This is a genomic window from Janthinobacterium sp. HH104, from assembly GCF_001758715.1.
GTDB classification, from domain to species: domain Bacteria; phylum Pseudomonadota; class Gammaproteobacteria; order Burkholderiales; family Burkholderiaceae_D; genus Janthinobacterium; species Janthinobacterium aestuarii.
This window is the reverse complement of sequence record NZ_LRIB01000019.1, coordinates 1-57,671: the sequence shown is the minus strand read 5'-3', so window position 1 is coordinate 57,671 and position 57,671 is coordinate 1. Positions and strand designations below refer to the sequence as shown.

Sequence of the window (57,671 nt, the reverse complement as noted above, 5' to 3'; positions counted from 1 at the left end):
CCTGGTTGGTAAAGTGACGCCGAAGGGCGAAACCCAGCTGACCCCGGAAGAGAAGCTGCTGCGCGCGATTTTCGGCGAAAAAGCCTCGGACGTGAAAGATACGTCGCTGCGCGTGCCTTCGGGCATGATCGGTACCGTGATCGACGTGCAAGTCTTCACCCGTGAAGGCATTGTGCGCGACAAACGTGCCCAGCAAATTATCGATGACGAACTGAAACGCTTCCGTCTGGATCTGAACGACCAGATGCGTATCGTTGAAGGCGATGCCTTCCAGCGTCTGGAAAAAATGCTGATCGGCAAAGTTGTCAACGGCGGCCCTAAAAAGCTGGCCAAAGGCGCCAAGATCACCAAGGACTACCTGGCCGATCTGGACAAATACCACTGGTTCGACATCCGCCCTGCGGACGACGATGCAGCGGTAGCGCTGGAAGCGATCAAGGAATCGATCAACGAGAAGCGTCACCAGTTCGATCTGGCCTTCGAAGAGAAGCGCAAGAAACTGACGCAAGGCGATGAGCTGCAACCAGGCGTGCAAAAAATGGTCAAGGTGTACCTGGCCGTGAAACGCCGCCTGCAGTCGGGCGACAAGATGGCAGGTCGCCACGGTAACAAGGGTGTGGTTTCCCGTATTGTTCCTGTGGAAGACATGCCATACATGGCCGACGGCACGCCAGCCGACGTTGTGCTGAACCCGCTGGGCGTTCCTTCGCGGATGAACGTTGGTCAGATTCTTGAGACGCACTTGGGCTGGGCTGCCAAGGGTCTGGGTATCCGCATCGGCGAAATGCTGAAGGCGCAAACCAAGGTCGAACAAGTGCGCAAGTACCTGACGACGATCTACAACGACAACGGCCGCGCGGAAGATCTGAACGACTTCGACGACGAAGAGATCATGAAGCTGGCGGAAAACCTGAAAAAAGGTGTTCCATTCGCCACGCCAGTGTTCGACGGCGCCAATGAAGAAGAGATCCGCCGCATGCTGGACCTGGCGTATCCGGACGACATCGCCAAGAACCTGGGCATGACCGCTTCGAAAAACCAGGTGACCATGTATGACGGTCGCACCGGTGAAGCGTTCGAGCGCAAGGTCACTGTCGGCGTCATGCACATGCTGAAACTGCATCACTTGGTTGATGACAAGATGCATGCACGTTCGACCGGTCCTTACTCGCTGGTGACGCAACAGCCACTGGGCGGTAAAGCCCAGTTCGGTGGTCAGCGTTTCGGTGAGATGGAAGTCTGGGCACTGGAAGCGTATGGCGCGTCGTATGTCTTGCAAGAGATGTTGACCGTCAAGTCCGATGACGTGAATGGCCGTACCAAAGTGTACGAGAACCTCGTCAAGGGCGACCACGTGATCGACGCCGGCATGCCGGAATCGTTCAACGTGCTGGTCAAGGAAATCCGTTCGCTCGGTATCGATATCGACCTCGAACGCAACTAAACGACAGCACCCTGTCATTTGGTTTGGGAAACACAAAGCCCGGCTGGGAAACCACGCCGGGCAATGTAGTCTCAGGAATATAGAAATTTAATCACCTCTGGAGTGATACATGAAAGCACTGCTCGATCTATTCAAGCAAGTACAGACCAACGAGACCTTCGATGCAATCAAGATCGGTCTCGCTTCGCCTGAGAAAATCCGTTCGTGGTCCTACGGCGAAGTCAAGAAGCCGGAAACCATCAACTACCGTACCTTCAAGCCTGAGCGCGACGGCCTGTTCTGCGCCAAGATCTTTGGCCCGATCAAGGATTACGAATGCCTGTGCGGCAAGTACAAGCGCCTGAAACACCGCGGCGTGATCTGCGAAAAGTGCGGCGTCGAAGTCACCCTGGCCAAAGTGCGCCGCGAGCGCATGGGCCACATCGAGCTGGCCTCGCCGACCGCGCACATCTGGTTCCTGAAATCGCTGCCGTCGCGTCTGGGCATGGTCCTGGACATGACCCTGCGGGACATCGAACGCGTGCTGTACTTTGAAGCATACGTCGTGACCGATCCAGGCATGACTCCGCTGAAAAAGTGCCAGATCATGTCGGAAGACGATTACGCCGCCAAGTACGAAGAGTACGGCGACGACTTCACCGCGTTCATGGGCGCCGAAGGTATCCGTGAACTGCTGCGCTCGATCGACATCCACCGCGATGCCGAAACCCTGCGCGTGGAACTGAAGGAATCGAAATCCGAAGCCAAGATCAAGAAATACGCGAAGCGCCTGAAAGTGCTGGAAGCGTTCCAACGTTCGGGCATCAAGCCTGACTGGATGATCATGGAAGTGCTGCCAGTGCTGCCGCCGGAACTGCGTCCGCTGGTACCGCTGGACGGTGGCCGTTTCGCGACCTCGGATCTGAACGATCTGTATCGCCGCGTCATCAACCGTAACAACCGTCTGAAACGCCTGATGGAGCTGCGCGCTCCAGAGATCATCACGCGCAACGAAAAGCGCATGCTGCAAGAAGCAGTCGATTCGCTGCTGGACAACGGCCGTCGCGGCAAAGCGATGACCGGCGCCAACAAGCGTCCGCTGAAATCGCTGGCAGAGATGATCAAGGGCAAGGGCGGCCGTTTCCGTCAAAACTTGCTGGGCAAACGCGTCGATTACTCCGGTCGTTCGGTCATCGTCGTGGGCCCGCAATTGAAACTGCATCAGTGCGGCTTGCCGAAACTGATGGCGCTGGAACTGTTCAAGCCATTCATTTTCAATAAACTGGAACTGATGGGTCTGGCTACCACGATCAAGGCCGCCAAAAAGCTGGTCGAGATTCAAGAGCCGGTCGTATGGGACATCCTGGAAGACGTGATCCGTGAACATCCGATCATGTTGAACCGCGCACCTACGCTACACCGTCTGGGTATCCAGGCGTTCGAGCCAGTCCTGATTGAAGGCAAGGCCATCCAGCTGCACCCGCTCGTCTGCGCCGCATTCAACGCCGACTTTGACGGTGACCAAATGGCGGTCCACGTTCCTCTGTCGATCGAAGCGCAGATGGAAGCACGCACCCTGATGCTGGCATCGAACAACATCCTGTTCCCGTCGAACGGCGAACCATCGATCGTTCCTTCCCAGGATATCGTGTTGGGTCTGTACTACGCGACCCGCGAAGCGATCAATGCGAAGAACGAAGGGATGATGTTCCCTGACGTGTCGGAAGTGATCCGCGCCTACGACAACAAGGAAGTCGAACTGACGACCCGCGTCACCGTGCGTATTACCGAATACCCGAAAAACGCCGAAACGGGCGAATTCGAGAAAACGGTAACGCGTTACGAAACGACGATCGGCCGTGCGATCCTGTCGGAAATTCTGCCGAAAGGCCTGCCGTTCTCCGTTCTGAACCGCGCGCTGAAAAAGAAAGAAATTTCCAAGCTGATCAACACGTCGTTCCGCAAGTGCGGCCTGCGCGCCACCGTGGTGTTCGCAGACAAACTGATGCAATCGGGTTTCCGCCTGGCGACACGCGCCGGTATCTCGATCTGCGTCGACGACATGCTGGTACCGCCGCAAAAAGTCACCCTGATCGCGACGGCCGAATCGGAAGTCAAGCAGATCGAACAGCAATACGCCTCGGGTCTCGTGACCGCCGGCGAGCGTTACAACAAGGTAGTCGATATCTGGGGTAAAACCTCGGATGAAGTCGGCAAGGCCATGATGGACCAGCTCAAAGTCGAAGACGTGATCCGCCGCGACGGCACCAAGTCGACGCAAGAATCGTTCAACGCCATTTACATGATGGCCGACTCCGGTGCGCGCGGTTCCGCAGCCCAGATTCGCCAGTTGGCCGGTATGCGTGGTCTGATGGCCAAACCGGATGGCTCGATTATCGAAACGCCGATTACCGCGAACTTCCGCGAAGGTCTGAACGTTTTGCAGTACTTCATTTCGACCCACGGCGCTCGTAAAGGTCTGGCCGATACGGCGCTGAAAACGGCTAACTCCGGTTACCTGACGCGTCGTCTGGTTGACGTGACGCAAGACTTGGTGGTGATCGAAGATGATTGCGGCACCATGAACGGCGCCGTCATGAAGGCACTGGTCGAAGGTGGTGAAGTCATCGAACCGTTGCGTGACCGTATCCTCGGCCGCGTCGTGGTGCATGACGTCGTCAATCCTGAAACCCAGGAAACGCTGTACGAAGCCGGTACCTTGATGGACGAAGACATGGTCGAAGAGATCGAGCGTCTGTCCATCGATGAAGTCAAGGTCCGCACGCCACTGACTTGCGACACGCGCTTCGGCCTGTGCGCCAAGTGCTATGGCCGCGACCTGGGCCGCGGCATGCTGGTCAACGCCGGCGAAGCCGTCGGTGTGGTGGCAGCGCAGTCGATTGGTGAGCCGGGTACCCAGCTGACCATGCGTACGTTCCACATTGGTGGTGCGGCATCGCGTGCGGCAGTGGCATCGTCGGTGGAAGCCAAGTCGAACGGTACCATCCGTTTCACGGCAACCATGCGTTACGTGACGAACGGCAAGGGCGCGCAAATCGTCATTTCCCGTTCCGGCGAAGTGCTGATTACCGACGACCATGGCCGTGAGCGTGAGCGTCATAAAGTACCGTACGGTGCGACCCTGATCGTCAAGGACGGCATGGTCATCAAGGCCGGTACGGCCCTGGCAACGTGGGATCCGCTGACCCGTCCGATCATTACCGAATACGCCGGTCAAGTGCGTTTCGAGAACGTCGAAGAAGGCGTCACCGTTGCCCGTCAGGTCGACGAAGTGACCGGTCTGTCCACCCTGGTGGCGATCGATGCGAAACGTCGCGGTTCGTTGACGAAAACGTTGCGTCCGCAAGTCAAGCTGATCAACGACGCGAACGAAGAAGTCAAGATCGCCGGCACCGAACACTCGGTGGCGATCGGCTTCCAGGTCGGCGCGCTGATCATGGTCAAGGACGGTCAACAGGTATCGGTTGGTGAAGTGCTGGCACGTATTCCTACCGAATCGCAAAAAACGCGCGATATTACCGGTGGTCTGCCACGCGTTGCGGAACTGTTCGAAGCGCGCTCGCCGAAAGATGCCGGTATGCTGGCGGAAGTCACGGGTACGGTTGCGTTCGGTAAAGAAACCAAGGGCAAGCAGCGTCTGGAAATCACGGACATGGACGGCAACAAGCATGAGTTCTTGATCACCAAGGACAAACAAGTGCTGGTGCATGACGGCCAAGTCGTGAACAAGGGCGAGATGATCGTGGACGGCCCGGCCGATCCGCAAGACATCCTGCGCCTGCTGGGTATCGAAGCGCTGGCACGTTACATCGTTGACGAAGTGCAAGACGTGTACCGTCTGCAAGGCGTGAAGATCAATGACAAGCACATCGAAGTGATCGTGCGTCAGATGCTGCGCCGTGTTCAGATCGTCAATGCCGGCGACACCAACTACATCGTTGGCGAGCAGGTAGAGCGTTCGGAACTGCTGGACGAGAACGATCGCATGGCCGTTGAGAACAAGATTCCAGCGACCTACGAAAACGTCTTGTTGGGTATTACCAAGGCATCGCTGTCGACCGATTCGTTCATCTCGGCCGCATCGTTCCAGGAAACCACCCGCGTGCTGACCGAAGCGGCGATCATGGGCAAGCGCGATGGTCTGCGCGGCCTGAAAGAGAACGTCATCGTCGGCCGTCTGATTCCTGGCGGTACGGGCTTGGCCTTCCACCGCGCACGCAAAGAGAAAGAAGCGTGGGAAGTGGAAGAGCGTCAAGCGCTGCTGCTGGCCGAGAAAGCCTCGATGGCTGGCGAAGCTGCAGAAGCATTGCAGGATATCGAGACCCAGCAACACCACGGCGACGAAGCGTAATCTGCGCTGCTAGCTGACAAAACGGCACCTTCGGGTGCCGTTTTTTTTATGTCCGTTACTGCGGCCTTCCACCGTGCATGCAAAGAGAAAGAGACGTGGGAAGTGGTTGAAAGTCAAGCCCCGTTGCTGGCCAATAAAGCCACCCTGGCCGGTGAAACCACCGACGATCTTTTGGCTATCGAAACCCGGCAACACACGACGAAGCGTCCTCTTTATCGAGCAGCGTACAATTTATAGTTAATTGCAATCGCATGGATGTCGTCCGCTTTATTTTCTTGGAAATTTTTAATCATTTAATTGATAGAAATTCCAGGTAATAGAAAGATTTATTGCGTATGTCATTCAACGGTCATTCGCTAATTATTTAACTTATTAAAATATGAATCTGCGCTGTTCGCTGATAAGCACGGCACTAGGGAGAAATTCCTGGTGCCGTTTTTTTATGTCCATGACTGCGGCCTTCCAGCACACACGCAAACAGGAAGCCGCGCCCAGGAACGCCATGGCGTCAGCAAGTCTGCAGTATTGATCGGCACTCGTTTTTGCTGGCATCGTAAAACACATAGACGGCGGCCTCGTCATGAAAATAGTCGTCCACCGGGAGTTGTCCCAAAAATACTAGCGGACCGTGCGCCTCGATGGGCCAGTTGGGCGCTTGCAGCCAACGGGGCGGCTTCTTCGCATAGCGAAATAACGCGAGCAATTGCGCCCGCAGCCACTGCGTCCGTTCACTTTTTTTCGCATGTGGCGGTGCCTTGTCCAGCAGTGCCGCCACATAGGCCAGATCCACATCCAGCCACTTCGGCTGCGCCGCCAGTAAAAGCGCGTGCAGCTGGCCAGGCTTTTCCGAGACGAATAGCGGAATGCCGGCGGCGTGCAAAAACTCGGCCAGAGCGCCCTGCGCGTTCAGCACGTCCGCCGGATTGTGCAGGTCGAGCGATATCAGATAGTGATACAGCGTGTGCCCCGCATGCGCATACCTGGGCGCCGGCTGCGCCGACAACAGGCGCTCTGTTTCTGCGTCTTGATATAAAAGGTGTTCAAAGGCCGCCGTATCAAGCTGTCCTCCGACAAACCCGACCACGCTGCTGGTGGCTGATGACATACAAGTGTTCCCCTGAAAGTATCGTTTGTCGGCAACTGCGAGTGTGAGAGGGCACGCCGTTTTCCAATCGTTCGGGAGTGCGCAACCATGGCGATTATGCACGATGCCGTCATGTCGGCACACTCTGTTGTAGCGTAGCAAAAGCGCACTTGCCACGCCAATTTCCAGTGCGCTCATGCTAATATCTGGCGCATGATTGCCCAAGCCCTGTTTACTCCCGCCCAGCAGAAACTGCTGGGACTGCTCTTTGTCCGCGTGAATGAAGGCTTTCACTTGAACGAGATCATGCGCTTGACGGGGCTGGGCAGCGCGTCGGCGCAGCGGGAACTACGCCGGCTGCATGAGTCCGGCCTGATTACTTCTGAACGGATCGGCAATGTGCGGCGCTTCTGGCCCAACAAGGAAAGCCTCGTGTATCCGGAGTTGAGCGGGCTGGTGCAGAAAACCTTCGGCATCGTCGGCGTGCTCAGCATGGCCCTGGCGCCCTTGCGTACCCAGCTGCACCTGGCCTTCGTGTCGGGCGCCACGGCGAAGGGACAGGACATGCCCGGCAGCGCCATCGACTTGCTGCTGGTGGGTGAAGAAGCCAATTATGGCGATCTGTTGACGGGATTGGCCCCGGCCGAGCGAACCTTACGGCGCAAAATCAATCCCAACCTATATACGCTGGCCGATTATCGCCGGCGGCTACGTGAAGGCCAGCCATTTCTGCTGCAGGTATTACAGCAGCCGAAGTTGTTTGTCATCGGCGATGAATCACTATTGCATGCGCTGGCATTACCGGGTTCTTCATTACAAACGAATGACATGCCATCTGTATTCTAAAGGCCGGGCCTGGCATTCAATTTCTGACGCATGAAATTGTTGGCCAGAATAATATCTGAGGCGGATTGATCGTATGATGAATAAACTACAGGCTTTCGGTTTAATTGTTTCCCAAGCGGTACGCGGCGAATTAACGTTTCCCACGAGCGTTAATTCCGCACTGCAATTGCAATTGGCTTTGGCTGAACCGGACTGCCATATCGACCATGCGATCAAGCTGGTATTGGCCGAACCCTTGCTGGCGGCGCGCACGGTCGCGCTGGCCAACTCGGCCGTCTACAGCCGCGGCGATGCGGCGCCCGTGACCAGCGTGCGCGCCGCCGTCATGCGCATGGGCTACCGCAATCTGTACGCGCTGGTGGCGGCCATGGTCGTGCGCCAGTTCGGCAGCAAGATCATCGACCCCGTCCTGCGCCAGAAGGCGGCCCAGCTGTGGGAGCACACGGCCCACGTGGCGGCGCTGGCGCACGTGCTTGCCCGCCGCGTGACGCACGTCGATGCCGACACGGCGCTGTTTGCCGGCATCGTGCATGAGGTGGGCGGTTTTTACCTGTTGTCGCGTGCCGACGAATTTCCCGGCCTGCTCGACGACGATGCGGATCACTGGATGGAGTCCGCAGAAGAAATCATTTCCCGCGAAGTCATGAAGAAGCTTTTGATCCCGCTGGCCGTGAGCGAAGCCATCGAAGGCTTGCGCGATGGCTTGCTGTCGATTCCGCCCGACTCCCTGCTCGACACCTTGTTATTGGCCAAGCAACTGTCGCCCGTGCAGTCGCCGTTGCAGGTGACGTATGTGGAAATGCTCACGCCCTCCGATTCCGTCATCGATTTCATTATCGATAACGAGACCTTGCAAAGCATCCTCGCCGAATCGGCCGAGGAAGTGCGTTCGATGAGTGCCGCGCTGCTCGTCTGAGCTCGTCCGAGATCAGCGCATTGTTCGCCTGGCCCTGCCGCGCTGTCTGCCAGCGCAGTCAGGGGCCCGGATGCAGCACGACCTTGATGCATTGCTCCTGTTTCTTCTGGAAGATTTCGTAGCCGTGCGGCGCTTCGTCCAGGGTCAAGTGGTGGGAAATGATGGCGCCGGGATCGAGCTCGCCCCGTTGTATCCGTTCCAGCAGTGGCTGCATGTAGCGCTGCACGTGTGTTTGGCCCGTCTTGATGGTCAATGAACGGTTCATGATGGAGCCAAACGGAATCTTGTCGCTGAAGCCGCCATATACCCCTGGCACCGAGACGACGCCGCCGTTGCGGCACGCCATCAAGGCTTCGCGCAGGGCCGTGGGACGATCCGATTCCAATTTCATCGTCTGCTTGAGGCGGTCGTAGATATAGCTGACGCCGGAGCCGTGCGCTTCCATGCCGACGGCGTCGATGCAGGCATCGGGGCCTCGTCCTCCCGTCATTTCCCGCAGGGCATCGGGCACGTCCACGGCATCGAAATGCAGGGTTTCCGCACCGGACAGTTCGCGCGCCATGCGCAGGCGTTCCGGGTAATGGTCGATGGCGATGACGCGCTCGGCGCCGAGCAGGAAAGCGCTCTGGATGGCGAACTGCCCCACGGGGCCGCAACCCCAGACGGCCACCACCTGGCCTGGCGTGATGGCGCAGGCTTCGGCAGCCATGTAGCCGGTCGGCAGTATGTCCGAGAGAAATAGTACCTGTTCATCCTTGAGCTCGTCCGGTACCTTGATGGGGCCGACGTCGGCAAACGGCACGCGCACATATTCGGCCTGGCCGCCCGCATAGCCGCCCGTCAGGTGGGAATAGCCAAAGATGCCTGCGCCCGAGTGGCCCCACATCTTTTCCGCCATATAGGCGTTCGGATTGGAATTCTCGCACACCGAGTACAGCTGTTGCTCGCAAAAGAAGCAGCGTCCGCAGGCAATGGGAAACGGCACCACCACCCTGTCTCCCACCTTGAGCTTGCGCACAGCGGAGCCCACCTCCACCACCTCGCCCATGAACTCATGGCCGAGGATATCGCCTTGCTCCATAGTAGGCACGACGCCATTGTAGAGGTGCAGGTCGGAACCGCAGATGGCCGTGGAACTGACTTTGATGATGGCGTCGCCGGGATTGAGGATGGCGGGATCGGGCACCTGTTCGATCCGTACGTCGCGCTTGCCGTGCCAGCAGTTGGCTTTCATGACACACCTCCGTTTGCTTGCGGTCGGGGGGAAGATACCGTGCCACCAGCCTTGTGCAGCAAGCGCGTCTTGAAGCTGCGCTTGCCTGACGGCTGGCCCTCGATGGTGCTGACTTCGCCCGTTTCCATCCACTGCTTGAAGCGGCGCAAGGTGGTCTCGATCTTGTAGGCAGGCGCCTGGCTGAACAGCCCGACCACGGCCGCGCCCACCTTGCCGACCGGCGCCTGCATGTGCAGTTGCATGGTGACCACGGTGCCGCGCCCGCCCGGTGCGGGCGACAGTTCCAGCGCGCCCGTTTCCGCATGATTTTCCGCCGCGCGCCAGCGCATGCCCTGGCCCGGACGCTCGTCTGTCAGTTCGCCTATCCACTCGCCTTCGACGCTGTGCCAGCGCGAGCGGCGCGCATCGATTATCTGCACCGATTGCAAGCCTGGCATGAAGCGGGGCAGGTTTTCCAGGTCGCGCCAGGCGCGGTAGCATTCGTCGGCGGAACGGTTGACGATCACGCTCCTTTGCAGCGCCAGCCCCTCTTCGCCGGGCGCGGGCAGTTCGCTCAGCTTGCGCGGCGCCAGTTGTGCGCTGGCGATATAGTCGATGGCCGTCACGCCTGCCACCACGGCTGCCGTCGCCGCCAGGCGCGTGCGCGCATTGCGCCGGCTGGCCATGGCCACGCCCAGCAGCGACAGATCCATGGCGTCGCCGGCGATGCGCGACCAGCGCCATGCCGGCCTGCTTTCTCCGCGCAGCAAGGCGATGCCGCAAGCCATTTCGCGCAGGCCGATGGCGCGTATCCAGACAGGCGAGACGCCGCGCAAGCCGCTGGCCCGCGCCAGCCCGCGCGGTGCCACCAGCTGGACCAGGCCCAGTCCGATGCTGAGCCAGCCAAGTGCCGTGATCAGGCCATGGTTGCCATGCGTGGTATCGTCAGGAATGTGCCGCTGCAGCCGTCCATCGGCCTGGCCGCGCGCGCTCGTGTAGTGAAGAATGGCGTCGTGCCCATTCCCGGACGAGCCGGATGTTTCCGGTGGCATTTCTGACTGCTGCCGCCATGTTGGCGGACGCGCCGTGGCGCCATCGCTGATGTCTTCGTTTTGCATGCTGCCTCCCTTCTGTGTATGGGAATTAGGCAGCATTGTTTGGCACGCGTTCCGGCAGGCGTGCGTGAGATGCGCCGGATCTGCGCCAGATCAAATATCGGTGCGAAAAAAAACGGCAGCCCCGGTTGGCGCTGCCGTTGTTGCGAGACGCAGTTAGCTTACTTCTGCTGCGCGATCCACCGGTCGACCTTGGCTTCCAGCAGTTTCAGGGGCAGGGTGCCGTCGCCAAGCACCACTTCGTGGAACTTCGGCAGGCTGAATTTGTCGCCCAGCGCCTGCTGCGCGCGCTGGCGCAGTTCGACGATTTTCAGCGAACCGATCTTGTAGCCCAGGGCCTGGCCCGGCCACGCCATGTAGCGTTCCGTCTCGCTTTTCGCCACGGCGTCATAGCCGAGGGTATCGCGCATGTACTTGATGGTCTGCTCGCGCGTCCAGCCCTTGGTGTGCAAGCCCGTGTCGACCACCAGGCGCACGGCGCGCAGCATCTCGTCGTTCAAATGGCCGAAATACTGGGCCGGATCATCGAACAGCCCCATTTCCTTGCCCAGGGTTTCCGCATACAGGGCCCAGCCTTCCGTGAAGGCATTGTTGCCGCCGAAGCGGCGGAAGTTCGGCAAGTCCATCTCTTGCACCAGCGCCAGGTGGAAATGGTGGCCAGGTTTACCTTCGTGCAGGAACAGGGTGGTCATGCCCGTGTCGCCATACAGTTTCGGATCCGTGACGACGGACCAGAACACGCCGGGGCGCGAACCGTCGGCGGCCGGCGCCGTGTAGTGATCTGCGGCCGTGTCGCGGCTCAGTTCAGGTTCCAGACGCAAGTCCAGCGGCGCTTTCGGCACCAGGGTGAACAGGGCGGGCAATTTGCTGTCGAGCAGCACGTTTAGCTTGCGGTAGACGTCGAGCACTTCCTGCTCCGTCTTGAACGGGCGGTATTTCGCCTGTTCCGATACCCATACGGGCAAGCCGGCGGCCGGGCCGTTGTAGCCCATCTTCGGGCCCACGATCGCGTATTGTTCCTGGATGCGCGCCACTTCCTTCAAGCCGATGGCGTGGATCTGCTCCGGTTTCAGATCCGTGGTGGTGCTGCTGGCTACGCGCGCCTGGTACCAGGCGGCGCCATCGGGCAGGGTGCTCCAGCCGCTGCTCGTGCGGCCGGCCGGCAGGTAATCGCGCTCCATGAAGGTGGACAGGCGCTGCAGCGCGGGCATCAGCTTGGCTTCGATGATGACGGTATAGGTTTGCGTCAGGCGCGCCTTGTCCGCGTCGGAAAAGCTGGCCGGCAAGTTCTTGATCGGCGTGTAATAGACGCTGTCCTGCGGCGTGGCGCTGACGAGCTTTTTGAATTGCGGCAGGGCCGATTCCGTCAGCGCCTTCGGCAGCACGATGCCCTTTTGCATGCCGACTTTCATGTTGGCGATGGCCTGGTCTATCCAGCCCGGCAACTGGCCGATACGGCTCAGGTAAGCGTCATACTCCTTGATCGTTGTCAAAGGCTGCGATGCCTCGCCGCCCGCATAATTGGCGAGGGTGACGGGCATGCTGTCCATCTGGTTCAGCGGCAGCAGGTATTCCGGGAAGCGCTCGAAGCTCAGCGCCGTCGCCAGTTCATAGTCGAGGATGTCGTAGTTGATCTGGTCCTGGTGCGACAGCTGCGCGCGGGCAATGCTGCGCAGCGTCTTCTGGTACTGGCGGTACAGCGCGAACTGTTTTGCGCGCGCGGCGGGCACGATGGCTGAACCGAGCTGGTCGTCAAACCGGTTGTCGCCGCTCTCGGTGGCATTGATCGGCTCGAAACGGGCCAGCGCATCGTAGTATGTGTCGGCCAGTACTTGCAGCTGCTGCTTTGCTTTTGGCGCGCTGACGGCGGGCGCGACGGCTGTTTTGGCTGCGGGCTGGGCCGCTTGCGCCATGGGTGCGTAGGCGAGCAACAGGGAGATGGCCAGGGTGCCGAGGGTGCCGGCGGCAAAACGATGCTTCATGCGCGATGTCCTTTGTAAGGAGGGAATGAATGGAGGCGTTGTGGGTCGGGGTGGCCGGTCGCGATGGAGCAGCCGGGGCGTAAGCATACGCCATTGCCCAGTACGTTTGGATAAATTGTACGAGAGGAATGTTGCTATTTTGCCGTAGGCGGCAGGGCCGCTTTCATCGCTTGCCAGTGGCTGCTGCTCAAGGGAAGGCAAGCAGGGCAGGGCGTGGCGGCGATCAGGCTGCGGATCTGCTGCGCGCGCGCCGCCGTTTGCGGGTGCGAGGAAATCCAGTCGGGCACCTTGGCCTTGTCCTTGTCATCGAGTTTCTGGAAAAAACTGAGCATGCCGTCGGGGCGGATGCGCGCGCGCTGCAAGGCGAGCAGACCGAGACGGTCCGCCTCTTCTTCCATGTCGCGGCTGAAATACAAGGTGCCGGCCTGGTGCGCCAGCATGGCGGCCACGGCGCTGATGTCGCCGATGGTCACGCCCACGAGGGCACCCCAGCCCAGGCTGCTGATCATTTGCCGCAGCGAATGGCGCTGTTCCACGTGCTGCACTTCATGCGCGAGCACGCCGGCCAGTTCGCCCGGGTCGGCGGCCTGACGCAGCAAGCCTGTATGCACGACGATGATGCCGCCGGGCATGGCAAACGCGTTGACCGTGTCGTCGTTCTTGATCAGCCAGCGGTACTGGTAGCGCGAACCGGCCGTCAGCTTGCGGCCGATGTCCTGCACCGTCTGCTGCGCCACGCCGCTTTCGCTGATGCCGCCTTGCGCGCGCACTTGCGCCAGGGCCAGTTCGCCCAGCTGCTTTTCCGTCGACAAGGGGATCCATCCCGCCAGCGCGCCGACGGCATGGCCGCCTTGCCACCACAGCAGAGCTGCCGCGACGACGGCCGCGCCTGTCAAACCGGCCAGCCAGCCCGACACCTGCCGCCGGTTGCGCTGGCGCTCGCCCCACAAACGCTGCAGTTGTGGCTGCAGCGCGGCCGGCGCTTCGCGCAAGACGATGGCGATGTCGCTAGCCGTCAGCGGCTTGAGCGAGGCTTGCCGTCCTTGTTCGTCGAGCCAGTTCAGGAACAGTTCCGGCCCATCGACGCCGCCCACGCTGACGACCAGCTGCGCCACGTCGACACCATGGCCGGGCGCATCGATAGCCAGCTGGCTGCCGAAAAAATGCGCGCTGACGACCGTGCCGGCGGAGCCGCCCTCGGGACCCGTCAACAGCGCCTGGAATGGCGTCATGCGGCGGCCTCGGCAAAGCGGCTTTCGTACAGGGCCGCCATCAGGTCGGACTGGCTGATGATGCCGGCCAAGCGTTCTTCATCGTCGAGGATGGGAATATGGTGGTAGCCGGCGTCGGCCATCAGGGGAACCAGATCGATGATGGGCGTGCCCAGGCGGGCCGTGTGCGGGGACGGCGTCATCAGCTGCCCCACCACTTCCGGCTTGTCGCTATGGGACAGGCCGCTGCGTTGCAGCAGGCCGCGCAGGCGCTGGCGCATGCCCTGATAATCGTCGAGGCCGCCATGGCGCAGGAAATCCGTCTGCGTGATAATGCCGATGACGCGGCGCGCCCGGTTCAGCACGGGCAGGGCGCCCACCTGGTGTTCGCGCATGGTGCGCCAGGCAACATCGAGCGGCGTGCCGAACTCCACGCTGAGCACGTCTTTCGACATGATGTCGGCGCAGGTGACGACGCCGAAGCGGCGCTGGTAGGCGCGCATTTCCGTTTGCAGGAAGATCGCTTGCAAATCGTCGCGGCTGATATCGAGCACTTCGCTGTGCTGGCGCAACACGGCATCGAGGTCATCGGGCGAAAAGCCCAGGCGGTTGCTGGGCACGTTATCCTTGGTATCGTGCGGATGCGGCGCCACCAGTTGCTGGATGTGCGGGTAGCGGCGTCCCGTCAGGTTGTTGTACAGCACGGCGCAAGCGACCAGCACGGCGGAATTGAACAGCACGGTGATGAAGACGAATTCAAAGCCGGCCGCATGCACGCTGGCGCCGCCAACCACCGTGGTGAGCGCCACGGCGCCGCCCGGAGGATGCAGACAGCGCAGGGCAAACATGGCGCCGATGGCCAGACAGGCGGCCAGCGCCGCCACGCCCACGCTGGATCCCAGCCATTTCACGCAGGCCATGCCGACCAGGCCGGAGATGACGTTGCCGCCTACCACGGACCACGGTTGGGCCAGCGGGCTGGCCGGCAGGCAGAACAGCAGTACGGCAGAGGCGCCCATGGGCGCGATCAGGTAGACGCTGGCGCTGTCGGGGGCCAGCAGGAAATGGCAGATCAGGCCTGTCAGCAGCAAGCCGCAGATAGCGCCTGCACACGCACGTAATTGTTCGCGGCGGCTGCCGTTGTTCGGTTGCGGCAGCCAGCGTGCCAGGAAAGAAGTCGTCATGGAGGAGGGCGCGTTCGGATCGCGTTGCTCAGTGTGAGCCCGATATTATCCCATGCGTTCCATTTCGCTGCCTGCAGGCATCAATCTTCGGCACAGACTGCTTGCAAGCCGTGTTGCTCCAGCAAGTTCCTGGAGGCCGCGATGGCGGAAGGTGCCGGTTTGCTGCTGGCGCAGGCATAGATGTCATTGAGGACCACCGCCGCATCCTTGCCCATTACAGCGGCCATCAGCTCGGCCAAGTTGCGGTCGGAAAAGTGTTCATACAGCAGGGCCAATACGGCAAAATACGCCGAGTTGGGAATGCCAGCGGGATAGGCGCTGCGCAGCATGCGAGCGGCGCCGGACAAGGTTGGGGGCAGGGTATCTGGCATGCTCAAGCGGCTACTCCTTGGTGTTGCTTATACCTTTTCCGCATAAGCACAGTGCAATTAAATGGTGGATATTTCCCATAAGCAGGCATATTCTAGACAATCACGCTAGCTGGCAGCTGTTCAGCTGGCCTCACGATTTTTTTCAGGAGCCCGCATGCGCTTTTCTCTTTTCCTTGCCAGCCTGCTGCTTGCCGGCACCGCCGTTGCCGCCGCGCCGACACCGGCTAACCCCGTCGCCACGCCGCACTTGCCGTACAACGCGGCGGCCGACGCCAAGGCAGACGTGGCCCGTGCGCTGGCCGAAGCGAAGGCGGCGCACGTGCCCGTCTTGCTGATCTTTGGCGCCAACTGGTGCGAGGATTGCCGCGCGCTCGACAAGGCATTGAAGGAAGGCAAGAACGCGGAATTGATGCAGCAGCAGTTCAAGGTCGTCAAGGTCGATGTGGGTAACTTCGACCATAACCTGGACGTGGCGCAAGCCTATGGCAATCCGCTCAAGAAAGGCATCCCGGCTGCCGTGCTGGTCTCGAGCGACAATAACCAGGTGCTGTACGCCACCAAGGGCGGCGAACTGGCCAATGCCCGCCGCATGAGCGAGAGCGGCATCTACGATTTCTTCAAGCAAGCCGCCAGCGTGAAAGCGCTGGCGATTTAAGCGTCTTCTTTAAAACTCTTCCCACGCATCGCTGGCCGGCGCTGCCGGGCGTGATGGCGTGGGCAGCGTTGGCTTGTGCGCCGGCTGCCGGGGTTGTGGCTGCGCCGCATGCCCGGATTCTTCCAGCTTGAACACGCTGACCACCTGCGCCAGCCGGCCCGCCTGGTCCTGCAACGATTGGGCTGCCGCCGCCGCTTCTTCCACGAGCGCCGCGTTTTGCTGGGTGGCGTCATCCATCTGCGTGACGGTGGCATTGACTTGCGCGATACCCTGGCTTTGTTCCTGGCTGGCCGAGGCGATTTCTCCCATCAAGTCGGCCACCCTTTGCACGGAGACGACGATGTCCTGCATGGTGGCGCCGGCCGAGTCGACCAGCTTGCTGCCCGCTTCCACCTTGCTGCCCGAGTCGACGATCAAGTCCTTGATTTCTTTCGCTGCCGCTGCCGAGCGTTGCGCCAGGTTGCGCACCTCGGTTGCCACCACGGCAAAACCGCGACCCTGTTCGCCCGCACGGGCCGCCTCGACTGCCGCATTTAATGCCAGGATATTGGTTTGAAAGGCAATGCCATCGATTACGCCGATAATGTCGGCGATCTTACGTGAACTTTCCGTAATCGCGCCCATCGTCTGCACGACTTGTCCCACCACCTCGCCGCCTTTGACGGCGTGGCTCGAGGCCGACACGACCAGCTGATTGGCTTGGCGCGCGTTGTCCGCATTCTGTTTCACGGTCGACGTCAGCTCTTCCATGGCGGCCGCTGTCTCTTCCAGGCTCGACGCCTGGGCTTCCGTGCGCGCCGACAGGTCCAGGTTGCCCGACGCGATCTGGCTCGATGCGCTGGCAATGGAGCCCGTACTGTCGCGAACTTCGCGTATCGTCACGTTCAGCGATGCGACGAAGCGGTTGAAAGCGGCGGCCAGCGCGCCGACCTCGTCTTCCGACTCGACGGGCATGCGGCGGCTCAGGTCGCCATTGCCGCTGGCGATTTCGCTGAGCATGTCGGCCGCCCGCGCGACGGGGGCGGCGATGGCGCGGCTGATGACATAAATGATGCACAGGGCGATACCGCCACCGACGAGGCCGGCGATCAGGGCGGCAAGCAGGGCCGAACGCGTGACATTGCCCAGCACTTCCGCTTCCGGCACTTCCGCCATCACGTATAAATTCAATTCCGGCACGAAGGAGGCGGCGACGAACTGGCGTCCCGCAGGCGCGTCGTAGATGGCGTACGCGTATTTGTTACCGGTCAACAGACTCTTGCTCAGGGTATCGCTAAAGCCGGGCAGATCCTTAAGCTGATGCTTGCCGTCGGCCAGGGCCGTGTCGCGGTGCACCAGCAGCACGCCATTGGCGCGCGCCAGGTAGACATGGCCCGTCTGGCCGATCTTGTAGCTGCGGATGGTGTCAGCCAGCGCATTGATGGACAGGCCCAGGCCGGCCGCGATCTGCTTGCCGCCCGCCGTCTGGCCGCGCGCATTCAGGTACAGCATCAGGTCGCTGGAGTTTTCCGCCTTGTCGATGTCGAGCGTGTAGGCCTTGTCGCCGGCCAGCAAGCCATAAAACCACTGGTCGGCCGCCTGGTTCTTGTCCAGGGTGCGCAGCAAGCCTTCCGTGGTGAAATACTTGCCCGTGCTGGCCGAGGCCCAGTTGATCGAAGCGGCCTTGTTCTTTTCCTTGACGACCTTGGCGTAGCGCTGGAAGGTGGCGATGCCGCTGTCGGGCAAGCCCGCGTCTTCCCAGTCTTGCAGGTAGACATCGTTGGCCATGGTCTGCACCACGGACAGGGGCTGGCTGATCTGGCGCAGTACGTCGTTGCGGATCTCGCCCACTTGCGCCGGCAACTCCTGGCTGACGACGCGCTCGCGCACGTAATCGCTGCTCATGCGCACGCTGAGGAAAGACGAGATCGCCATGAAGAGCAGCAGGCACAAGCCCATGCTGAACAGGAGTTTTTTCTGGATGGAGAGGCGGCGGAGCAGAGACATGGAAGACCTTGGAGGATGGGCTGCAGAATGAGCAGAAAAGCGGGCAGGCAGGTCGACAGTATACCGGCCGCACTGCGCCTTCCATCGCACCATTGCTGCTTTTCGTTCATTGATGTTGCATTGCAGCAACGGGCTTTTGCTTCAGGCAGGCAAGCCGTGGGCGATCAATTCCAGCGGCAATTCCGTGCTGCACTTGATTTGTTCCATGGAAAAGGCGGACGACACGCCCGTCAGCTGCACGGCCTTGATGAGTTTTTTATAAAACGTGTCGTAGCCCTTGATGTCGGTGGTGACGACTTTCAGCAGGTAATCGATGTCGCCGCTCATGCGGTGAAATTCCTGTACCTCGGGCAAGACGATGACGGCGGCGGCGAAGCGGCGCAGCCATTTTTCATCGTGCTGTCCCGTGCGCACGCTGACGAAGACGGTCACGGGCAAACCCACTTTTTGCCGGTTGACGATGGCCACGCGGCTCTCGATATAGCCGTCTTCTTCCAGGCGCTTGACCCGCTTCCAGCACGGCGTGCTGGACAAGCCGATCTTTTCGCTGAGGGCGGCGATCGACAGGGTGCCATCCTGCTGCAAGGCGGCCAGGATGGCGCAGTCGAATTTGTCGAGCGAGGCGTTTGGTGAATTCATTTTACTATTCCAGTTTTTATGGCATGAACATGCTGCATGGTACATCGTTTGCAGCATTGTTTGGCATATCTTCACGGGGGCGGGCCGGTAGACTATCCATATGTTCCAGCCGCCTGCGCTGCCCCTTTTATAGAATACTCAGACTGCCATCATGAAAGAAATCTACCTCGACAGCAATGCCACCACTTGCGTGCTGCCCGCCGCCGTTGCCGCCGCCAAGCAGGCGATGGAGCAGGGCTATGGCAATCCCAGCAGCACCCACGCGACGGGATTGCAGGCCAAGGCCATGATGGATGGCGTGCGCCGGCGCGCCAGCGGCTTGCTGGGCGTGGGCGACGGCCGCCTGATGTTCAACAGCGGCGCCACCGAAGGCATTCAGACAGCCGTGCTGTCGGCCCTGTGCGCGTTGCGCGAACGGCGCGATGCGGGCAAGCGCATCGGCAGCCTGCTGCTGTATGGCGCGACCGAGCACAAGGCCGTACCGGAAAGCCTGGCGCACTGGAATCGCCTGCTGGGCCTGAACCTGGAAGTGCGCAAGCTGCCCGTCGATGCGCAGGGGCGCCACGATCTGCAGGCACTCGGTGCGCTGATCGGCGACGCGGCCATGCTGTGCACGATGGCGGCGAATAATGAAACGGGCGTCGTCAGCGATTTGTCCGCCATCGCGCAGCTGCTGCACGAGCGCGGCGCCGATGCCTACTGGATGGTCGATTGCGTGCAGGCGCTGGGCAAGCTGAAACTGAACCTGGCCGCCACGCGCATCGATTACGCACCGTTTTCCGGCCACAAGCTGTATGCGCCCAAGGGCATCGGCATGCTGTACGTGCGCGCCGGCGCCCCGTTTACCCCGTTGATGATGGGCGGCGGCCAGGAAGCGGGCTTGCGCTCGGGCACGGAAAACATGGCCGGCATCGCCGCGCTGGGCGCCGTGCTGGCCGCGCTCGACGATGGCAAGACCTTCCGCAGCCACGCCGACCTGGCCGCGTTCCGCGAGCAGCTGGTGGCCAGCCTGGAACGTGCCTTCCCCGGCATCGTGTTCAATATGCCGTTCGACTTGTCCTTGTCGACGACGCTCAATTTTTCCGTGCCCGGCCTGTCGTCAAAGGAGCTGCTGGACCTGTTCGACGCGGCGCGCGTGCGCGTCAGCTCGGGCAGCGCCTGTTCCGCCGCCAAGGCGCTTCCCAGCTATGTGCTGGAAGCGATGCACGTGCCGCAATGGCGTGCCAGCTCGGCCATCCGTTTGTCGTTCGGTCCCCTGATCGACGCGGCGACGGTGACGGCCGCCTGTGCGCGCATCGAGCGCTGCGGCGAAGCGCTGCGCAGCAGCTGTTTGCTGCCGTCCGCGCTGGCGCCATCGCCGCAGGACGGCGTGATCCAGCTCAGCGTTGATGGCCAGTGCACCTGGCTGCTCAGCGACGCTGCCAGCGCCAGTTGCGTCGTCATCGATCCCGTCGCCGCGCTCGTGCCGCGCCTGGCCGCTTTCATCCGCTGCCAGCACTTGGCCTTGCGCGCCATCGTGCACACGGCGGCACCAGCCGACCATGGCGTGGCGCGCCTGGCGCTGCTGCAGGAACTCGAGATCGAACAAGTCGGTCACGTCGATATCGACGGTGAGCTGGCGCTGGGCCAGCAGCGTTTGCGCCGCGTCGAATGCGGCGAAAACCATGTGTATCTGCTGGGGCAGCGCTTCGCCTTCATCGGCGCCTTGGCGCCCGGGGCGCTGGCGCCCTTGCTGGATGCGGCGCTGCTGACACAGGATACCGTGCTGTGCGCGTCAGGCGACGACGGCAGCATTTGCGCTACCGTGCGCACCGTGCAGGACGGTAGCGCGCCGGCTGTCGAACTGCAGCTCGATGCGGCCGCTTTGCCCGCCTTCCTGCGCCAGCATCCCGGCGCCATCCTCGTCGACGTGCGCGAAGCGTATGAACACGCGGCGTGCGCCGGCACGGTGTTCGAGGGCTGCGAAGTGCGCAGCGTACCGCTGAGCCGGCTGGCGGGACAGGTGGCCGCGTGGCTGCAGCAGCCGCAGCGCCCGCTGGTCTTTTTCTGCCGCAGCGGCAACCGCAGCGCGCGCGCTAGCGCCTGCCTGCGCCGCCTCGGTCACAGCGCGGCATGGCAACTCAATGGCGGCATGGCGATGGCCGAGGCGACGCGCCACCCGCTGGCCATTGCGGCCTGAACGGTCTGAACTTTCTTTCTTGAAATATTGCACCGTGCCATCTTTGGCACGGTGCTTCTCTCGCATTTCTTGCATTCATTTCCTGACGGCATTTTTCTGCCGCTCAACAGGCTAATTTCTTTGCTGAAACGTCCCTAAAACGTGATGTATGTACGCTAGCGCACGGTCTTGCGCAGATGGCGCACCTACGATGAAGTTCAGAAAATCTCCCTATACCCTGAGATTCGTCGCAACGCTCCGGCGCTTCGCTTTCCGTCTTCGCCAGTGTCCGATCGTGTTCTTCCAGACTGGGCCAGCGTGACGGCGGCCGCTGGCTGTGTGCGCGCACCTAGCGAGGCCCAAGTTGAAAGAGTACACAGCAGTTGTCACGCAGCAGATCAAGGAACAGATTTCCAAAGTTAAAGAAATCTTCCGCGACCATTCCCTTGCACCGGATACCTTCGACGCCGCGCGCGACGATGCCTTGCCCCTGCGTTCCGAATTATTCAGCGCCATGCAGATGGCCGCCCACGGCAAGCACGTGGCCACCGGCCATGCGGTGGGCAAGCATCACGGCCGCGACCGCCTGTTGGCGCGCCTGGCCGACAATGCGGCCCTGATCACGGCCACCGTCAACGAGCTGACGGCGACCGTCAAAAGCGGACGCCAGGTCACGCCCGCCTCGGAATGGCTGCTCGATAATTTTTACCTGATCGAAGAGCAGATCCGCACCACGCGGCGCCATTTGCCGAAGAACTACAGCAAGGAGCTGCCGCGCTTGACGTCGGGCCCCGACGCAGGCTGCCCGCGCGTCTATAAAATTGCGCTGGAAATCATCTCGCACGGCGATGGCCGGGTCGACCTGGAAAACCTGTGCCACTTCGTCGAGGCTTACCAGGACGTGGCCACGCTCACGCTCGGTGAACTGTGGGCCGTGCCCATCATGCTGCGCCTGGCCCTGATCGAAAATCTGCGCCGCGTGGCCGTGCGCGTGGCCGACGACCGCATGCAGCGCGACCTGGCCAATACCTGGGCCGACCAGATGACGGAGATAGCCGAGCGCAATCCCAGCGGCTTGATCCTGCTCGTGGCCGACATGGCCCGGTCGAATCCGCCGATGACCAGTGCCTTCGTGGCCGAATTGTCGCGCCGCCTGCAGGGACAGAGTTCCTCGCTGACCCTGGCGCTGTCGTGGCTGACGCACAAGCTGGCCGAGTCGGGCCTCACCATCGAGCAGCAGATCCAGTCCGAGATCGGGCAGCAGGCGGCCGACCAGGTATCGATCGCCAACAGCATCGGCAGCCTGCGTTTTCTCGGCACCATGGATTGGCAGGAATTCGTCGAGACCATGAGTGTGGTCGAGCAGACCTTGCGCCTCGACCCGGCCGGCACGTATGGCTTGATGGATTTCGCCACGCGCGACAGCTACCGCCACGCCATCGAACGCATCGCCAGGCGCAGCGCGCGCAGCGAAGTGGAAGTGGCCGAGATGGTGGTGCAGCTGGCGCACACGCACGGCAACGGCAATGACGCGCGCCGCGGCCACATCGGCTTCTACCTGGTGGGGCGCGGCGTGCTGGTGCTGGAAAAGCAGGCCGGCGCGAAGCTGCCCTTCGTCGAGGCGCTGCAGCACACGGCGCGCGCCGCGCCGCTGGCCGTCTACCTGGGCGCCATCTGCTTCCTGACCCTGGCGACGAGCGCCTTGCTGCTCGAGCGCGCCGTGCGCCATGGCGTGCAGGGCTGGCCCCTGGCGGCGCTGGGCGCGCTGGCGCTGCTGGGCAGCAGCCAGCTGGCCGTGGCCGTGGTGAACTGGCTGGCGACCCTGATGACGTCGCCGCATCCGCTGCCGCGCATGGATTACCAGGCCGGCATTCCGTCGGACGCGCGCGGCATCGTTGTCGTGCCGACCCTGATCTACAGCGAGGAAAACGTGGCGGCCCTGTGCGAGGCGCTGGAAGTGCGTTATCTCGCCAACCGCGACCCGAACCTGCGTTTCTGCCTGCTGACGGACTTCGTCGACGCCGAGGCGCAAACGATGCCGGGCGACGAAGCCTTGCTGCGCCAGGCGCAGGAGACCATCCGCATCCTGAACGAGAAATACCGCGTGGAGGGCGTCGAATTCAAGGAAAACGGCGACCCGGCCGATCCCGAGGAGCTGGGCCATGTGGGACCGTTCCTGCTGCTGCACCGTCCGCGGCTGTGGAATTCGCAGCAGAATGCGTGGATGGGGCAGGAGCGCAAGCGCGGCAAATTGTCCGACCTGCACGCGTTCCTGCGCGGCGGTGCGCGCGACAAATTCTCGCTGGTGGAAGGCGAGTTGCGCGGCCTGCGCACGATCAAATACGTGATCACGCTCGACACGGATACGCAGCTGCCGCGCGACGCGGCGCGCGAATTCATCGCCACCATGATGCACCCGCTGAACCGTCCCGTGCTCGACGCGGCCGGCACGCGCGTCGTGGCCGGCTACGGCATCCTGCAGCCGCGCGTGGCTGTGGCGCTGCCCAGCGCGAATGCCTCGCGCTACGAACTGCTGTGCGGCGGCGAACCGGGCATCGACCCCTACACGCGCACGGTCTCCGACCTGTACCAGGACGTGTTTTATGAAGGCTCGTTCATCGGCAAGGGCATCTACGATCTCGACATGTTCGAGCGCGTGCTGGGCCAGCGCCTGCCCGATAATAAAATCCTCAGCCACGATCTGCTGGAAGGCTGTTATCTGCGCGCCGGCCTCTTGAGCGACTCGCAGCTGTACGAGGAATATCCGGCCCGCTATGACGCCGACGTGAGCCGCCGCCAGCGCTGGATCCGCGGCGACTGGCAACTGGTCGGCTGGCTGTTGGGCCGTGTGCCGGGCCGCGCCGGCAAGCGCGAACGCAATCCCTTGTCGATGCTGTCGCGCTGGAAGCTGTTCGACAACCTGCGCCGCAGCGTCGTCGCGCCGGCCACCACCTTGTCGCTGCTGCTGGTGTGGGGCTTCTTGCCGCACGTGGCCTTCTGGAGCGCGGCCGTGCTAGCCATCATTTTCCTGCCGCCCGTCTTTTCGGCCCTGTACGATCTGCTGCGCAAACCGCGCGATACCCTGTGGCGCCAGCACCTGGCCGCGTTCGAGCGGCGCTGCGGCGTGCAGTTTTCGCACGCCATGCTGACCCTCGTCTTCCTGCCGTACGAAGCGTGGATCAGTCTCGACGCCATCGTCCGCACCCTGTGGCGCCTGGGCGTGTCGCACAAGCATTTGCTCGACTGGCGCGCTTCGAACCTGCATGTATCGTCAGGTTCGCAGGCCGACAGCTGGCGCGCCATGTGGTGCTCGCCCGCGCTGGCGCTGGCCACCTTCGGCGCCTTGCTGTACTGGCGTCCGGAAGCCTTGCCCGCCGCCGCCGTGGTGCTGCTCTTGTGGCTGGCCGCGCCCGCCATCGCCTGGTGGATCAGCCGCCCCATCGAGCGGGCCGTGGCGCGCCTGTCGGCCGAGCAGGGACGTTTCCTGCATGGCGTGGCGCGCAAGACCTGGGCCTATTTCGACACCTTCGTCGGGCCGGACGACCACTGGCTGCCGCCCGATAACATGCAGGAACACCCGAACCTCGTGGTGGCGCACCGTACCTCGCCGACGAATATTGGCCTGGCGCTGCTGGCCAACCTGACGGCCTACGATTTCGGCTATCTGACCCTGGGCCAGTTGATCGAGCGCAGCCGCGCCACCCTGCACAGCATGGGCGAACTGGAACGCTTCCAGGGCCATTTCTATAACTGGTACGACACGCAGACCCTGAAGGCGCTGCAGCCCATGTACATTTCAACGGTCGACAGCGGCAACCTGGCCGGCCATCTGCTGACCTTGCAGCCGGGACTGGTGGAGCTGTATGACGCCCCGATCATCGGCGCGCAAGTGGTGCAGGGCATCCGCACGACGGCGCAGGTGCTGCAGGAATTCATCGCCGCCGAAGGCGAGGGCAAGGCCATGCGCGACAGCATGACCCTGCTGCAGGCGCAGGCCGCACCGGCCAGCCTGGCCGAATGGCATGCCTACCTTTCTGCCGCGAATGGCGCGGCCGACGCGCTGCTGTCGCTGACCTTGCAAAGCGAGGATGGCGAGCTGTCGATGTGGGCGGGTGCGCTGGCGCGCCAGTGCCGTGCGGCGCTGGCCGAGTTGCTGCAACTGGCGCCGTGGGCGGCGCAGGCGGGCGTCGATGCGGCGCTGATGCGCGTGCCGACCCTGCGCGAGCTGGCCAATCTGGAAGCGCCGGAAGGCCTGCCTTCGGAGCTGGCCGCCTTGGTGGCGCAAGGCCGCGAACAGGCGGGCCGCCACATGCGCGACATCGCCCACGCGGCGGGCCAGGCGCGCGACTTCGCGCAGATCGAATACGGCTTCCTGTACAACCCATCGACAAAACTGCTGGCCATCGGCTACAACGTCAGCGAACGGCGTTTGGACCCCAGCTACTACGATTTGCTCGCTTCCGAAGTGCGCCTGGCCAGCTTCATCGCCATCGCCCAGGGCCAGCTGCCGCAGGAGCACTGGTTCGCCCTGGGCCGCCAGCTGTGCATGGTGGCCGGCCAGCCCGTGCTGCTGTCGTGGAGCGGCTCGATGTTCGAGTACCTGATGCCGCTCCTGGTGATGCCGAACTACCCGAACACCTTGCTCGACCAGACCTACCATTCCGTCATCGAGGCGCAGATCGATTACGGGCGCCAGCGCGATGTGCCTTGGGGGATTTCCGAGTCCGGCTACAACACGGTCGACGCCAGTTTGAACTACCAATACCGTGCGTTCGGCGTGCCGGGGCTGGGCTTGAAGCGGGGCCTGGCCGACGACCTGGTGGTGGCGCCGTACGCCAGCATGATGGGGCTGATGGTGCAGCCGGAAGCGTCGTGCCAGAACCTGCAGCGCATGCAGGCGGCCGGCTACATGGGGCGCTACGGCTTTTTTGAAGCGATCGATTTCACCACGGCGCGCCTGCCGCGTGGGCAGGGCAGCGCCATCATCCGCTCCTTCATGGTGCACCACCAGGGCATGGGCTTTCTGGCCCTCAGCTACCTGCTGCACGACCGCCCGATGCAGCGCCGTTTCGAGTCCGATCCGCTGCTGCAATCGGCCTTGCTGGTGCTGCAGGAACGCACGCCGCAGGCAGGCGCGTTTTACTCGAACACGGCCGAACTGGCGGTGCTGCGCAGCGGCGCGCCCGAGCAGGCCATGCCGATGCGCATCCTCACGCAAGCCAACAGCGCCGTGCCGGAAACGCAGCTGCTGTCGAATGGCCGCTACCACGTCATGGTGAGCAATGCAGGCGGCAGCTACAGCCGCTGGAAAGACCTGTCCGTGACGCGCTGGCGCGAAGACAGCACGCGCGATAACTGGGGCAATTTCTGCTATCTGCGCGACCTCGATGATGGCGAAGTCTGGTCCACCATGTACCAGCCCACGTTGGCCGAACCGAAGAAATACGAAGTGATTTTCTCCGAGGGCCGGGCCGAGTTCCGCCGCGCCGACCATGGCCTCGACCTGTACACGGAAATCGTCGTCTCGCCCGAGGACGACATCGAAATCCGGCGTACGCGCATCAGCAATAATTCGAACCGCCAGCGGCGTATCGAGATCACCAGCTTTGCCGAAGTGGTGATGGCGCCGGCGGCGGCCGATGCGGCCCATCCCGCGTTCAGCAAACTGTTCGTGCAGACGGAAATCCTCGCGCATGAAAAGGCGATTTTATGCACGCGCCGGCCCCGCTCGAAAGAGGAGCAGATGCCGTGGCTGCTGCATGTGATGACCGTGCACGATATCGAACGCTATGACGTATCGTTTGAGACGGACCGCGCGCGCTTCATCGGCCGTGGCAATACGGCGCAGCTGCCGCAGGCGCTGCAGGAAAGTGGCCCGCTCAGTGGCGGCCACGGTTCCGTGCTCGACCCCATCGTGGCCATCCGCTATGTCATCACGCTCGAACCCGACCAGGCCGTCACCGTCGACAGCGTCACCGGCATGGCCGAGCAGCGCGAGGCGGCGCTGCACCTGATCGACAAATACCAGGACCGCCATCTGGCCGACCGCGTGTTCGAACTGGCCTGGACGCACAGCCAGGTGGTGCTGCGCCAGTTGAACGCGAGCGAAGCGGACGCGCAGCTGTATGCGCGCCTGGCCAATGCCGTGATCTACCCGAATGCGGCCCTGCGCGCCGAGGCCAGCATCCTGATCAAGAACCAGCGCGGCCAGTCCGGCCTGTGGGCGTATGCGATTTCCGGCGACCTGCCCATCGTGCTGCTGCAGATACGCGACGCGGCCAATATCGAACTGGCGCGCCAGATGGTGCAGGCGCATGCCTACTGGCGCCTGAAGGGATTGATCGTCGACCTGGTGATCTGGTACGAAGAGCAGTCGGGCTACCGCCAGCTGCTGCACGACCAGATCATGGGCTTGATCGCCTCGGGCATCGATGCACAGGCGATCGACCGCCCGGGCGGCATCTTCGTGCGCCTGGCCGAGCAGATCGCGAACGAAGACCGCATCTTGCTGCAATCGGTGGCGCGCGCCATCATCAGCGATTTGCGCGGCACCCTGGCCGAGCAGGTCAAGCGCCCGCCAAGCCCCGTGCTGCGCATGCCGCCGCTGCTGCAGGACCCGGCCCGCGAACAGGGCGGCGTGCCGCACCGGGCGCCAGAGCGCGCGCTGATCCTGGAAAATGGCCTCGGCGGTTTTACACCCGACGGCCGCGAATACGTGATCACCACGGCAGAAGGCAAGCAGACGCCGGCGCCGTGGTCGAACGTGCTGGCCAACGCGCAATTCGGCACGGTGGTGTCCGAAGCGGGCCAGGCGTACACGTGGAGCGAGAATGCGCATGAATTCCGCCTCACGCCGTGGCAGAACGACCCTGTTTCCGACCTGTCCGGCGAAGCGTTCTATGTGCGCGACGAGCAAAGCGGCCAGTTCTGGTCGCCCACGTCACTGCCGGCGCGCGGCAGCGGCGACTACGTGACGCGCCACGGTTTCGGCTACAGCATTTTCGAACACAGCGAAGGCGGTATCGCCACGGAATTGTGCACCTATGTGGCGCTGGACGCGGCCGTCAAATATTCGGTGATCAAGGTGCGCAACGACAGCGGCGTGCCGCGCCGGCTGTCCGTTACCGGCTATGTGGAATGGGTGATGGCCGACCTGCGCGCCAAGTCCGGCATGCATGTGGCCACCGAGGTCGACACGATCAGCGGCGCCCTGTTTGCGCGCAATAACTACAACACGGAGTTTTCGGGCCGGGTCGGCTTCTTCAATACGGATGCCAGTATCCGTTCCATCACCTGCGACCGCAATGAATTCATTGGCCGCAACGGCAGCCTGGCGCAGCCGGCAGCGCTGCGCCGCGTGCGCCTGTCAGGCAAGGCGGGCACGGGACTGGACCAGTGTGCCGCCATCCAGGTGCCGTTTGAATTGCAGCCGGGGCAGGAGCGCGAAATCGTCTTTATCCTCGGCGTGGGCGGGCGCCGCAATGCCGACGCCAGCACCATGGTGCAGCGCCATGCGGGCAAGGAAGCGGCGCGCGCTACGCTCGACGCCGTGCGTGCGCACTGGGACAGCACCCTGGGCGCCGTGCGCATCGAAACGCCCGACCCGTCGCTCGACGTGATCGCCAATGGCTGGCTGATGTACCAGACCATCGCCTGCCGCCTGTGGGCGCGCAGCGGCTATTACCAGTCGGGCGGCGCCTACGGTTTCCGCGACCAGCTGCAAGACGCGATGGCGATGATACACACGGCGCCGCAGCTGCTGCGCAAGCACTTGCTGCTGTGCGCGGCGCACCAGTTTGTCGAAGGCGACGTGCAGCACTGGTGGCATCCGCCATCGGACCGCGGCGTGCGCACGCACTGCTCCGACGATTACCTGTGGCTGCCACTGGCCGCCTGCCGCTATGTGATCGCCACGGGCGACGTCAACGTGCTGTCGGAAGTGGCGCCCTTCATCGAGGGCCGCGCCGTCAAGCCGGAAGAGGATTCCTACTACGACTTGCCCGTGCGCTCGGGCGAGTCGGCCGACCTGTACGAGCATTGCGTGCGCGCCATCCGCCATGGCCTGCGCCTGGGCGTGCACGGCTTGCCGCTGATCGGTTCCTGCGACTGGAACGACGGCATGGACAAGGTGGGCGAACATGGCAAGGGCGAGAGCGTGTGGCTGGCCTTCTTCCTGTATGAAGTGCTGCAGCGCTTTGCCGAAGTGGCCATGCTGCGCGGCGACGCCGCGTTCGCCCAGTTCTGCCGCGACGAAGCCGTGAAACTGGCGGCCAACGTCGAGGAACATGCGTGGGATGGCGAGTGGTACCGGCGCGCGTATTTCGACGACGGCACGCCCTTGGGTTCGCATACGAACGAGGAATGCCAGATCGATTCGATTTCGCAAAGCTGGGGCGTGCTGTCGGGCGCCGCCAACAAGGAGCGGGTCGCCGGCGCCATGCGCCAGGTCGATGCGCGCCTCGTGCGCCGTGATTCCGGGGTGATCCAGCTGCTCGATCCGCCGTTCGACAAGGCCGACCTCAATCCCGGCTATATCCGCGGCTATGTGCCGGGCGTGCGCGAGAACGGCGGCCAGTACACGCATGCGGCCATCTGGACGGCGATGGCGTTTGCCCGCATGGGCGACGGCGAAAAGGCGTGGGAACTGCTGCGCATGATCAGCCCCGTGCGCCATGGCGCAGACGCGCAGGCGGTGGCGCGCTACAAGGTGGAGCCGTACGTGGTGACGGCCGACGTGTATGCCGTGGCGCCGCACGTGGGACGGGGCGGCTGGAGCTGGTACACGGGATCGTCGGGCTGGCTGTACCGGTTGATCGTCGAATCCCTGCTCGGCTTGACGCGCGAAGCGAACGTGCTGCGCATGGCACCGATGATGCCGGCCGAGTGGCGCAGCTTCAAGCTGCATTACCGCTTCGGCGCCAGCAGCTACGCCATCACGGTGGAGCAGGCGCAGGGGCGGCCTGCGGGGCTGTCGCTCGATGGCGTCACGCAGGGCGGCAACAGCATCGCCCTGCGCGACGAGGGCCGCGAGTATGCGGTGCTGCTGCTGGTTTAGTCTTGCCCACGTACTTGCCACGTATCGTGTTCGGGACGGCGCCGGCCGGCCAGCAGGATCAGGCCGGCGCCAAACAGCAGCAGGTCGCGCGTGCGCACTTCGGGCGCGGACTGCGTTGCCGTCTGCTGGTGGTAGTTCACGGCTGCCGCCGTGGCGGCGGCAGGCTGGCTGGCGCAAGCGGCCAGGCACAGCGCCGCCATTTTTCCATTCAAATACATACATTCCTCAAGAAAGCGCACCGGTCGTTGGGATCGGCGCGCCGGTATTCATGTCGCCGACATTGTAATTATGAACATGAATATTGTAAATGAGAAATTATCCAAGACTGTCTCAGAAACCCAGGGCGGCGCCTGCGCCCAGCAGGGTGGCCACGCCCAGCACGGCAAACACCAGCGCCGCGATGCCGTGCACGAGGCGCAGCGATACACGGTTGGCGATCCTGTCGCCCAGGTAGACGGCCGGCACGTTGGCCAGCATCATGCCGAAGGTGGTGCCCAGCACGACGGAAACAATGTCGTGGTAGCGCGCCGCCAGCGCCACGGTCGCCACCTGCGTCTTGTCGCCCATTTCCGCCATGAAGAAGGCGATCAGGGTGGTCAGGAAGACGCCGTATTTGGCCAGCTTCGTTTCGTCTTCATCGAGCTTGTCGGGGATCAGCGTCCAGGCGGCCATGGCCAGGAACGACACGCCCAGCACCCAGCGCAGTACGTCGGGGCCCAGCATGCTGGTGATCCAGGCGCCGACGGCGGCGGCAAACGCGTGGTTGGCGATGGTGGCGACGAAAATGGCCAGCACGATGGGCAAGGGCTTGCGGAATTTGGCGGCCAGCAGAAAGGCCAGGAGTTGGGTTTTGTCGCCGATTTCAGCGAGACCGACGATGCCGGTGGAGATGAGGAATGCTTCCATGAGATTGCAAGAGGTACGCGGGCCGGACGAATTAACCAATGATCCACAGGCGACTCCGGCCCATGCGGCCGCCCTGGATCAATGGTCTCGTCAAGTTCTGCAACCACCTGCACCATGGCCTGCGGGCCAATCATGTTGATACAGGTTCCCGCGGCAGGACCGCGGGACGACTACTCCCCAATGTTCGAGGCGCATCATACGCCAATGCCCGCGCCGGCGCCAGTAGCGCCCGGGTGGGGCGCGGCCCGGTGTGTGGGACTTCGACAACAATGACCGGTTTGCAAACAGAGTCGACTTAGAATGCAGTTCTGTCCACCACTCCCAGATGGAATGCGCCATGCCGGTCCTCGTTCGCTTGCTTGCCTTGTGTTTGACCTTGTTTTCTCCCTTGCCCGGACTGTGCGCCGCCGCGCCCTTCGACGACAAGTTCCGCCAACTGGAAGAGCTGCTGCCCACGCCGAACAGCTACCGTACGGCCTCCGGCGCACCCGGCCACGCCTACTGGCAGCAGCGCGCCGATTACGTGATCCGCGCCACGCTCGATGAGGAACGCCGCGCCATCACGGCCAGTGAGCAGATCACCTATCACAACCGCTCGCCCGACAGCCTGGCCTATCTGTGGCTGCAGCTGGACCAGAATGGCTTGCGCCAGGATGCCGACCAGCGCCGCGTACTGAGTGCGCCATCGCGCCAGGCCTGGCTCAGTGGCAGCGAAGACGAGGCGCTGAAATTCGAGGACTTGCGCGCCATCCATGCGGGCCGCGAATTTGACGGCGGCTTCAAGTTCACCGCCGTGAAAGCGGCCAACGGCAAGCCGCTGCCGTATGTGGTCAACCAGACCATGCTGCGCATCGATCTGCCGGTGGCGCTGGCGCCCGGCCAGAGCGTCACGTTCAATATCGACTGGTCGTATCGGATCAATGACCAGAAGGTGCTCGTCGAGCGCTCCGGCTACGAGTATTTTGAAGACGACAAGAACACGATCTTCCAGATCGCGCAGTGGTTCCCGCGCATGGCCGCGTATTACGACGCCGCCGGCTGGCAGCACAAGCAGTTCCTCGGCTCCGGCGAATTCACGCTGGAGTTTGGCGACTACGAGCTGTACCTGACGGTGCCGGGCGACCACGTGGTGGCCGCCACGGGCGAGCTGCAAAATCCTGCGGCCGTACTGAGCGCGGTGCAGCGCGAGCGCCTGGCGCGGGCGAAAAACAGCAACACGCCGCTGCTGGTGATCACGCCGCCGGAAGCGCTGGCGGCGGAAAAGGGCAAGGCTGCGGGCATGAAAACCTGGCACTTCAAGGCGGCCAATGTGCGCGACGTGGCGTGGGCCTCGAGCCGCAAGTTCATCTGGGATGCGCAGGGCCTGGACAGCGGCGGCAAGCGCGTGATGGCCATGTCGTATTATCCGAACGAAGGCAATCCGCTGTGGCAGCAGTACAGCACGCGCGCCGTCGTGCACGCGATCGAGCAGTACAACAAATACAGTTTCGACTATCCGTATCCGAACGCGATTTCCGTCAATGGCGCCGTTGGCGGCATGGAGTATCCGATGATTGCGTTCAATGGCGGGCGCCCCGTGAAGGACAAGAAGACGGGCGAACTCACGTATTCGAAGACGACGAAGTACGATCTGATCGGCGTGATCATCCATGAAGTGGGCCACAATTATTTTCCCATGATCGTCAACTCCGACGAGCGCCAGTGGACGTGGATGGACGAGGGCCTCAATTCCTTCCTGCAGTACCTGGCCGAGCAGGCGTGGGAAGAGCATTTCCCGTCCTGGAATGGCGAGCCGCGCAAGATCGTCGACTACATGCGCAGCCAGAACCAGGTGCCCATCATGACCAATTCCGAGTCCTTGCTGCAGTTTACGGCGAACGCCTACGACAAGCCGGCCACGGCGCTCAACATCCTGCGCGAGACCATCCTCGGGCGCGAACTGTTCGACTTCGCCTTCAAGCAGTACGCGCTGCGCTGGAAGTTCAAGCGCCCGACGCCAGCCGACTTTTTCCGCACCATGGAAGACGCGTCCGGCACGGACCTGGACTGGTTCTGGCGCGGCTGGTTCTATACCACCGATGCGGTCGATATCAGCATCGATGGCATCAGCGAATATGGCGTGAGCACGAAGAACCCGGAAGTCGAGAAAGCGTGGAAGAAGGCGCAGAAAGACGCGCAGCCCATCTCGATTTCGGACCAGCGCAACAAGGTGCTGCCGAAGAAGGTCGACATCGATCCTGCGTTGAAGGATTTCTATAACCGGCACGATGATTTCACGGTCACCAACAAGGACCGCAACAGCTATGCGGAAGAGCAGGAGGGGCTGGAGCCGTGGGAGAGGAAGCTGCTGGAACAGCGCAACATGGGCAAGCATCTGTACCTGGTCGATTTTTCGAATCTCGGCGGCCTGGTGATGCCGCTGATCCTGGAAATCGAACTGAAAAGCGGCAAGAAGATCATCGAGCGCGTGCCGGCCGAAGTGTGGCGCCATGCGCCGCACAAGATCAGCAAGGTGATCGTCACGGACGAGCCGATGGTGGGACTGGTGCAGGACCCGTACTGGGAGACGGCCGACATCGACACCAGCAATAACGCCTGGCCGAGAAAAATCACGCCATCGCGCCTCGAGCTGTTCAAGCAGGACCGCGACAAGAACAACCTGATGAAGGATTTTAATACGCCGCTCAAGGCGCCCGATGCCAAGCCGGAAGCAAAATAGGGAAACAGCGCCGGCCAGTCCGGCGCTTTTTTCTGCCGGCCCGCGCCGGAAGTGCTATTCTGCGCGACGCCCCGGCGTACACGGACCGGGGCTTTCGCAAATCATTCAAAAGACGACCATGCAAACTTTGACCTTCCTGCGCGCGCTGGGCTGTGCGCTCCTTTGCCAGCTAACCCTGGCCGCGCACGCCGACCCCCTCAGCTATGCGCGCTACGACCAGGTGCGCACGCGCGACCTGCAACTGGACCTGAAAGCGGACTTCAAGCAAAAGACGCTCTCCGGCTATGCCGAGCTGTCCTTGAACTGGATCGATCCGGCGGCGCGCACTTTGGTGCTCGATACGCGCGATTTGTCGATCGCCAAGGTGCAGGTACAGGACAAGCGCGGCGCCTGGCAGATGGCGCCGTACCAGCTGGACAAGGCCGACCCGGAAAAGGGCCAGGCGCTGCGCATTACCACCACGGGCCAGCCGGGCAAAGTGCGCGTCTACTATCACACGGCGCCGAACGCCATCGCGCTGCAGTGGCTCACGCCGCAGCAGACCATGTCGGGCAAGCTGCCTTTCATGTTCAGCCAGTCGCAAAGCATCAATGCCCGCTCGTGGGTACCGTCGCAGGATACGCCGGCTGTGCGTTTTACGTATAGCGCGCGCATCGATGCGCCAGCGGGCATGCGCGTCGTGATGAGCGCCGAGAACGATGAAAAGGCGACGGGCAAGGGCGGCTGGAAATTCAGGATGCCGCAGCCGATTCCATCGTACCTGCTGGCCATTGCCATCGGCGAATTGGAAGTGCGCAAACTCGGTCCCCGCTCCGCCGTGTATGCGGAACCGCCGCGCATCAAGGCGGCCGAATACGAGCTGGCCGACACGGAAAAGATGATCCAGGCAGCCGAAGCGCTGTACGGTCCATATGGCTGGGGACGCTACGACATGATCGTGCTGCCACCATCGTTCCCCTATGGCGGCATGGAAAACCCGCGCCTGACCTTCCTCACGCCGACCATGATCGCGGGCGACCGCAGCCTGGTCGACCTGATCGCGCATGAACTGGCCCACTCGTGGTCGGGCAACCTGGTCACCAACGCGTCGTGGAAGCACATGTGGCTCAACGAAGGCTTCACCACCTACGTCACCACGCGCATCGTCGAGCAGCTGTATGGCAGCGAAGTGGCGCAGATGGGCGTGCAGGTCGACCAGGAAGAACTGGCCGCTGCGATCCGCGAACTTCCGGCCGCGAAAACGGCGCTGATCACGCGCGACGCGGACGCCAACCCGGCCGAAACGTACACGGACGACGGCATCATCTATCCGAAAGGCGCCTGGTTCCTGGCCACCATGGAGCGCCGTGCCGGCCGCGCCGTGTTCGATCCTTTCCTGCGCGGCTGGTTCGACCAGCACGCGTTCCAGAGCGTGACGACGGAGCAGTTCATCACCTACCTGCGCAAGAACCTGCTGGCGCAGCATCCGGCCGTGATGCCGGAAGCGGAACTCGATGAATGGCTGTATGGCACGGGCGTTCCGGCCAGCGCGCAGCGCGTCGTCTCGCCGCGCCTGGCGCTGCTCGACCAGCATCGCGACGCCTGGTTGAAAGGCACATTGCCGACGAAAGACCTGGGCATGGACAAGTGGATCGCCATCGAATCGATGCACTTCCTGAACGACATCAACAACAAGGCCAGCGCGGCGCAATTGCGTGAGCTGGACCAGGTCTACGGCGTGGGCAAGAGCGGCAACAATGAAGTGGCGTACCGCTTCTACCTGGCCTCCGTGAACGCCGGCTACGACGTGCAGCAGCCCTTGCAGGCATTCCTCATGAGCGTGGGCCGCCAGAAGTTCGTCGTGCCCCTGTACAGCGCCCTGATGAAGACGCCGCAAGGCCACGCCTGGGCCAAGGACGTGTATGCGAAGGCGCGCGAACGCTACCACCCGGTGACGCAGGAAAGCGTCGACAAATTGATGGCCGCGCAAGCGCATTGAACTTCCTTTGGACATCCTGACCATGCATACCATGAACCGCCTCGCCACCGCCATCGTGCTGGCGTTTTCCGGCATCGCCGTGCCGGCGCTGGCTGTTGACGCGGCCCCCGTTGTCGCCGCCGCACCGGTGCCCGCGCCGGCCTTCGATCTTGAGCGCGACGTCGCCACCGCCCTGAAAGTGTTCGACGTGCCCGGCATGGCGATCGCCATCGTCAAGGACGGTAAAGTCATCACCGCCAGGGGATTCGGCGTACGCAAGCTGGGCGAACCGGCCGCCGTTGACGCGAAGACCGAGTTCGAAGTGGCGTCGAACTCGAAAGGCTTCACGGCCGCCGCGCTGGCCATGCTGGTCGACGAGGGCAAGCTGGCCTGGGATGATCCCGTCACCAAGCATTTGCCCGGCTTCCAGATGCACGATTCCTACGTGACGGGCGCCATGACCATCCGCGATTTGCTGACGCACCGCAGCGGCCTGGGCCTGGGCGCCGGCGACTTGCTGTGGTGGCCGACGACGACCTTCAGCACCGACGAGATCATCGAGAAGCTGCGCTACATCCGTCCGGCCACGAGTTTTCGCAACAGCTATGCCTACGATAACCTGCTGTACATCGTGGCTGGCAAGATCATCGCCGACAAGGCGGGGAAAAGCTGGGGCGAGGCCATGCATGAACGCATCCTGGCGCCGCTGGGCATGACGGGCACCACCACCAGCCTGGCTGAAAATGCGGGCAATCCCGACGTCGCCAATGCGCACAGCAAGATCGACGGCAAGATCACCGCCGTCAAATCGATGCCCGTGCCGAATGCCGTGGGCGCCGTCGGCATCAACACGAATGCGGAAGATATCGCCAAGTGGATGATGGTGCTGCTTGACGGCGGCAAGATCGCCGGCGTGAAGGACAAGGATGGCAAGGACGCGCGCCTGTTCAGCGAAAAGCAGGGCCGCGAAATGTGGACGGCGCAAACGCCGATCAAGATCCCCGAGCCGAACCCGGCATTGGCCGCGACGAAACCGAACTTCAGCGCGTATGGCCTGGGCTTCCAGCTGCGCGACTACAAGGGCATGAAGGTGGCCATGCACGGCGGCGCGCTGCAGGGATTTTATTCGCGCGTGGTGATGGTGCCGGAAGCGAAACTGGGCGTGGCCATTCTCACCAATGCGGAAAATGGCGGTTCCATGACGGCGCTGCAATGGCGCATCCTCGACCATTACCTGCAGGCGGCGCCATCGGACTGGCTGGCGCTGGTGGCCAAGGTGGAGCAGGACCAGCATGCGGAAGAAGTGAAAAAGCAGGGCAAGGCGTCGAGCGCGCGCGCGGCCAGATCGCAGCCATCGCTGCCGCTGGCGGCGTACGACGGCGAGTACGAGGATGCCTGGTACGGCAAGGTCATCATCAAGCCCGAGGGGAAAAAACATATCCTCAGCTTCACGCGCACGCCGGACCTGACGGGCGAGCTGGAACACTGGCAGCACGACACCTTCATCGTGCGCTGGAAAGAGCGTAACTTCAACGCGGACGCCTACGTGACGTTCTCGCTCAATCCCGATGGCAGCATCGACCGGGTGAAGATGGCGCCCGTGTCGGCCGAGACGGATTTCAGCTACGACTTCCAGGACCTGAGCCTGGTGCCGGTGAAACCGAAGGAAGCGAAGAAATAAAGGGTCGATACATAAAGGGTCGATACCAGAACCGCAGCCTGTGCTGCGGTTTTTTTTCGCCCGTTGCCATGCAAATGCGCGGCAGGAGGTCGGCGGGCCGGTTTTTATTCCATGAAATGGGGCGAAAAAGAAACGTTATCTTGTTTTCTTGTTTGCGGATTTACTAACTTTTCAAGGTGATACTATTTCCGTGCGCCATGAAATTTGTCTGTCGACAGACGCTTTCTGGCGGCTGACGTCTTTGTCTTCCAGTGTTTTTTATAACGACTCAACTTTGGAGAATGGGATAAAAATGATCAATGTGAAAAAAGCCGTATTTGTCTTTTGCGCCGCCGTCGGTTTTGCCGGCGTCATCAGTTCTTCCGCGTTTGCCTTGCCAACGCGTGAAACCTGCGAGGAAGCCTATACCGCCTGCGTGACGGACGGCGATGCCAACGCCTGCACCCTGGTCAAGCGCCTGTGCGGCGTCTACGGCATCCACCTGTAAGGCGGCATTCCAGTCCGGGATCGGGCGGCGCGCCGCAGTGGCACGCCGCCGTTTGCTTTTTATGGCTTGACGAACTTCAAGGTCATGCGGTCGCTCTCGCCGATGGCCGTGTACTTGGCCCGGTCCACATCCTTGTTAGCGTAGGTGGGCGGCAGCGCCCAGACGCCCCCCTGGTGGTCCGCCGTGTCTTTCGGATTGGCGTTGATCTCCGACTTGGCCGCCAGTTTGAAACCTGCGCCTTCGGCCAGCTTGATCACATACGCTTCGTGCATGTAGCCGCTGCTGGCCGTGGCATCCTGCGCCTTGTTCGCCGGCAGGCGGTGCTCGACGACGCCGAACACGCCGCCCGGTTTCAGGCTGTCATACACTTCCTTGAACAGGGTCTGCATGCCCGCTTCGCCGATCGGTATCCAGTTGTGGATATTGCGGAAGGTGAGCACCATGTCGGCCGTGCCCTTGGGCGCGATGCGGTAGGTGGTGGGTGGTGCGAAGGCGCCGATGTCCACCTTGCCGAAGGCGGTGGGATTGGCGTCGAGTTTTTGCTGGAAGCGCGCCGCGCCACGGCGTGCGCCTTCGCTGCTTGCCTGCGGGTCGTTGCCGGCGGCAATCAGCTTGCCGTTGTCGCGCAGGTAGGGCGCCAGGATTTCCGTGTACCAGCCGCCGCCGGGCGCCAGTTCCACCACCGTCATCGTCGGCTTGATGCCGAAGAACGTCAGCGTTTCATACGGGTGGCGGGCGCTGTCGCGCAGCGCATTGGCCGGCGTGCGCGCGCTGCCGGCGATGGCCGCTTTCAGGGCTGCGTCGCCCGTGTCGGCGGCCAGTGCCGCGCCGCTGCCGCCACAGGCCAGCATGACCGTCAGGGCCGCAGCCAGGGATACTCGCTTCATCATCATTTGCTCCATGCGTGATTGGATCGGTTGGTGAATTGGTGGCGATCGCCATCAACGCCGATCATCGGTCAAGCACGCTGGCCGGTCAAGCGGATTCCGTCCCCCATGCGGCGGCATACGCGGGCATGTCGCAGGTGTTGAGCGCATCGGCGACGGCCGCGCCACGGCCGTGCGTGAACGGCAGTTCGCCCGTCCAGACGGCATGCGCCATGTCGCCAGCATCGTCGAGCGGGCCGCCCTTGCGCTGCTTGACGGCGTATTCGTCGAGCGCGATGCGCAGTACGGTGGTGGCCGCGTATTCCTTGGCGTTGCCGCCGCGCACGTGCGCCAGGCGTCCCGGCATCAGCTTTTCCATCAGCGCATCCATGGCCGCATGCTGCTGGCCGATATCGCTGACTTTTTCAAACCGCCCGTACACCATCGCCGAACGGTAGTTCATCGTGTGGTTGAAGGCGGAGCGCGCCAGTACCAGGCCGTCGAGATGGGTGACCGTCACGCATACGTCGCTGTCTTGCAGGAGCTTGAGCATGCGGCTGCCGTTCGAGCCGTGGATATACAGGTGGCCATCGATGCGCCAGCAGGCGGTCGGAATGCAATGGCTGCCCTTGTCGTCGTGGAAGGCGATATGGCACAGGTAGGCGGCATCGAGGATGGCGTACAGGGCGGTTTGCTCGTAGCTGGCCAGTTCGGCGACGCGGCGCACGCGGGTACGGGGGCTGGGAGGCAGGGCGGTAGTGGTCATGGCGGAAGTCCCGTTGGTTGAAGAGGAAGGCCGCACTATAATCGGCATCTGGCCCTGAAAAAAGATCCAGAACCGATAAATAATGTAGAGCCACAGTTGAGGGAGCCACATGGATTTTGCTTTGCTGCTGAGCGCATTCGAGCGCACGCACCGCGAGCGGGGCTGGCCGCGCCAGCGCCTGCTGCATGAATGCCTGCGCGCGGCGATCCGCGGCGGCCAGCTGGCCCCTGGCACGCGCCTGACCGCCACGCGCGTGCTGGCCGCGGAACTGGGACTGGCGCGCAATACCGTGCTGTACGCCTACGAGCAATTGGCCAGCGAAGGGTTTGTCTTGCCGGACCGGCGCGGCACCGTCGTCGCCGGCAGCGTGGGCGTGCCGGAAGCGGCACCTGCTGCCGGCGGCGGCAATGACGGCTTGTCGCGCCGCGCCCGGCGTTTGCGCGGCGTGGCGGGACAGGATGCCGGCGCGGCGGTGGTGTTTCCCGCCGACGCCATGGGTGCGTTCGCGCCCGGCGTTCCGGCGCTCGACGAATTTCCGCTGGCGCAGTGGCGGCGCATGCTGGACCGCGCGTGGCGCGCGCTGACGCCGCGCCAGCTCAATTACGGCGACCCTGCCGGCGAGCCGCAGCTGCGCATGGCCATCGCCGACCATTTGCGCGCTGCGCGCGGCGTCGTCTGCGATGCGGGCCAGGTGTTCATCACGGACGGCACGCAGAGCAGCCTCGATGTCTGCCTGCGCGCCTTTGCCGACCAGGGAGATACCTTGTGGATCGAGCATCCCGGCTATGGTGGCGCGCTGGCGGCGGGCCGTGGCGCCGGCTTGCAGGTGACGGGTATCGCCGTCGACATCGATGGCATCGCGCCGATGGACGACGACTGGCGCGATACGCCGCCGCGCCTGATCTACACGACGCCGTCGCACCAGTATCCGACGGGCAGCGTACTCAGTCCCGCGCGCCGCATGGCGCTGCTCGAACGCGCGCGCGCGGCCGGCGCCCTGATCATCGAAGACGATTACGACAGCGAATTTCGCCATGGCGGCCCGCCCCTGGCGGCCATGCAGGGACTGGTGGCCGACGCGCCCATCGTATATCTGGGCACCTTCAGCAAGACCATGTTCCCCGCCTTGCGCCTGGCCTTTATCGTCGTGCCGGCCGCGCTGGCCGGGGCCTTCGCGCAGATGCAGGCGCAGGGTGCCGCGCGGGGCCGCGTGGCCGAACAGCTGGCGCTGGCCGAGTTCCTGCGCAGCGGCCTGTTTGCGCGCCATGTACGCCGCATGCGCCGCCTGTACCGCCAGCGGCGCGACGCCTTGAGCGAGGCACTGCAGCGCCATGCGTGTGGGGGCGCGGCCATCCACGGCGGCACGGCCGGCATGCACCTGGCGCTGCGTTTTCACGATCGCGCATGGGATGACCTGGCGCTGAGCCGCCGCGCCGCGCGGGACGGCATCGTGGCGCTGGCGCTGTCCGCCCATGGCACGGGCGAGGGGACGCGAGAAGAGGCAGGCTGGAACGGTTTTCTGCTCGGCTATGCCCAGGTGCCGGCCGAGAACATGGATGGCCTGGCGCGCCGCCTGGGCGCGCTGCTGCCGGCGTGATGCGGTTATCTTACTGCTGGTCCTGCATCCACTGTTTCAAACCGTTGACCCAGTTCTTGGCGGGCAGGTTGAACTGCTTCTTGATGGTGGCGGCGCGTTCGTATAGCTCGCTGAAGTCGAGCGATGGCGATTTTTTGAAGGCCAGCACGACGATGTTTTCATCTTCCATTTCCGGCACCCAGACGACGGCGTCGAAGACCAGTTCCATCGCCTGCAGATTCTTGTCGTAGTTGGGGAAGTCGCCGAAGACATTCGTGCACATGATGCCGTCGTCCGTCAGACAGTCGAAGCAGGCCTGGTAGAACTCGGGCGTGTCGAGCACGGGGCCGCGCGCGTCTTCATCGTACAGGTCCACTTGCAGCGCGTCGACGGTGCCATGGTTGGCCGGGTCGAGCACGAAGTCGAGCGCATTCATTTCGCGCACATCGAGGCGTGCATCGTTCGGCGGCAGCGCGAACTGGGCGCCGCAGATGGCGATCACGTTCGGATTGAGTTCGATGGCCGTGACCGCGGCGTCGGGGAAGCGGCGGTAGCTGAACTTGGTCAGCGCGGCGCTGCCCAGGCCCAGCTGCACGATGCGTCTGGGCTGCGTCTTGAACAGCATCCACATCATCATCATCTGCACGTATTCGAGCTCGATGGCATCGGGTTTGTCGAGGCGCATGGCGCCTTGCACCCACTTGGTTCCCAGGTGCAGGTAACGGATGCCGCGGTGTTCGGTGGTGGTGGCGGGCGGGTGGCCCGGGTGGCTGAAAGCGGTATGGCTGGTGGAGGTAAAGTCGGTCGTCATGGCGCCAGTTTAGCAGCCGCCAAAGAAAAAGACGCCGTGGCGTCTTTTGGGTGGAGCGCTCAAGATTGTTTGCGGCGCCGCGCCAGGAAGCCGAGTATGCCCAGGCCGGCCAGCAGCATGCCATAGGTTTCCGGTTCAGGAACGGGAGCCAGGTTCAGGTTGAAGACGCCGCCATAGCTGCCGCCCTTGGTGTTGCCGATGACGGTGAGGACCAGCGGGCCATTGAACAGGAGGTTCGTCGGCGCCAGTATTTCGCCCTGGGCATAGCCAAAGACGGTGGGGCCGCCAAAGCCGGTCAGGCCGATGCCATTCAGGTTGGCGCTGGTGAAGCTGATGGAGGAACTGTCCGAACCCGTGACGGACAGGTTGGCCAGAAAGGCTTGCGCGGTGGAACCGAAGGTCGCATCGGGTGTGAACGTGAAGGTATCGGTGAAGTCGCCGAGCGGACTGGGCACGGCGCTGAAGCCGCTGGTCCACAGATTCCCCGTGGTATTGACGAGGTTGACGATGTAGTCGGCGGCACTGGCGCTGCCGATGGAAGCAGCGCTCAGTACTGCCGCTGCGATGAGTGATTTTAATTTCATGTTGATCCCCGCGAAAAGACGATTGATGTTTCAAAAAAACCGTACCGCGCTGATAAATTATCGCTGAGACATCACGTTGTCAATTAGTTATTTCAATATCATTATGCAAACTCAAATAGCTTATTTCTAACACACGGGCATGGGACGTGAGTGATTTCAATATTGACAATTGTTATTGTCAATATTTTACTCAAAAATCGTCCGGGGTTTTGTGGTCTAAAAATCGTTACGCTGGGAACTAATTTCTGTCCAGCAAGGGAAGAATCAAGGTCACCGCCAGGCCGCCACCCTCGCGGTTGGCCAGGGTGATGCGCCCGCCATGGGCTTCGGCGATTTCGCGCGCCAGGGCCAGGCCCAGTCCCGTGCCGCTGCGCTTGGTGGAATAAAACGGCACCAGCGCGTTTTCCAGCACGGCGCCGCTCATGCCCGGCCCGCGGTCGCGCACTTCGATGCGCAGCTGGCCATGCGCCTGGCTGACTTGCAGGCCGATATGCTCTTCCCGCGAGCCCGATTCCAGCGCATTCTTGAGCAGGTTCAGCAGCGCTTGCTGCATTTGCGCCGCATCGAACAAGGCCGCTTGCGCGGGCGGCGGGGCGTCGAGCGTGAAGGCTGCCTGCGAGGCCAGGCTGTCAAGGAAGAGGGGCCATTCGCATGGCGCCAGGCGCGGCGTGGGCAACTTGGCAAAGCGCGCATAGCCGAGGATGAAGGTTTCCAGGTGACGCGTGCGCTCTTCGATGGTGGCGAGGATTTGCGGCAGGCGCTCCGTCTGGCCGCGGCGCACCAGCTCGGCGCCGGAATGGGCCAGCGAGGCCAGTGGCGCCAGCGAGTTGTTGAGCTCATGGCTGATGACGCGGATGACTTTTTTCCAGGTCTGCACTTCCTGCCGGCGCAGTTCCAGGGTCAGCTGGCGCAACAGCAGCAGTTCGTGCTTGCGTCCGTTCAGGCTGAAGCTGCGCCGCGCCAGGTGATACACCTCTTCCTGTTCCCCTTCGCCGCTGGTAAACAAGCCGTCGTTGCGGCGCGCCAGCGCTTCGGCCAGTGCCGGCGCCGCCTGCTGCACGATGTCGGCCAGGTGATGTCCTTCCAGCCGGCGTCCCTGGTGCAGCAGCTGGCGCGCGGCCAGGTTGGCGTAGACGATGGCGCTGCCCTCGGCCACCAGCAGCATGGCCACCGGCGTGTTTTGCACCATGGTGTCGAGCAGCAGTTCGCGCTGCACCAGGTCCAGGCGCTGCTTGCGCAGCACGTCGCCCAGCGCATTGTGGGCCGCCACCAGGTCGGCCAGCTCATCGTCCTGCGGCCAGCGCAGGCTGAAGCCGAAGTCGCCGTCCTGGTAGCTCGTCACTGTGCCGCTCAAGGCGCGAAACAGCGACAGCATCGATTGCAGCTGCGCGCGGATGGTGATGACGGCCACCGGCAGCACGCACAGCAGGGTACCGGCCAGCACCAGCAGCGGCTGGCCTGGCAAAAAGTGCGCGAGCAGCAGCGCGATGATGATGCCCAGCACCAGCAGGGTGACGATCAGCGCCGTCCAGCGCGTGAGCAGGGAGAGGCGCATGGGGCGGTATCCCATCAGCCGCGCGCGATGCCCAGGCGTTCCATGCGACGGTACAGTGCCTGGCGCGACAGCCCCAGTTCCTGCGCCGCTTGCGCCACCACGCCGTGCGCACGCGCGAGCGCCGCGGTGACGCTGTCGCGGTCCGGTTCCGTCGCGCCGGCATCCTGCGGCGCGCGCGGCGATGCCGCACCGGCCAGCGGCAAGCCCGTTTCCAGCGCGCCGATCACCGGGCCGGCCGTCAGCAGGCTGGCGCGCTGCATGACGTTTTTCAGTTCGCGCACATTGCCTGGCCAGCCGTGCGCCAGCAAGGTCGCCTGCGCCTGCGCGTCCAGTGTCTTTTCGCCGCCCAGGAAATGCCGCGCCAGGAACAGGATGTCCAGCGGGCGCTGGGCCAGCGCCGGCAATCGCAGTTCGATCACGTTCAGGCGGTAGAACAGGTCTTCGCGAAACGTGCCGGCCTTGATCATCGCCGGCAGGTCGGCGTTGCTGGCGCTGATGACGCGCACTTTCACTTGCCGCTCGCGGTTCGAGCCGAGGCGCTCGAAGCGTCCCGTTTCGAGCACGCGCAGCAGTTTCATTTGTCCGGCCAGCGGCAGGTTGCCGATCTCGTCGAGGAACAGGGTGCCGCCGTCGGCCGCGTCGAACTTGCCGTCGCGTGCGCGCGTGATGCCCGTATAGGCGCCTGCTTCCGCGCCGAACAGTTCCGCCTCGATCAGTTCCACGGGCACGGCGCCGCAATTGAGCACGACGAAAGGGCCGCTGGCGACCTGCGAATTGGCTTGCACGATGGCGGCGATGCGTTCCTTGCCGCTGCCGTTCGGCCCCGAAATGAGCACGGGCACGTCGGCGCGCGCCACCTGGCACGCCAGGTGCACGACTCGTTCCGTGGCCGGGTCTTGCCATACCATGCCGCGCAGGTCGAAGTCGTGTTCCAGGGTGTGGCGCTGGCGCTGCTCGGCCACCACGCGCTGGCGCAGCGCGCGGTTGGCTTGTCCCAGCTCCAGCAGGTTCTGCACGCTGGCGATCAGGCGCCGGTCATCCCATGGCTTGGCCAGGTAGTCGGCCGCGCCCGACTTGATCAGGTCGACGGCCGCGTCGAGCTGGGTCCATGCCGTCAGCAGGATCACGGGCAGGTCCGGGTAGCGCGCGCGGATCGCATGGAACAGCGCGCCACCTTCCTCGCCCGACGTGGTGTCGGCCGTGAAGTTCATGTCCTGCACCACCAGGTCGATGGCGTGGCGCTCGAGCAGCTGCAAGCCTTCCTCGGGCGAGGCGGCGCGCACGGCGTCGATCTCATGCAGGGAGAACAGCACGTCGAGCGCGATGGCCACGGCGGCATTGTCGTCAATAATCAGTACGGTAGGCATGCGCGCAGCATATCACTGAGGTGCCGGCTCAGGCACTGCGGGTGGCGGTGGCCGGCGAAATGCTGGCCGCGCGCCATGCCGGGCCGTACACCGCGCCCACGCCCAGCAGCCAGAACACGAGCGCGCCGGCCAGCAGATAGCCGGGTGGCAGGCGCGCCATTTCCAGCTGGCTTACCAGCAGCTGGTTCAAGCCCAATCCCAGCAGCACGCCGCACGCCACGCCGACGCTGGTGATCATGAAATTCTCCGTCAAAAAATAGCGCAGGATGTCGATGCGGCGGGCGCCCAATGCGCGGCGCACGCCGATCTGTTTGCGGCGCTGCGACACCCACAGGCTGGCGATGCCGACGATGCCGCTGGCGGTGACCAGCAGCAGCAGGGTCGACACGGCGATCAGCATCCACGACAGGCCCTGGTCGGCACGGTAGCGCGCCTTGCGGTGCTGTTCCAGGGTGTCGGTGTGTACCAGCAGCCGGTCCGTGCTGGACCTGCGGATGGCCTGCTCCGCCTCCTGCATCAGGCGGTCACGCTGGCCGGGTTCGGCCCGCACGGCGTACATCAGCAGGTCGCGCCCACCCGTCAGGCGTGTCGGCAGCAGGGCCGAATACTCGCCGCGCGGCTTGGTCTGCGCACCCTGGGTCTGCAGCCGTTCGACGATGCCGACCACGCGCAGTTCCGGGTCGTCGTTGCCGGTGCCCTGGTACAAGGTCTTGCCGACAAAGCTGGTCTCGCCGGGCCAGATCTTTTGCGCCGCCGCCCGAGTCAGTATCAGCACCTTGGGCGAGCTCTCGTCGACGTCTTCGTTGATTTCGGGCACCTCGTCGGGCCGAAAATCGCGGCCTTCGACCAATTGCAAGCCATACGTCCTGATCAGCGAATCGGGACTGACATAGGTGGACACTTCGGCGCTGGCCGAAGCCTGGCCGCGCTTGGCCGACACGCTGGTACTGTGGCCGGAGCGCGACAGCACCGCCTGCGACGTTTGCGCCACCGACATCACGCCCGGCAGCGCGCGCAGCAGTGCCGCCTGGCGCTTCTGTTCCGCCAGCTGGCGCTCATGGCTGCCGCGGTTGATGTTCTGGATACTGACGTAAAAAATATCGCTTTCGGCGGCCACGCCGGTGGGCCGCGCGGCGACGGCCTGGCGCAGGTTGACGATGTGCAGGGCGTTGGCCAGGATGGCCAGGCTGATTGCCACTTGCACCGCCACCAGGACGGCGCCGGTTTTGCTGCGCATCAGCGCCGACAGGATGGGACGGATTTCCATGCTGGACCTCATGTTGGGTAAACGATGTTCATTGGGATTTGAGCTGGATCGCTGGCGTCACCTGGCAGGCGCGCCAGGTCGGCAGCAGGCCTGCCAGCACGGCGGCCAGCACCGACATGGCAAACGTCAGCAGCAGCATCGGTATGTCCATGTGCGCGACCGTGCCCAGATCCTCCGACTGCTTGCTGACCACGGCCAGCGCGCCAAACGCCAGCAGCAGGCCCAGTACGCCACCGGCCAGGCCGATCACGGTGGTCTCGATCAGGAACTGGCGGAAGATGTCGCGCCGGGTGGCGCCCAGCGCGCGGCGGATGCCCACCTCGGACGCGCGCACGGAAAACTTCGCCAGCAGCAGGCCGATGGTATTGACCAGGCACAGCAGCAAGAAGCCGAAGGCCAGCCATGCCGCCAGCTTGTTGTCGTTGTCGACCACCTGCAAAAAACCCATCCATTCGTTCAGGTCGTACAGGCTGTTCGGCGCATTGCGCTGCATGCGCCCCAGCTTGCGCTGCTCGCCCGCATAGGCGTCCAGGTATTGTTGCAACTGGCCGCGCTCGCCGCTGCTGGCCATCTCGAACCAGAACTGCAGCCAGGTGCAGCCCGAGGCGAGCGTGCCCTGGTAGCCGGGTGCGTTATTGTCGCCGTTGCAGCTCATGCCGCCATCGTGCACGGTCTCGTGGCGGATGGCGCTGGCGAATGGAATGAAGAATTCGTCCTCCGGCCCGAATGCCCCCTTGCTGCCGATAATGTGATGGGCGCGCGGCACGACGTCCCAGGTAGCCAAGACGCCCGTCACCATGTAGGGCCGGCCCAGCACCGTGACGCGCTGGCCGACCGGATTGGCGCTGCCGACCAGTTTCTCCGACAGCGCGCGGCTGAGCACGATCACGTCGGCGCCGCTGGCGTCGTCGGCGTCGCTCCATGGCTGGCCGTACAGGAATGGCGGCTCGAACATGGCAAAGAAGTCGCGCGTGGGCGCCATGCCCTGCGCATTGAAGACGCCGATATCCTTGCGCAAGGGTTCGACCGGGCCGGCCACGCCGAACATCACGGTGCGGCGTACGCCGATTTTGCTGCGCATGAAGTTCTGGGCGTCGATATAGCTCATCTGCATTTGCGGAAAGCCCGGCTTTTCACCGGCGACATAGCCTTTCATGGGCAGGATGTCGATCATCGGTACGAACAGGCGGTCGCTCTTGTGCGGCAGCGGGTCGCCCGACATGGCGTGCAGGATGGTGACGGTGGACACGCTGGCGGCCACGCCGACGGCCAGGGTCAGTATCATCAGCGCCGTCAGGGCGCGGTTGCGGCGCAGGCTGCGCAGGCCCAAGGTGAAATAGTAGCGGAACATGGGCTCTCCTTACGCGGTCGCGGCGTGCTGCGGCCTGGCCGACAGCGTGGCGCCGTGCTGCACCAGGTCCGACACCTGGCCATCGATGATGTGCACGTTGCGCTGGCTGCGCAGCGCCAGTTCCGGATCGTGCGTGACCATCAGGATGGTGGTGCCTTGCGCGTTGATGTCTTCCAGCAGTTCCATCACGCCGCGCGCCATCTGCGTGTCCAGGTTGCCCGTCGGTTCATCGGCCAGCAGCAGCTTGGGCGAGCCGGCCAGCGCGCGCGCGATCGCCACGCGCTGCTGCTGGCCGCCCGACAGTTCGGCCGGATAATGCTTCATGCGCGACGCCAGGCCGACCTTGGCCAGCGCGTCCTCGATGCGTTCCTTGCGTTCGGCGCGGTTGAAGCCCCGGTAGCGCAGCGGCACGTCGACGTTGTCGAACAGCGACAGGTCGGGAATCAGATTAAAACCCTGGAAGATGAAGCCGAGTTTTTCATTGCGCAGGCGCGAGCGGGCATTGTCGTCCATGCCCCTGACGTTGACGCCGTCGAGTATGTATTCGCCGTCGGTGAATTCCTCGAGCAGGCCGGCGATGTTCAGAAAGCTCGTCTTGCCCGAGCCGGACGGCCCCGTGACGGTGACGAATTCACCTTGTTGCACATGGATGTCGAAGCCGCGCAGCGCGTGGGTTTCGATCATGTGGGTGCGGTAGACTTTGCTCAGGTTTTGCATGCGCAGCATGGAGGGCCTCTCAGGGTATAAGTTGAATGATGTGTCAGTTGAGCGAGACGCGGGCCGCGTTCTCGAAGTTTTCCGTGCCGGCGACGACGACCTTGTCGCCCAGCTTCAAGCCGTCGAGGATTTCCACTGATGACACGCTGGTCGCGCCCAGCTTGATCGGCGTGCGCATCGCCACGCCGTCGCGCACGACGTAGGCGAAACGGCCGCCTTCCGCTTCGACGAAGGAGCCGCGCGCCAGCATCAGCACATTCGGTTTTTCATCGATCAGCAGGCGCGCCGCCACGCGCTGGTTCTGGCGCAGGCCGGCCGGCTGTTCGCCGTCGAAACGCACGCGCGCCAGCACCTGGTTTTTCACCACTTCGGGCGACAGCGCCGACAGCTTGCCGGTGGCCCGGATGGCGCCTGTTTCGATCTCGGCGCGCATGCCCAGGCCGATGTCGGCCACATACGTTTCCGGCACCTCGAGCTCGATTTCCAGCTGCGACAGGTCGACCAGGGTCATCAGTGCCGTATTGGCTTGCACCACGCTGCGGTTGGCCACCGACAGGGTGCCGATGAAGCCGTTGACGGGAGCACGCACGGTCAGTTCATCGACCCTGCGCTGGGCGTTGTCGCGGACGAGACGCTGGCGTTCGAGTTCATTGCTCTTTGTTTTCAGGGCCAGGGTCACGTCTTCGCTTTCCAGGCCCGCCGCCTGCGAAGCGTGCTTGCTGCGGATATCGGCCGAATTCAAGGCATCCTTGGCCTTCTGGTAATCGATCTTGGCGATGATGCCCACCTGCGCCACGCTTTCATAGCGCTCCAGCGTGCGCTGCGCGGACAGGCGGTCGATTTCAGCCGTATCGGCTTCGCGCCGCGCCAGCAGTTTCTGCTTCTTGGCCAGGATCTGCTGGCGCGCCACTTCCGCCTCCAGCTGCTGCACGCTCGATTGTTCGCGCTTGAGTGCGTCGGACAGGTCCGGCGACTCCAGCACGGCCAGGATGTCGCCCTTTTTCACCGTGTCGCCCGCCTTCGCTTTCAGCGTGACGGTGGCCACCGTGGTCGAATACAGGGTGGGGCTGATGGCGGCGACGACGCGGCCCGTGACGGCCGCGTCACGTATCAGGGTGCCGCGCGTGACATCGGCGATGCGCAGGCGGCTGCTGTTGACGGAATGCTCGCTGTTGCGCCAGCCGGCAACGACAGCGATGGCGCCGCCGATGATGACGACGGCGCCAGCGAGCAGCAGGGCGCGTCGCTTGTGGCGCTGGCCTGGCGGAGCGGACAGTACGGCGTCTTGAGAAGAGGTATCGCGGATCATGGTCATGTCTCGTGAAGGATTTCCTTTCTAATGCACGATCCATGCCAATGATTAAATCATTGATTTGAATGGGAAAAAATATGGGCGTCCGACTGTCCGCCGTGTCCGCGCTGTCCAGGCGGTGTCCGCGCCCGGCACTGTCGCGGCGTTTGCACATGGATCTTGATATTCTGGCAATCGACCTGATCTGCGGCCCAGGCAATGATGGCGCGCGGCGCCATGCCGGTCCCCTTCTTTGGAGCATGATGTCGCCTTCGCCCTCCCTGTTTGCCCGCCTGCGTCCCTGGCTGCGCCAGTTCGCCAGCCTGCCCGAGCCGGTGGAACTCGATTATCCATTTGCCGCCAGCGACATCGCCATGCTGCAGCGGTTCGACGGTGGTTTGCCTCAGCTTGATCGCCAGACGTGGGATGAAATGCTGCTCGACGACTACCATGCGCGACTTGCCACGCAGACCAGCATTCTTGGCCAGCAGCGATTGCATCAGCGCCTGGCAAGCGGTAAGGCGGGCGCCGCCTCGCGGGCGCGCATCGCGGCCTTGCTGGCCGCACCGGCACAGCAGGCGGTGATCGAGCAAGCGATGCAGCCGCTGCGCACGGTAGACATGGAAGTGGCGGCGCTGCTGTGCGGCGCACCGCCGCCAGCACCACCGTGGTGGAGCCGCTGGCTGCTGCTGCCGACACTGGCGCTGGTGGCGTCGCTGCTGGCCGCGTGGCTGTTTGCGCCGCTGGCATGGGCCGTCGCGGTGCCCGTTTGGCTCTTGCTGATGGCCTTGCAGATGCATTTTCACGACCGTTGCAAACCGTGGGAGCGCAGCGTCTTTACCTTGCAGCAGATACTGCTGGTGCATGGCCGCCTGGGTGCGCTTGATACGGCGTTCACGGCGGAGCTGCGAGAATGCGGTCGGGCAGCTGGCGTGATTAACCGCCAGCTCACGCCAGTGCGCTGGACCAAGATGGTTCCCCTGCTGAGCGAATACGACGACTGGCTCATGCTGGGCAATATCCGCCGCTACTTTCACAGCCTGCGCGTGGTACGGCGCGAACGCGCTTTCCTGCGTCAGAGTTTCCTGCTGCTGGCCGACCTCGAGGCGGACCTGGCCCTGGCGCGCCACCTGCGCGGCCGCGAAGAGTTTTGCTGGGCGCAGCAAGCCGATGCGCGGCAGTTGTCGTTGGAGGCCATGGTGCATCCGCTGCTGGAGGGCGCCATGCCACTGTCGCTGCGGCTCGATGGCCGCGGCGCCTTCATTTCGGGGCAGAATGCGGTGGGCAAAAGTACCTTGCTGCGCGGAGTGGGCCTCAATTTGATCAGTGCGCGCGCCTTCGGCTTTTGCTATGCGCAGGCGGCCCGGGTGCCGATGCTGCCCCTGTATTCGAGCATGCAGAACGAGGATTCGCTCGATGGCGGTGAAAGTCTGTATATCGCCGAATTGCGGCGCGCGCGCGAATTGCTGGCGCTGGCCGAAGAGGGCGTGCCTGCCCTGTTCCTGATCGATGAAATTTTCCGCGGCACGAATCACCTCGAATCGGTGGCGGCGGCCGCCGCCGTGCTGCACAGCCTGGCCGCGCAGCACCTGGTGATCGTCTCCTCGCACAATCTGGTGCTGGGGCCGCTGCTGGAGGACTGCCTGGCGCCGTGGTGCGTGCGCCGCGATGAGGCGGGCGCGTTATTGCTGGCGCCCGGCGTGCTGCAGGCCACGAATGGCATCGCCCTGCTGGCGCAGCGCGGTTTTGACGCCGGTATCGCGGACAAGGCGGGCCGCGTCTTCGATTGGCTCAGTACCCACATGGCGCAGCCGGCCGATTGCGGCGGCGTGCTGGAACGGGCGTGATGGCCGCCCTTATTTGTCCTGCTTCTCCGGCGTGCTCTTGTCGATCACTTCGCGGCAATCGCCGCGGATGATGGCGTTGTCGTAGTTGGTCCAGCCGTAGCTGTCGACGTAGCGCTTGTGCTGCTTGAAGCGGGCGCTGGCGATGCTCCATTCGGGCTGTTCGCCGGCAAAGCGGATGTCGCCCAGGTCGAGCAGAGTATGGAACATGTTTTCCGTCGACAGGCGCGCCTTTTGATGGCGCCGCAGCTGCGTTACCTTGTCCGGATAGTGCTGCTGGAATTGCGGCGAATACCAGACGAAGGCGGGCACGTGGAATTCGAACTGCGTGTTGTGCCCGTGGAAGGCCAGGCGGCAAGTGCCGTCGTACAGGGTCTGGCCGTGGTCGGCCACATAGACGAGCGAGCTGCGCAGGGCGGTGCGCTGGCCGTCGTCCTTCAGCATGCCGATCACGTTCGACAGGAACCAGTCCGTGTACAGGATGGAACTGTCGTAGCTGTTGTTCAGCTGCGGCTTGATCGCCGTATCCGTGTAGATGGGCTTGTCGACGCCGAACAGCGACGGCTGCCACTTGTCGAAGGCCTTCGGATAGCGCTGGCTGTAGTTCCAGTGGCTGCCCAGGGTGTGCAGCACGATGAGTTTTTTCGGCGCCGGGTCGGCCAGCGCGTTCTTGAATGGATCGAACAGGATCTGGTCGAAGTTCGAACTGTTGGTAAAGCCGCCCAGGTTCAGGAATTGCACCACGTCCGCTTCCTTGGCGAAGACGGACACGGGCGTGTCGAACTGGCCGAACGAGATCTGGTTCGACAGCCAGTAGGTCTTGAAGCCCGCTTCCTTGTAGGCGGTCAGGAAGGATTTTTCCGAGAAGCCATCCTTGAGGCTTTGCGTGGCCGGCTTGCGCGAGATGATGACGGGCACGGACAGGCGCGTGGCGGAAACGGCCGTGATGACGTCGGCCAGCGGCACCAGGTTGCTTTCCTGTTTCAGCAGGGGATTGGTGTCGCGTTCGTAGCCGTTCAGGCTCCAGCGGTCGTAGCGCGACGATTCGCCGATCACCATGACCACCACTTCCGGGTTGGTATCGGGCTGTTGCTGGTGCGCGCCGAAACGGAAGCTGCTGCTTTTCTGTCCCAGTTCGGCCAGGTACTTGCGTTCCTTGTAGAAATCGAAGCCGCGCGCGGCCAGGCCGAAGGGCCAGGAATTGCTGACGGTGTCGAAGGCGTAGGGCAGGCGCGCCCAGTGGGGCAGGCTGGGCCAGCCCAGGCCCGTTTCATCGGCGCCGGCGATGCTGGCGTTCTCCGGCTTGCTGCTTTCCTCGTCTTCCTCCTCCGTTTCATCGTCGGCCGAGCTGGCGTCGCCGAAGCCGGAGGCGCCCGCCTTGGCGCTGGCCGCCGGCTTGCTTGCCTTGGCGGACGCGGCGGCACTGTGCACGGCCTTGGCCTCGAAACCGAATTCGTAGCCATACCACCAGAAGCCGCCCAGCAGGATCAGCAGCACGAAGGCGGCCGGGCGCGTCTTGCCGCGCCAGTCGAGGTCGCGCGTGCGCGTGGCCGCATACCAGCTCAGGGCGCACCAGGTGATCACGCCCAGCATGACGGCGCCCATCAGCCATACTTTTTGCCCGAGGAATTCCATCGCTTCCTTGGGGCTGGTTTCGAAGATGATGCCCAGGTGGTGCGTGGAAATGCCCTGGCCATAAAAGATGAACAGGTAGATTTCCGTCGGCAGGGCCAGGAAGGCGGGCACCAGCAGCCAGTGGAAGTAGGCGGGGCGCTTGAAGATGCTCCAGACGGCCAGCCAGGCCAGCAGCTCGAACGTGAGCATCTGCCACGGATGCTCGAGCGCACGCCCCAGCAGCGCGGGGATGAAGGGCACGGCCGTCAGCGAGGCATACGTCAGGAGCAGGATCAGATTGGCGGGGCGAAGCAAGGAGCGCATAAAGGAGGGCGGGAGGGCAGCGAAAAATGTCCGCTATTATCAATCCTTTTGTTGTCTTGCGGTCACACAAGAATGTGCACGGCAGATGCTTGGCCGCAGGGAAAGAATGTCAAATCATCAATCGTTTACGCATGCCGGCAGCCGCGCATCGGTGCCAAAGATTAGTCAAAATGCCACAAACACCTGCCATTTTTGCCTTTTTTTATAGCAAAAAGTGGTAAACCGATTGACCCCCTGTGGCACAAGGTCTAAACTAGCGAGTTCTCGATTTTATTCTGCTCATCGTTTACGCATTACTTGGCATTTCATGGCCGCTCCTAATCGAGTGGCTGCGGGCGCCTCCGGTGCGCAGTAGATGAAAGCGGGACGAGGTTTTAGTCGCCGGGCATCTTGCCCGGGTTATTAATCGTAGTTTTTTGTTGGATTTATAACGATGCCAACCATCAATCAATTGATTCGCAATCCACGCGTCGCTTTGACCGTGAAGAGCAAATCGCCGGCGCTGGAAAACAGCCCGCAAAAACGTGGCGTCTGCACACGTGTTTACACCACGACTCCAAAGAAGCCTAACTCGGCTCTGCGTAAAGTCGCTAAAGTTCGCCTGACCAATGGTTTCGAAGTCATTTCGTACATTGGCGGTGAAGGCCATAACCTGCAAGAGCATAGTGTTGTGCTGTTGCGCGGCGGCCGCGTCAAGGATTTGCCGGGTGTGCGTTACCACATGGTTCGCGGTGCTCTGGATACCCAAGGCGTTAAAGACCGTAAGCAATCGCGTTCGAAGTACGGTACTAAGCGCGCTAAAGCTGGCAAGAAGTAATAAGTTGTACGCAGCAAACCCAAGTTTCGCTCAGTGGCAACTAGCTAAGTGAATGTAGTCGACCGCATCTGGTCGAGTAAGTGGAAGACTATGATGGTCGTCCGCGAGTGTGCGAAGAACGCGCGCTCAACTGAAGATTGAAAGGAATTGATATGCCACGTCGTCGTGAAGTACCCAAGCGCGAAATTTTGCCAGATCCAAAATTCGGCAACACTGATGTCGCTAAATTTGTAAACGTGCTGATGCTGTCCGGTAAGAAATCGGTTGCAGAAAACATCATCTACGGTGCTTTCGAGCACATCGCAGCAAAATCGGGCAAAGATCCGCTCGAAGTTTTTGCTACCGCAATCAACAACGCCAAGCCGCTGGTTGAGGTGAAATCCCGTCGCGTCGGTGGTGCAAACTACCAGGTGCCGGTCGAAGTTCGCCCAGTCCGTCGTATGGCTCTGTCCATGCGTTGGTTGCGTGAAGCTGCTAACAAGCGCAGCGAAAAATCGATGCCACAACGCCTCGGCGGTGAGCTGATGGAAGCGGCTGAAAGCCGCGGCGGCGCGATGAAAAAACGCGACGAAGTCCATCGTATGGCTGAAGCGAACAAAGCGTTCTCGCATTTCCGCTTCTAATATAAAGCCAGCTACCGCAAGGCGGCTGTCAAGCATCTGTTGTTCGAGGCCGGGCTCATTTTTGCAAAAAAATGCTGCTCGGTTTTGTCCATTCATTTAGGATTAATTATGGCCCGCAAGACCCCCATTGAGCGCTATCGTAATATCGGTATCTCCGCTCACATCGATGCAGGTAAGACGACCACGACCGAGCGCGTCCTGTTCTACACAGGCGTGAACCACAAGCTGGGCGAAGTCCATGATGGCGCTGCCACCACCGACTGGATGGCACAAGAGCAAGAGCGCGGTATCACGATTACCTCGGCTGCTGTTACGTGCTTCTGGAAAGGCATGGCAAACAACTTCCCAGCTCACCACATCAACATCATCGACACCCCAGGCCACGTTGACTTCACCATTGAAGTGGAACGTTCGATGCGCGTGTTGGATGGCGCCTGCATGGTTTACTGTGCAGTCGGCGGCGTGCAGCCACAATCGGAAACGGTATGGCGTCAGGCTAACAAGTACAAAGTGCCACGTCTGGCCTTCGTGAACAAGATGGACCGTACCGGCGCCAACTTCTTCAAGGTCTACGATCAGATGCGTTCGCGTCTGAAAGCCAACCCAGTACCTATTCAGATGCCTATCGGCGCTGAAGACGTCTTCACCGGTGTTATCGATCTGGTCAAGATGAAAGCGGTTATCTGGGACGACGCTTCGCAAGGCATGAAGTTCGAATACGGCGACATTCCTGCACACCTGGCCGCTGATGCTGCCAAGTGGCGCGAAAACATGGTTGAAGCCGCTGCTGAAGCGTCGGAAGACCTGATGAACAAGTACCTGGAAGAAGGCGACCTCTCGGAAGAAGAGATCAAGGCTGCCCTGCGTCAGCGTACCATCGCCAGCGAAATCGTTCCAATGTTGTGCGGTACCGCCTTTAAAAACAAGGGCGTACAAGCCATGTTGGACGCGGTCATCGAGTACCTGCCATCGCCAATCGACATTCCGCCTGTCCCAGGTCTGGACGAGGACGAGCAGCCAGTCGAGCGCGCAGCTGACGACAATGAGAAATTCTCGGCATTGGCGTTCAAGATCGCAACCGATCCGTTCGTCGGTCAGTTGTGCTTCATCCGTTGCTACTCGGGTACCCTGAATTCGGGCGACTCGGTGTTGAACTCCGTGAAGCAGAAGAAAGAGCGTATCGGCCGTATCGTGCAGATGCAAGCGAACGAACGCGAAGAAATCAAGGAAATGCGCGCTGGCGACATCGCCGCTGTTGTGGGTCTGAAAGACACCACCACCGGCGATACGCTTTGCGACGAAAAAGCCAGTGTCGTTCTGGAACGCATGGTCTTCCCTGAGCCAGTGATTTCGCAGGCAGTCGAGCCAAAAACCAAGGCCGACCAGGAAAAAATGGGCCTGGCGCTGAACCGCCTGGCTGCAGAAGATCCATCGTTCCGCGTGCGTACCGATGAAGAATCGGGCCAGACCATCATCGCCGGTATGGGCGAGTTGCATCTGGACATCATCGTTGACCGCATGAAGCGCGAATTCAACGTTGAAGCGACCGTCGGCAAGCCACAAGTGGCTTACCGCGAAACGATCCGTAAAGTGTGCGAAGAGTCGGAAGGCAAATTCGTCAAGCAATCGGGTGGTCGTGGTCAATACGGTCACGTGGTTCTGAAGATCGAACCGCAAGAACCGGGCAAGGGCTTCGAATTCGTTGACGCGATCAAGGGCGGTACCGTTCCTCGCGAATACATCCCTGCAGTTGAAAAAGGTGTGCGCGACACGCTGACTTCGGGCGTGATGGCTGGTTACCCAGTCGTTGACGTGAAAGTCACGCTGTTCTTCGGTTCGTACCATGATGTTGACTCGAACGAAAATGCATTCCGCATGGCCGCTTCGATGGCATTCAAAGATGGCTGCCGCAAAGCATCGCCAGTCATCCTGGAGCCGATGATGGCCGTGGAAGTGGAAACGCCGGAAGACTACGCCGGTACCGTGATGGGCGATCTGTCGTCGCGTCGCGGCATGGTGCAAGGTATGGATGAAATTGCTGGCGGTGGCGGCAAGATCATCAAGGCCGAAGTACCTCTGTCGGAAATGTTCGGTTACGCCACATCGTTGCGTTCGTCGACCCAAGGTCGTGCGACTTACACGATGGAATTCAAGCACTATGCTGAAGCACCTAAGCATGTGACTGAAGCAATCGTAAGCTCGAAAGCTAAGTAATAGAAGTTCCGGGCCGGCTTTCACGAGAATGCCGGTCCCTACATTTAAATCATTGTTCTAAGGAAGAATAAAATGGCAAAAGGTAAATTCGAACGGACCAAGCCGCACGTCAACGTCGGCACCA

The 57,671-nt window shown here is 62.6% G+C and carries 38 protein-coding genes and 1 riboswitch (1 of these 39 running past the window's edge); of the genes, 16 read left to right on the top strand and 22 right to left on the bottom strand.

The annotated features are described in order from the left end of the window. Both rpoB and rpoC read left to right on the top strand, forming a co-directional pair. Window positions 1–1,444: the end of a DNA-directed RNA polymerase subunit beta gene (rpoB, locus tag JAB6_RS05405; RefSeq protein WP_034753137.1), read on the top strand. 2,663 nt of this gene lie to the left of the window's left edge; 1,444 of the gene's 4,107 nt are visible here — the last part of the coding sequence; the start codon falls outside the window, past its left edge; the stop codon is at window positions 1,442–1,444. Window positions 1,445–1,553: 109 nt separating this feature from the next. Then, window positions 1,554–5,795 carry a DNA-directed RNA polymerase subunit beta' gene (gene rpoC, locus JAB6_RS05400; protein ID WP_034753138.1) on the top strand — a complete coding sequence of 1,414 codons (4,242 nt, stop codon included), beginning with the start codon at window positions 1,554–1,556 and terminating at the stop codon, window positions 5,793–5,795. 508 nt (window positions 5,796–6,303) lie between these two features. Here rpoC and JAB6_RS05395 read toward each other — a convergent pair. After that, window positions 6,304–6,900, bottom strand: a complete 597-nt coding sequence (locus tag JAB6_RS05395) for a hypothetical protein (RefSeq protein WP_034753140.1) — start codon at window positions 6,898–6,900, stop codon at window positions 6,304–6,306. A gap of 192 nt (window positions 6,901–7,092) precedes the next feature. On the opposite strand from JAB6_RS05395, the gene JAB6_RS05390 reads away from it, so the two are divergent. Together JAB6_RS05390 and JAB6_RS05385 are read left to right on the top strand one after the other, a co-directional pair. After that, complete coding sequence (locus JAB6_RS05390) at window positions 7,093–7,725, top strand: transcriptional regulator (protein ID WP_070301659.1); 633 nt, start codon at window positions 7,093–7,095, stop codon at window positions 7,723–7,725. A 76-nt stretch (window positions 7,726–7,801) separates the two neighbouring features. After that, a complete protein-coding gene (locus JAB6_RS05385; RefSeq protein ID WP_034753622.1) occupies window positions 7,802–8,641 on the top strand; it encodes an HDOD domain-containing protein in 840 nt (279 codons plus the stop codon). Window positions 8,642–8,699: 58 nt separating this feature from the next. On the opposite strand, the gene JAB6_RS05380 is transcribed toward JAB6_RS05385, so the two are convergent. The 6 genes from JAB6_RS05380 to JAB6_RS05355 form a co-directional block, all read right to left on the bottom strand. After that, on the bottom strand, window positions 8,700–9,875 hold the full coding sequence (locus JAB6_RS05380; RefSeq protein ID WP_034753144.1) for a zinc-dependent alcohol dehydrogenase: 1,176 nt from the start codon (window positions 9,873–9,875) through the stop codon (window positions 8,700–8,702). After that, entirely contained in the window at window positions 9,872–10,972 is a 1,101-nt protein-coding gene (locus JAB6_RS05375; protein ID WP_175444500.1) for an SRPBCC family protein, read from the bottom strand. The genes JAB6_RS05380 and JAB6_RS05375 overlap by 4 nt, the downstream gene beginning before the upstream one ends. A 158-nt stretch (window positions 10,973–11,130) precedes the next feature. Then, complete coding sequence (locus tag JAB6_RS05370) at window positions 11,131–12,951, bottom strand: DUF885 family protein (RefSeq protein WP_070301658.1); 1,821 nt, start codon at window positions 12,949–12,951, stop codon at window positions 11,131–11,133. Between the two features lie 134 nt (window positions 12,952–13,085). Then, window positions 13,086–14,183: a M48 family metallopeptidase gene (locus tag JAB6_RS05365; protein WP_070301657.1), complete on the bottom strand. Its 1,098-nt coding sequence runs from the start codon at window positions 14,181–14,183 to the stop codon at window positions 13,086–13,088. Continuing rightward, entirely contained in the window at window positions 14,180–15,346 is a 1,167-nt protein-coding gene (locus JAB6_RS05360; RefSeq protein ID WP_070301656.1) for an HPP family protein, read from the bottom strand. The genes JAB6_RS05365 and JAB6_RS05360 overlap by 4 nt, the downstream gene beginning before the upstream one ends. An 80-nt stretch (window positions 15,347–15,426) precedes the next feature. Further along, window positions 15,427–15,717, bottom strand: coding sequence for a DUF3349 domain-containing protein (locus JAB6_RS05355; RefSeq protein ID WP_070301666.1), 291 nt, complete (start codon window positions 15,715–15,717; stop codon window positions 15,427–15,429). A gap of 154 nt (window positions 15,718–15,871) precedes the next feature. On the opposite strand from JAB6_RS05355, the gene JAB6_RS05350 reads away from it, so the two are divergent. After that, window positions 15,872–16,372 carry a co-chaperone YbbN gene (locus tag JAB6_RS05350; RefSeq protein ID WP_175444499.1) on the top strand — a complete coding sequence of 167 codons (501 nt, stop codon included), beginning with the start codon at window positions 15,872–15,874 and terminating at the stop codon, window positions 16,370–16,372. A gap of 9 nt (window positions 16,373–16,381) precedes the next feature. On the opposite strand, the gene JAB6_RS05345 is transcribed toward JAB6_RS05350, so the two are convergent. Both JAB6_RS05345 and JAB6_RS05340 read right to left on the bottom strand, forming a co-directional pair. Next, window positions 16,382–18,358 (bottom strand): methyl-accepting chemotaxis protein, encoded by a 1,977-nt coding sequence (locus JAB6_RS05345; RefSeq protein ID WP_070301655.1) that lies wholly within the window; start codon window positions 18,356–18,358, stop codon window positions 16,382–16,384. Between the two features lie 141 nt (window positions 18,359–18,499). Beyond that, window positions 18,500–18,997 (bottom strand): Lrp/AsnC family transcriptional regulator, encoded by a 498-nt coding sequence (locus JAB6_RS05340; protein ID WP_034753155.1) that lies wholly within the window; start codon window positions 18,995–18,997, stop codon window positions 18,500–18,502. 151 nt (window positions 18,998–19,148) lie between these two features. Here JAB6_RS05340 and JAB6_RS05335 point away from each other — a divergent pair, with 151 nt between their 5' ends. Both JAB6_RS05335 and JAB6_RS05330 read left to right on the top strand, forming a co-directional pair. After that, window positions 19,149–21,176 carry an aminotransferase class V-fold PLP-dependent enzyme gene (locus JAB6_RS05335; RefSeq protein WP_070301654.1) on the top strand — a complete coding sequence of 676 codons (2,028 nt, stop codon included), beginning with the start codon at window positions 19,149–19,151 and terminating at the stop codon, window positions 21,174–21,176. A gap of 343 nt (window positions 21,177–21,519) precedes the next feature. Further along, window positions 21,520–30,210 carry a glucoamylase family protein gene (locus JAB6_RS05330; RefSeq protein WP_368072915.1) on the top strand — a complete coding sequence of 2,897 codons (8,691 nt, stop codon included), beginning with the start codon at window positions 21,520–21,522 and terminating at the stop codon, window positions 30,208–30,210. On the opposite strand, the gene JAB6_RS05325 is transcribed toward JAB6_RS05330, so the two are convergent. Both JAB6_RS05325 and JAB6_RS05320 read right to left on the bottom strand, forming a co-directional pair. Continuing rightward, the gene (locus tag JAB6_RS05325) at window positions 30,207–30,428 is read right to left on the bottom strand and encodes a hypothetical protein (protein WP_070301653.1); all 222 of its coding nucleotides are present in this window, start codon (window positions 30,426–30,428) and stop codon (window positions 30,207–30,209) included. The two genes, JAB6_RS05330 and JAB6_RS05325, sit on opposite strands and share 4 nt — an antisense overlap. A 112-nt stretch (window positions 30,429–30,540) precedes the next feature. Further along, window positions 30,541–31,116: a TMEM165/GDT1 family protein gene (locus tag JAB6_RS05320; RefSeq protein ID WP_058050181.1), complete on the bottom strand. Its 576-nt coding sequence runs from the start codon at window positions 31,114–31,116 to the stop codon at window positions 30,541–30,543. Between the two features lie 9 nt (window positions 31,117–31,125). Further along, window positions 31,126–31,307: riboswitch (yybP-ykoY riboswitch) on the bottom strand. Window positions 31,308–31,453: 146 nt separating this feature from the next. On the opposite strand from JAB6_RS05320, the gene JAB6_RS05315 reads away from it, so the two are divergent. The 4 genes from JAB6_RS05315 to JAB6_RS05300 all read left to right on the top strand — a co-directional run bounded on the left by JAB6_RS05315 (window position 31,454) and on the right by JAB6_RS05300 (window position 37,960). After that, a complete protein-coding gene (locus JAB6_RS05315) occupies window positions 31,454–33,835 on the top strand; it encodes a M1 family aminopeptidase (RefSeq protein WP_070301652.1) in 2,382 nt (793 codons plus the stop codon). Window positions 33,836–33,953: 118 nt separating this feature from the next. Continuing rightward, window positions 33,954–35,813 carry a M1 family metallopeptidase gene (locus tag JAB6_RS05310; RefSeq protein ID WP_070301651.1) on the top strand — a complete coding sequence of 620 codons (1,860 nt, stop codon included), beginning with the start codon at window positions 33,954–33,956 and terminating at the stop codon, window positions 35,811–35,813. 22 nt (window positions 35,814–35,835) lie between these two features. Then, window positions 35,836–37,473 (top strand): serine hydrolase, encoded by a 1,638-nt coding sequence (locus JAB6_RS05305; protein ID WP_070301663.1) that lies wholly within the window; start codon window positions 35,836–35,838, stop codon window positions 37,471–37,473. Between the two features lie 292 nt (window positions 37,474–37,765). Next, the gene (locus JAB6_RS05300; protein WP_070301650.1) at window positions 37,766–37,960 is read left to right on the top strand and encodes a hypothetical protein; all 195 of its coding nucleotides are present in this window, start codon (window positions 37,766–37,768) and stop codon (window positions 37,958–37,960) included. Window positions 37,961–38,019: 59 nt separating this feature from the next. Here JAB6_RS05300 and JAB6_RS05295 read toward each other — a convergent pair whose 3' ends face one another. After that, window positions 38,020–38,847, bottom strand: coding sequence for a class I SAM-dependent methyltransferase (locus JAB6_RS05295; RefSeq protein WP_070301662.1), 828 nt, complete (start codon window positions 38,845–38,847; stop codon window positions 38,020–38,022). Window positions 38,848–38,935: 88 nt separating this feature from the next. Then, window positions 38,936–39,592 (bottom strand): pyridoxamine 5'-phosphate oxidase family protein, encoded by a 657-nt coding sequence (locus tag JAB6_RS05290; RefSeq protein ID WP_070301649.1) that lies wholly within the window; start codon window positions 39,590–39,592, stop codon window positions 38,936–38,938. 109 nt (window positions 39,593–39,701) lie between these two features. Here JAB6_RS05290 and JAB6_RS05285 point away from each other — a divergent pair, with 109 nt between their 5' ends. Further along, window positions 39,702–41,189, top strand: coding sequence for a PLP-dependent aminotransferase family protein (locus JAB6_RS05285; RefSeq protein WP_070301648.1), 1,488 nt, complete (start codon window positions 39,702–39,704; stop codon window positions 41,187–41,189). 10 nt (window positions 41,190–41,199) lie between these two features. Here the strand turns inward: JAB6_RS05285 and JAB6_RS05280 are convergent, their stop codons facing one another. The 8 genes from JAB6_RS05280 to JAB6_RS05245 form a co-directional block, all read right to left on the bottom strand. Beyond that, a complete protein-coding gene (locus JAB6_RS05280) occupies window positions 41,200–41,979 on the bottom strand; it encodes a spermidine synthase (RefSeq protein WP_070301647.1) in 780 nt (259 codons plus the stop codon). A gap of 59 nt (window positions 41,980–42,038) precedes the next feature. Next, the gene (locus tag JAB6_RS05275; RefSeq protein WP_034753172.1) at window positions 42,039–42,563 is read right to left on the bottom strand and encodes an FxDxF family PEP-CTERM protein; all 525 of its coding nucleotides are present in this window, start codon (window positions 42,561–42,563) and stop codon (window positions 42,039–42,041) included. Between the two features lie 238 nt (window positions 42,564–42,801). After that, window positions 42,802–44,118, bottom strand: coding sequence for a PAS domain-containing sensor histidine kinase (locus tag JAB6_RS05270; RefSeq protein ID WP_070301661.1), 1,317 nt, complete (start codon window positions 44,116–44,118; stop codon window positions 42,802–42,804). Window positions 44,119–44,132: 14 nt separating this feature from the next. Continuing rightward, window positions 44,133–45,485 carry a sigma-54 dependent transcriptional regulator gene (locus JAB6_RS05265; RefSeq protein ID WP_034753173.1) on the bottom strand — a complete coding sequence of 451 codons (1,353 nt, stop codon included), beginning with the start codon at window positions 45,483–45,485 and terminating at the stop codon, window positions 44,133–44,135. A 28-nt stretch (window positions 45,486–45,513) separates the two neighbouring features. Continuing rightward, entirely contained in the window at window positions 45,514–46,752 is a 1,239-nt protein-coding gene (locus JAB6_RS05260; RefSeq protein WP_070301646.1) for an ABC transporter permease, read from the bottom strand. Window positions 46,753–46,780: 28 nt separating this feature from the next. Next, window positions 46,781–48,103 carry an ABC transporter permease gene (locus JAB6_RS05255; RefSeq protein ID WP_070301645.1) on the bottom strand — a complete coding sequence of 441 codons (1,323 nt, stop codon included), beginning with the start codon at window positions 48,101–48,103 and terminating at the stop codon, window positions 46,781–46,783. Between the two features lie 9 nt (window positions 48,104–48,112). Next, on the bottom strand, window positions 48,113–48,829 hold the full coding sequence (locus tag JAB6_RS05250) for an ABC transporter ATP-binding protein (protein WP_070301644.1): 717 nt from the start codon (window positions 48,827–48,829) through the stop codon (window positions 48,113–48,115). A 34-nt stretch (window positions 48,830–48,863) separates the two neighbouring features. Beyond that, complete coding sequence (locus tag JAB6_RS05245; protein WP_254671478.1) at window positions 48,864–50,135, bottom strand: efflux RND transporter periplasmic adaptor subunit; 1,272 nt, start codon at window positions 50,133–50,135, stop codon at window positions 48,864–48,866. Between the two features lie 149 nt (window positions 50,136–50,284). Here JAB6_RS05245 and JAB6_RS05240 point away from each other — a divergent pair, with 149 nt between their 5' ends. Continuing rightward, window positions 50,285–51,958 carry a DNA mismatch repair protein MutS gene (locus JAB6_RS05240; protein WP_254671477.1) on the top strand — a complete coding sequence of 558 codons (1,674 nt, stop codon included), beginning with the start codon at window positions 50,285–50,287 and terminating at the stop codon, window positions 51,956–51,958. Window positions 51,959–51,967: 9 nt separating this feature from the next. Here JAB6_RS05240 and JAB6_RS05235 read toward each other — a convergent pair whose 3' ends face one another. Next, complete coding sequence (locus tag JAB6_RS05235) at window positions 51,968–53,893, bottom strand: phosphoethanolamine transferase (RefSeq protein ID WP_070301642.1); 1,926 nt, start codon at window positions 53,891–53,893, stop codon at window positions 51,968–51,970. 433 nt (window positions 53,894–54,326) lie between these two features. Here JAB6_RS05235 and rpsL point away from each other — a divergent pair, with 433 nt between their 5' ends. From rpsL to fusA, 3 genes are all read left to right on the top strand, one after another. Further along, window positions 54,327–54,710, top strand: a complete 384-nt coding sequence (rpsL, locus tag JAB6_RS05230; protein WP_010394376.1) for a 30S ribosomal protein S12 — start codon at window positions 54,327–54,329, stop codon at window positions 54,708–54,710. Between the two features lie 152 nt (window positions 54,711–54,862). After that, the gene (gene rpsG, locus JAB6_RS05225; protein WP_010394377.1) at window positions 54,863–55,333 is read left to right on the top strand and encodes a 30S ribosomal protein S7; all 471 of its coding nucleotides are present in this window, start codon (window positions 54,863–54,865) and stop codon (window positions 55,331–55,333) included. A gap of 108 nt (window positions 55,334–55,441) precedes the next feature. Further along, a complete protein-coding gene (gene fusA / locus JAB6_RS05220) occupies window positions 55,442–57,547 on the top strand; it encodes an elongation factor G (RefSeq protein WP_034753184.1) in 2,106 nt (701 codons plus the stop codon). The last annotated feature ends 124 nt before the right edge of the window (window positions 57,548–57,671 follow it).

Bases quoted from the DNA above. Each gene is read 5' to 3' on its own strand.
- JAB6_RS05240 (WP_254671477.1), top strand. From the start codon at position 50,285: ATGGATCTTGATATTCTGGCAATCGACCTGATCTGCGGCCCAGGCAAT.
- JAB6_RS05345 (WP_070301655.1), bottom strand. From the start codon at position 18,358: ATGTCTCTGCTCCGCCGCCTCTCCATCCAGAAAAAACTCCTGTTCAGC.
- JAB6_RS05335 (WP_070301654.1), top strand. From the start codon at position 19,149: ATGAAAGAAATCTACCTCGACAGCAATGCCACCACTTGCGTGCTGCCC.
- JAB6_RS05360 (WP_070301656.1), bottom strand. From the start codon at position 15,346: ATGACGACTTCTTTCCTGGCACGCTGGCTGCCGCAACCGAACAACGGC.
- JAB6_RS05305 (WP_070301663.1), top strand. From the start codon at position 35,836: ATGCATACCATGAACCGCCTCGCCACCGCCATCGTGCTGGCGTTTTCC.
- rpsL (WP_010394376.1), top strand. From the start codon at position 54,327: ATGCCAACCATCAATCAATTGATTCGCAATCCACGCGTCGCTTTGACC.
- rpoC (WP_034753138.1), top strand. From the start codon at position 1,554: ATGAAAGCACTGCTCGATCTATTCAAGCAAGTACAGACCAACGAGACC.
- JAB6_RS05315 (WP_070301652.1), top strand. From the start codon at position 31,454: ATGCCGGTCCTCGTTCGCTTGCTTGCCTTGTGTTTGACCTTGTTTTCT.
- JAB6_RS05325 (WP_070301653.1), bottom strand. From the start codon at position 30,428: ATGTATTTGAATGGAAAAATGGCGGCGCTGTGCCTGGCCGCTTGCGCC.
- JAB6_RS05280 (WP_070301647.1), bottom strand. From the start codon at position 41,979: ATGACGACCGACTTTACCTCCACCAGCCATACCGCTTTCAGCCACCCG.
- JAB6_RS05375 (WP_175444500.1), bottom strand. From the start codon at position 10,972: ATGCAAAACGAAGACATCAGCGATGGCGCCACGGCGCGTCCGCCAACA.
- JAB6_RS05260 (WP_070301646.1), bottom strand. From the start codon at position 46,752: ATGGAAATCCGTCCCATCCTGTCGGCGCTGATGCGCAGCAAAACCGGC.
- JAB6_RS05250 (WP_070301644.1), bottom strand. From the start codon at position 48,829: ATGCTGCGCATGCAAAACCTGAGCAAAGTCTACCGCACCCACATGATC.
- JAB6_RS05320 (WP_058050181.1), bottom strand. From the start codon at position 31,116: ATGGAAGCATTCCTCATCTCCACCGGCATCGTCGGTCTCGCTGAAATC.
- JAB6_RS05355 (WP_070301666.1), bottom strand. From the start codon at position 15,717: ATGCCAGATACCCTGCCCCCAACCTTGTCCGGCGCCGCTCGCATGCTG.
- JAB6_RS05245 (WP_254671478.1), bottom strand. From the start codon at position 50,135: ATGACCATGATCCGCGATACCTCTTCTCAAGACGCCGTACTGTCCGCT.
- fusA (WP_034753184.1), top strand. From the start codon at position 55,442: ATGGCCCGCAAGACCCCCATTGAGCGCTATCGTAATATCGGTATCTCC.
- JAB6_RS05235 (WP_070301642.1), bottom strand. From the start codon at position 53,893: ATGCGCTCCTTGCTTCGCCCCGCCAATCTGATCCTGCTCCTGACGTAT.
- JAB6_RS05390 (WP_070301659.1), top strand. From the start codon at position 7,093: ATGATTGCCCAAGCCCTGTTTACTCCCGCCCAGCAGAAACTGCTGGGA.
- JAB6_RS05255 (WP_070301645.1), bottom strand. From the start codon at position 48,103: ATGTTCCGCTACTATTTCACCTTGGGCCTGCGCAGCCTGCGCCGCAAC.
- JAB6_RS05265 (WP_034753173.1), bottom strand. From the start codon at position 45,485: ATGCCTACCGTACTGATTATTGACGACAATGCCGCCGTGGCCATCGCG.
- JAB6_RS05385 (WP_034753622.1), top strand. From the start codon at position 7,802: ATGAATAAACTACAGGCTTTCGGTTTAATTGTTTCCCAAGCGGTACGC.
- JAB6_RS05300 (WP_070301650.1), top strand. From the start codon at position 37,766: ATGATCAATGTGAAAAAAGCCGTATTTGTCTTTTGCGCCGCCGTCGGT.
- JAB6_RS05340 (WP_034753155.1), bottom strand. From the start codon at position 18,997: ATGAATTCACCAAACGCCTCGCTCGACAAATTCGACTGCGCCATCCTG.
- JAB6_RS05285 (WP_070301648.1), top strand. From the start codon at position 39,702: ATGGATTTTGCTTTGCTGCTGAGCGCATTCGAGCGCACGCACCGCGAG.
- JAB6_RS05310 (WP_070301651.1), top strand. From the start codon at position 33,954: ATGCAAACTTTGACCTTCCTGCGCGCGCTGGGCTGTGCGCTCCTTTGC.
- JAB6_RS05290 (WP_070301649.1), bottom strand. From the start codon at position 39,592: ATGACCACTACCGCCCTGCCTCCCAGCCCCCGTACCCGCGTGCGCCGC.
- rpsG (WP_010394377.1), top strand. From the start codon at position 54,863: ATGCCACGTCGTCGTGAAGTACCCAAGCGCGAAATTTTGCCAGATCCA.
- JAB6_RS05350 (WP_175444499.1), top strand. From the start codon at position 15,872: ATGCGCTTTTCTCTTTTCCTTGCCAGCCTGCTGCTTGCCGGCACCGCC.
- JAB6_RS05275 (WP_034753172.1), bottom strand. From the start codon at position 42,563: ATGAAATTAAAATCACTCATCGCAGCGGCAGTACTGAGCGCTGCTTCC.
- JAB6_RS05270 (WP_070301661.1), bottom strand. From the start codon at position 44,118: ATGCGCCTCTCCCTGCTCACGCGCTGGACGGCGCTGATCGTCACCCTG.
- JAB6_RS05295 (WP_070301662.1), bottom strand. From the start codon at position 38,847: ATGAAGCGAGTATCCCTGGCTGCGGCCCTGACGGTCATGCTGGCCTGT.
- JAB6_RS05365 (WP_070301657.1), bottom strand. From the start codon at position 14,183: ATGACGCCATTCCAGGCGCTGTTGACGGGTCCCGAGGGCGGCTCCGCC.
- JAB6_RS05380 (WP_034753144.1), bottom strand. From the start codon at position 9,875: ATGAAAGCCAACTGCTGGCACGGCAAGCGCGACGTACGGATCGAACAG.
- JAB6_RS05395 (WP_034753140.1), bottom strand. From the start codon at position 6,900: ATGTCATCAGCCACCAGCAGCGTGGTCGGGTTTGTCGGAGGACAGCTT.
- JAB6_RS05370 (WP_070301658.1), bottom strand. From the start codon at position 12,951: ATGAAGCATCGTTTTGCCGCCGGCACCCTCGGCACCCTGGCCATCTCC.